Source organism: Desulfococcus sp. (assembly GCF_050178255.1).
GTDB classification, from domain to species: Bacteria; Desulfobacterota; Desulfobacteria; order Desulfobacterales; family Desulfococcaceae; genus Desulfococcus; species Desulfococcus multivorans.
This window is the reverse complement of sequence record NZ_JBFXGG010000006.1, coordinates 1-57,671: the sequence shown is the minus strand read 5'-3', so window position 1 is coordinate 57,671 and position 57,671 is coordinate 1. Positions and strand designations below refer to the sequence as shown.

At 53.3% G+C, this 57,671-nt stretch carries 56 protein-coding genes and 1 pseudogene (1 of these 57 running past the window's edge); 23 read left to right on the top strand and 34 right to left on the bottom strand.

Translation table 11 applies throughout. The features are described from left to right. Positions 1-590 carry the 5' portion of a bifunctional glutamate N-acetyltransferase/amino-acid acetyltransferase ArgJ gene (gene argJ, locus AB7S84_RS02705; protein WP_020877105.1) on the bottom strand. Its footprint begins 595 nt before the window's first position, so 590 of the gene's 1,185 nt are visible here — the first part of the coding sequence; its start codon is at positions 588-590; the stop codon falls past the left edge of the window. 264 nt (positions 591-854) lie between these two features. On the opposite strand from argJ, the pseudogene AB7S84_RS02700 reads away from it, so the two are divergent. The 6 genes and pseudogenes from AB7S84_RS02700 to AB7S84_RS02675 all read left to right on the top strand — a co-directional run. After that, positions 855-962: pseudogene (locus AB7S84_RS02700) on the top strand (dual CXXC motif small (seleno)protein); the annotation flags it as partial. Between the two features lie 18 nt (positions 963-980). Continuing rightward, on the top strand, positions 981-1,895 hold the full coding sequence (locus AB7S84_RS02695; RefSeq protein WP_020877104.1) for an AEC family transporter: 915 nt from the start codon (positions 981-983) through the stop codon (positions 1,893-1,895). A gap of 23 nt (positions 1,896-1,918) precedes the next feature. Next, positions 1,919-2,692, top strand: a complete 774-nt coding sequence (truA, locus tag AB7S84_RS02690) for a tRNA pseudouridine(38-40) synthase TruA (RefSeq protein WP_428152830.1) — start codon at positions 1,919-1,921, stop codon at positions 2,690-2,692. Continuing rightward, a complete protein-coding gene (locus AB7S84_RS02685) occupies positions 2,662-2,910 on the top strand; it encodes a hypothetical protein (RefSeq protein WP_020877102.1) in 249 nt (82 codons plus the stop codon). The genes truA and AB7S84_RS02685 overlap by 31 nt, the downstream gene beginning before the upstream one ends. A 189-nt stretch (positions 2,911-3,099) precedes the next feature. Next, entirely contained in the window at positions 3,100-4,374 is a 1,275-nt protein-coding gene (locus AB7S84_RS02680) for a class II fructose-bisphosphate aldolase (protein ID WP_020877101.1), read from the top strand. After that, entirely contained in the window at positions 4,361-4,906 is a 546-nt protein-coding gene (locus AB7S84_RS02675; RefSeq protein WP_330216962.1) for an NUDIX hydrolase, read from the top strand. Before AB7S84_RS02680 ends, AB7S84_RS02675 begins: the two co-directional genes overlap by 14 nt. Positions 4,907-4,923: 17 nt before the next feature. Here AB7S84_RS02675 and AB7S84_RS02670 read toward each other — a convergent pair whose 3' ends face one another. After that, a complete protein-coding gene (locus AB7S84_RS02670) occupies positions 4,924-5,814 on the bottom strand; it encodes a hydroxymethylglutaryl-CoA lyase (protein ID WP_020877099.1) in 891 nt (296 codons plus the stop codon). Between the two features lie 294 nt (positions 5,815-6,108). On the opposite strand from AB7S84_RS02670, the gene AB7S84_RS02665 reads away from it, so the two are divergent. Both AB7S84_RS02665 and AB7S84_RS02660 read left to right on the top strand, forming a co-directional pair. Beyond that, positions 6,109-7,359 (top strand): glycosyltransferase family 4 protein, encoded by a 1,251-nt coding sequence (locus AB7S84_RS02665; RefSeq protein WP_020877098.1) that lies wholly within the window; start codon positions 6,109-6,111, stop codon positions 7,357-7,359. Next, positions 7,346-8,119 (top strand): class I SAM-dependent methyltransferase, encoded by a 774-nt coding sequence (locus tag AB7S84_RS02660; RefSeq protein ID WP_020877097.1) that lies wholly within the window; start codon positions 7,346-7,348, stop codon positions 8,117-8,119. Before AB7S84_RS02665 ends, AB7S84_RS02660 begins: the two co-directional genes overlap by 14 nt. Here AB7S84_RS02660 and AB7S84_RS02655 read toward each other — a convergent pair. Together AB7S84_RS02655 and AB7S84_RS02650 are read right to left on the bottom strand one after the other, a co-directional pair. Then, positions 8,108-8,353, bottom strand: coding sequence for a hypothetical protein (locus AB7S84_RS02655; RefSeq protein ID WP_020877096.1), 246 nt, complete (start codon positions 8,351-8,353; stop codon positions 8,108-8,110). The two genes, AB7S84_RS02660 and AB7S84_RS02655, sit on opposite strands and share 12 nt — an antisense overlap. Positions 8,354-8,918: 565 nt before the next feature. Then, complete coding sequence (locus AB7S84_RS02650; protein WP_020877095.1) at positions 8,919-10,310, bottom strand: sigma-54 interaction domain-containing protein; 1,392 nt, start codon at positions 10,308-10,310, stop codon at positions 8,919-8,921. 464 nt (positions 10,311-10,774) lie between these two features. Between AB7S84_RS02650 and AB7S84_RS02645 the strand changes: the two genes are divergently transcribed. Both AB7S84_RS02645 and thiE read left to right on the top strand, forming a co-directional pair. Beyond that, complete coding sequence (locus tag AB7S84_RS02645; RefSeq protein WP_040415708.1) at positions 10,775-11,059, top strand: hypothetical protein; 285 nt, start codon at positions 10,775-10,777, stop codon at positions 11,057-11,059. A 254-nt stretch (positions 11,060-11,313) separates the two neighbouring features. Further along, positions 11,314-11,949, top strand: coding sequence for a thiamine phosphate synthase (thiE, locus tag AB7S84_RS02640; protein ID WP_159449711.1), 636 nt, complete (start codon positions 11,314-11,316; stop codon positions 11,947-11,949). A 42-nt stretch (positions 11,950-11,991) separates the two neighbouring features. Here thiE and htpX read toward each other — a convergent pair whose 3' ends face one another. The 13 genes from htpX to AB7S84_RS02575 all read right to left on the bottom strand — a co-directional run bounded on the left by htpX (position 11,992) and on the right by AB7S84_RS02575 (position 26,339). Further along, on the bottom strand, positions 11,992-12,903 hold the full coding sequence (gene htpX / locus AB7S84_RS02635) for a zinc metalloprotease HtpX (RefSeq protein WP_020877092.1): 912 nt from the start codon (positions 12,901-12,903) through the stop codon (positions 11,992-11,994). A 68-nt stretch (positions 12,904-12,971) separates the two neighbouring features. Then, positions 12,972-13,175: a hypothetical protein gene (locus AB7S84_RS02630; RefSeq protein ID WP_020877091.1), complete on the bottom strand. Its 204-nt coding sequence runs from the start codon at positions 13,173-13,175 to the stop codon at positions 12,972-12,974. 117 nt (positions 13,176-13,292) lie between these two features. Further along, positions 13,293-14,681 (bottom strand): acyl-CoA dehydrogenase family protein, encoded by a 1,389-nt coding sequence (locus AB7S84_RS02625; protein ID WP_020877090.1) that lies wholly within the window; start codon positions 14,679-14,681, stop codon positions 13,293-13,295. Between the two features lie 100 nt (positions 14,682-14,781). Next, entirely contained in the window at positions 14,782-14,982 is a 201-nt protein-coding gene (locus AB7S84_RS02620; protein ID WP_020877089.1) for a cold-shock protein, read from the bottom strand. Between the two features lie 109 nt (positions 14,983-15,091). After that, positions 15,092-15,247 carry a hypothetical protein gene (locus AB7S84_RS02615; RefSeq protein WP_153302749.1) on the bottom strand — a complete coding sequence of 52 codons (156 nt, stop codon included), beginning with the start codon at positions 15,245-15,247 and terminating at the stop codon, positions 15,092-15,094. Positions 15,248-15,748: 501 nt separating this feature from the next. Beyond that, entirely contained in the window at positions 15,749-15,928 is a 180-nt protein-coding gene (locus AB7S84_RS02610) for a hypothetical protein (RefSeq protein ID WP_020877087.1), read from the bottom strand. An 85-nt stretch (positions 15,929-16,013) separates the two neighbouring features. After that, a complete protein-coding gene (locus tag AB7S84_RS02605; protein ID WP_020877086.1) occupies positions 16,014-17,171 on the bottom strand; it encodes an acyl-CoA dehydrogenase in 1,158 nt (385 codons plus the stop codon). A gap of 77 nt (positions 17,172-17,248) precedes the next feature. Then, positions 17,249-17,788 (bottom strand): helix-turn-helix domain-containing protein, encoded by a 540-nt coding sequence (locus AB7S84_RS02600; protein ID WP_020877085.1) that lies wholly within the window; start codon positions 17,786-17,788, stop codon positions 17,249-17,251. Between the two features lie 183 nt (positions 17,789-17,971). After that, a complete protein-coding gene (locus tag AB7S84_RS02595) occupies positions 17,972-18,823 on the bottom strand; it encodes a 3-hydroxybutyryl-CoA dehydrogenase (RefSeq protein WP_020877084.1) in 852 nt (283 codons plus the stop codon). A 57-nt stretch (positions 18,824-18,880) separates the two neighbouring features. After that, a complete protein-coding gene (locus AB7S84_RS02590) occupies positions 18,881-20,056 on the bottom strand; it encodes an acetyl-CoA C-acetyltransferase (protein ID WP_020877083.1) in 1,176 nt (391 codons plus the stop codon). Positions 20,057-20,148: 92 nt separating this feature from the next. Next, positions 20,149-23,433 carry a fused isobutyryl-CoA mutase/GTPase IcmF gene (gene icmF, locus AB7S84_RS02585; RefSeq protein WP_428152829.1) on the bottom strand — a complete coding sequence of 1,095 codons (3,285 nt, stop codon included), beginning with the start codon at positions 23,431-23,433 and terminating at the stop codon, positions 20,149-20,151. Positions 23,434-23,585: 152 nt separating this feature from the next. Then, complete coding sequence (locus AB7S84_RS02580) at positions 23,586-24,227, bottom strand: TetR/AcrR family transcriptional regulator (RefSeq protein WP_020877081.1); 642 nt, start codon at positions 24,225-24,227, stop codon at positions 23,586-23,588. A 291-nt stretch (positions 24,228-24,518) separates the two neighbouring features. Further along, on the bottom strand, positions 24,519-26,339 hold the full coding sequence (locus AB7S84_RS02575; RefSeq protein ID WP_020877080.1) for a penicillin-binding protein activator: 1,821 nt from the start codon (positions 26,337-26,339) through the stop codon (positions 24,519-24,521). A gap of 253 nt (positions 26,340-26,592) precedes the next feature. On the opposite strand from AB7S84_RS02575, the gene AB7S84_RS02570 reads away from it, so the two are divergent. Continuing rightward, positions 26,593-27,138: a DUF4124 domain-containing protein gene (locus AB7S84_RS02570; protein ID WP_020877079.1), complete on the top strand. Its 546-nt coding sequence runs from the start codon at positions 26,593-26,595 to the stop codon at positions 27,136-27,138. A gap of 49 nt (positions 27,139-27,187) precedes the next feature. On the opposite strand, the gene AB7S84_RS02565 is transcribed toward AB7S84_RS02570, so the two are convergent. From AB7S84_RS02565 to AB7S84_RS02540, 6 genes are all read right to left on the bottom strand, one after another. After that, positions 27,188-27,424: a hypothetical protein gene (locus tag AB7S84_RS02565; RefSeq protein WP_020877078.1), complete on the bottom strand. Its 237-nt coding sequence runs from the start codon at positions 27,422-27,424 to the stop codon at positions 27,188-27,190. Beyond that, positions 27,421-28,581 (bottom strand): hypothetical protein, encoded by a 1,161-nt coding sequence (locus AB7S84_RS02560; protein ID WP_020877077.1) that lies wholly within the window; start codon positions 28,579-28,581, stop codon positions 27,421-27,423. The genes AB7S84_RS02565 and AB7S84_RS02560 overlap by 4 nt, the downstream gene beginning before the upstream one ends. 57 nt (positions 28,582-28,638) lie before the next feature. After that, entirely contained in the window at positions 28,639-28,815 is a 177-nt protein-coding gene (locus AB7S84_RS02555; protein WP_020877076.1) for a rubredoxin, read from the bottom strand. A 78-nt stretch (positions 28,816-28,893) separates the two neighbouring features. Then, complete coding sequence (locus AB7S84_RS02550; protein WP_020877075.1) at positions 28,894-29,112, bottom strand: hypothetical protein; 219 nt, start codon at positions 29,110-29,112, stop codon at positions 28,894-28,896. Positions 29,113-29,207: 95 nt separating this feature from the next. After that, entirely contained in the window at positions 29,208-30,206 is a 999-nt protein-coding gene (gene cydB / locus AB7S84_RS02545; protein ID WP_020877074.1) for a cytochrome d ubiquinol oxidase subunit II, read from the bottom strand. A 5-nt stretch (positions 30,207-30,211) separates the two neighbouring features. Next, the gene (locus AB7S84_RS02540; RefSeq protein ID WP_020877073.1) at positions 30,212-31,591 is read right to left on the bottom strand and encodes a cytochrome ubiquinol oxidase subunit I; all 1,380 of its coding nucleotides are present in this window, start codon (positions 31,589-31,591) and stop codon (positions 30,212-30,214) included. Positions 31,592-32,012: 421 nt separating this feature from the next. Between AB7S84_RS02540 and AB7S84_RS02535 the strand changes: the two genes are divergently transcribed. Next, positions 32,013-32,582, top strand: a complete 570-nt coding sequence (locus AB7S84_RS02535) for a rhodanese-like domain-containing protein (RefSeq protein ID WP_020877072.1) — start codon at positions 32,013-32,015, stop codon at positions 32,580-32,582. An 83-nt stretch (positions 32,583-32,665) separates the two neighbouring features. On the opposite strand, the gene AB7S84_RS02530 is transcribed toward AB7S84_RS02535, so the two are convergent. From AB7S84_RS02530 to nifU, 4 genes are all read right to left on the bottom strand, one after another. Next, the gene (locus tag AB7S84_RS02530; RefSeq protein WP_020877071.1) at positions 32,666-32,899 is read right to left on the bottom strand and encodes a hypothetical protein; all 234 of its coding nucleotides are present in this window, start codon (positions 32,897-32,899) and stop codon (positions 32,666-32,668) included. A gap of 90 nt (positions 32,900-32,989) precedes the next feature. Beyond that, entirely contained in the window at positions 32,990-35,662 is a 2,673-nt protein-coding gene (locus AB7S84_RS02525; protein WP_020877070.1) for a CBS domain-containing protein, read from the bottom strand. A 214-nt stretch (positions 35,663-35,876) separates the two neighbouring features. Next, a complete protein-coding gene (nifS, locus tag AB7S84_RS02520; RefSeq protein WP_020877069.1) occupies positions 35,877-37,049 on the bottom strand; it encodes a cysteine desulfurase NifS in 1,173 nt (390 codons plus the stop codon). Then, positions 37,049-37,873: a Fe-S cluster assembly protein NifU gene (gene nifU, locus AB7S84_RS02515; RefSeq protein ID WP_428152828.1), complete on the bottom strand. Its 825-nt coding sequence runs from the start codon at positions 37,871-37,873 to the stop codon at positions 37,049-37,051. Before nifU ends, nifS begins: the two co-directional genes overlap by 1 nt. A 421-nt stretch (positions 37,874-38,294) precedes the next feature. Here nifU and AB7S84_RS02510 point away from each other — a divergent pair, with 421 nt between their 5' ends. After that, on the top strand, positions 38,295-39,803 hold the full coding sequence (locus AB7S84_RS02510) for a CDP-alcohol phosphatidyltransferase family protein (RefSeq protein ID WP_040415832.1): 1,509 nt from the start codon (positions 38,295-38,297) through the stop codon (positions 39,801-39,803). 277 nt (positions 39,804-40,080) lie between these two features. Here AB7S84_RS02510 and AB7S84_RS02505 read toward each other — a convergent pair whose 3' ends face one another. The 7 genes from AB7S84_RS02505 to AB7S84_RS02475 form a co-directional block, all read right to left on the bottom strand. After that, a complete protein-coding gene (locus AB7S84_RS02505; protein WP_144016459.1) occupies positions 40,081-40,428 on the bottom strand; it encodes a hypothetical protein in 348 nt (115 codons plus the stop codon). 162 nt (positions 40,429-40,590) lie between these two features. After that, complete coding sequence (locus AB7S84_RS02500) at positions 40,591-42,270, bottom strand: AMP-binding protein (protein ID WP_020877065.1); 1,680 nt, start codon at positions 42,268-42,270, stop codon at positions 40,591-40,593. A gap of 182 nt (positions 42,271-42,452) precedes the next feature. Continuing rightward, complete coding sequence (locus AB7S84_RS02495) at positions 42,453-44,063, bottom strand: acyl--CoA ligase family protein (RefSeq protein WP_020877064.1); 1,611 nt, start codon at positions 44,061-44,063, stop codon at positions 42,453-42,455. Positions 44,064-44,080: 17 nt separating this feature from the next. Continuing rightward, the gene (locus AB7S84_RS02490; protein ID WP_020877063.1) at positions 44,081-44,272 is read right to left on the bottom strand and encodes a hypothetical protein; all 192 of its coding nucleotides are present in this window, start codon (positions 44,270-44,272) and stop codon (positions 44,081-44,083) included. Between the two features lie 92 nt (positions 44,273-44,364). Next, on the bottom strand, positions 44,365-45,687 hold the full coding sequence (locus tag AB7S84_RS02485) for a hypothetical protein (RefSeq protein WP_020877062.1): 1,323 nt from the start codon (positions 45,685-45,687) through the stop codon (positions 44,365-44,367). 89 nt (positions 45,688-45,776) lie between these two features. After that, positions 45,777-47,408 (bottom strand): AMP-binding protein, encoded by a 1,632-nt coding sequence (locus AB7S84_RS02480; RefSeq protein WP_020877061.1) that lies wholly within the window; start codon positions 47,406-47,408, stop codon positions 45,777-45,779. A gap of 324 nt (positions 47,409-47,732) precedes the next feature. Continuing rightward, positions 47,733-49,646 carry a DUF294 nucleotidyltransferase-like domain-containing protein gene (locus AB7S84_RS02475; protein ID WP_020877060.1) on the bottom strand — a complete coding sequence of 638 codons (1,914 nt, stop codon included), beginning with the start codon at positions 49,644-49,646 and terminating at the stop codon, positions 47,733-47,735. A 659-nt stretch (positions 49,647-50,305) separates the two neighbouring features. Here AB7S84_RS02475 and AB7S84_RS02470 point away from each other — a divergent pair. From AB7S84_RS02470 to AB7S84_RS02425, 10 genes are all read left to right on the top strand, one after another. Further along, on the top strand, positions 50,306-50,680 hold the full coding sequence (locus AB7S84_RS02470) for a desulfoferrodoxin (protein ID WP_020877059.1): 375 nt from the start codon (positions 50,306-50,308) through the stop codon (positions 50,678-50,680). 282 nt (positions 50,681-50,962) lie between these two features. After that, entirely contained in the window at positions 50,963-51,169 is a 207-nt protein-coding gene (locus tag AB7S84_RS02465) for a hypothetical protein (RefSeq protein WP_020877057.1), read from the top strand. A 146-nt stretch (positions 51,170-51,315) separates the two neighbouring features. Beyond that, complete coding sequence (locus tag AB7S84_RS02460) at positions 51,316-52,632, top strand: cytochrome ubiquinol oxidase subunit I (RefSeq protein ID WP_020877056.1); 1,317 nt, start codon at positions 51,316-51,318, stop codon at positions 52,630-52,632. A 2-nt stretch (positions 52,633-52,634) separates the two neighbouring features. Next, on the top strand, positions 52,635-53,663 hold the full coding sequence (gene cydB / locus AB7S84_RS02455) for a cytochrome d ubiquinol oxidase subunit II (RefSeq protein WP_020877055.1): 1,029 nt from the start codon (positions 52,635-52,637) through the stop codon (positions 53,661-53,663). A 23-nt stretch (positions 53,664-53,686) separates the two neighbouring features. Further along, positions 53,687-54,658 (top strand): NAD(P)H-dependent oxidoreductase, encoded by a 972-nt coding sequence (locus AB7S84_RS02450; RefSeq protein ID WP_020877054.1) that lies wholly within the window; start codon positions 53,687-53,689, stop codon positions 54,656-54,658. A 41-nt stretch (positions 54,659-54,699) separates the two neighbouring features. Then, on the top strand, positions 54,700-54,861 hold the full coding sequence (gene rd, locus AB7S84_RS02445) for a rubredoxin (protein WP_020877053.1): 162 nt from the start codon (positions 54,700-54,702) through the stop codon (positions 54,859-54,861). Between the two features lie 141 nt (positions 54,862-55,002). Beyond that, entirely contained in the window at positions 55,003-56,202 is a 1,200-nt protein-coding gene (locus AB7S84_RS02440) for an FprA family A-type flavoprotein (protein WP_020877052.1), read from the top strand. After that, the gene (locus AB7S84_RS02435; RefSeq protein WP_020877051.1) at positions 56,199-56,387 is read left to right on the top strand and encodes a ferredoxin; all 189 of its coding nucleotides are present in this window, start codon (positions 56,199-56,201) and stop codon (positions 56,385-56,387) included. Before AB7S84_RS02440 ends, AB7S84_RS02435 begins: the two co-directional genes overlap by 4 nt. 48 nt (positions 56,388-56,435) lie before the next feature. Continuing rightward, a complete protein-coding gene (locus tag AB7S84_RS02430) occupies positions 56,436-56,783 on the top strand; it encodes a DsrE family protein (RefSeq protein WP_020877050.1) in 348 nt (115 codons plus the stop codon). Between the two features lie 73 nt (positions 56,784-56,856). Continuing rightward, positions 56,857-57,546, top strand: a complete 690-nt coding sequence (locus AB7S84_RS02425; protein ID WP_020877049.1) for a DVU0298 family protein — start codon at positions 56,857-56,859, stop codon at positions 57,544-57,546. The last annotated feature ends 125 nt before the right edge of the window (positions 57,547-57,671 follow it).

Here is a 57,671-nt window from a genome sequence, read left to right as displayed (position 1 = left end):
ATCTTCGGCGGAACCGACAGATCCGTGACCACGAAACAGAGCATGGTGGCCATGTCCGGCCGGATCATGCCCGACCCTTTGGCGACCCCTGTCACGGTGTAAGGGGTTTCATCAATCTCTCCTTGAACCGTGACGACCTTGGGGACAAGATCGGTGGTCATGATCGCCTCGGCAAAATCGTCGAGACCTTCAGATGAAAGGGCTCCCGCCAGTTCGGGAACAGCGGCGAGGACGGTTTCGATGGGCATGGGCTGTCCAATGACGCCGGTCGACGCGACGCAGACGAGTTCCTCTGAAATACCCAGAGCCTCCGCCGCACGACGACACATGGCTTCGGCATCCCGAAGGCCTGCATCACCCGTGCAACAGTTGGCGTTTCCGCTATTGACAATCACGGCCTGACATCGCCCGGTTCGTATGCGATGCCGGTCCAACAATACCGGAGCAGCCTGGATCCGGTTCCGCGTGAACACTCCGGCAACGGATGCCGGGACTTCCGAAACGATCAGCCCCAGATCCTTGCCCCCTTTTTTCTTGATGCCCGCGGCAATCCCTGAAAATCTAAACCCCGCACATCTCGGTTTTTCCATATCCACCATCTCTATATTTTGACTTTCACGACGAATTGATTTAGTATTGTGAGTTTAATAAAAAGTTAATTCATCCAAAGCTTCTCATTTGACAGAATCGTATGCGCTTGTCAATCGCTTTGGCGCTTTGGATTTTGATGCACCATTGAGGCCCCAACACAGGAGGATCACTCCATGTACCGTGGTATTACACGTCGAAACAGCATGCGCTGCCCCGAATGCGGGGGGGCGCTGGACATCGGAAGAACATGACGGCAAACCTTTTTTTGCTGCAGGTTCTGCAGCCGCCGCTTCACTCTCGATCAACTCGCCGATACCATGGATGACGACCTGGAGGAACAATTGGCTGACATCCCCTGCAACCGGCTGTAACATCAGGTCCTTATACTGATGATCGTATTAAACGGCCTTTTTCCGGTCTTTGCACTTCTGGTTCTCGGAGGCGGGCTTAAGAAATTTCGTCTGACCAATGACACGTTTCTGAATACCTCGGACAGGCTGGTCTATTATATTTTTTTCCCGGTCATGCTCTTTTGGAAGATCGCCGGAGCCCGATCTGACGGCGGTATCGACTGGAACTTATGTCTGGCGGTTCTGACGACCGTATGTGTCATCTACATCCTGAGCGCCGTCTACATCCGTTTCACCGTGCCCCAATTCGAAGCCGGCTCTTTTTCCCAGAGTTGCTATCGCTTCAACACTTATATCGGCATGGCCATCATCCTCAACGCAATAGGCGAGGAAGGTGCCCGGCACTTCAGTATCATGGTGGGTTTTGCCATTCCTTTCATCAATGTCCTGGCGGTCTCCACCCTGATCTGGTATTCCGGAAAAAATTTTTCCCCGGGGAAGCGTGTTCGAATGACCGCCCGGGCATTGATTCATAACCCGCTGATTCTCGCCTGCGTCGCCGGCATTCTTTATGCCAGACTTGTCGGATACTTTCCCGTGTTCATCAACAACACCTTTAAACTGGCTGCTTCGGTCACCCTGCCTCTGGCACTCATTTCCATCGGCGGTGCACTGAACCTTGAAACCCTCAAAGGACACCTGAAATTGTCTCTGGTTGCAGCGTTCGCCAAACTCCTTATCTTTCCGATAGTCGGCTATATTTGCCTGAAGTATTACGGCGTTTCAGACATTCCTTTCAAAGTGGGGATGATCTTCTTCGCACTGCCGACCTCCACGGCCATTTACGTGTTGTCCTCACAGCTCAACAGCAGCACGGATCTGGCATCGGCAACCATCGCGATGTCGACGGTTCTGTCGTTCATGTCCCTGTCCATTGTGCTGCTGTTGCCGTGAGGGGTAAGGTGAAGAATTTCAGAATGACCATTGAATACGACGGCGGCGGTTTCGCCGGCTGGCAATACCAACCTCGCCGGAGGACCGTCCAGGGCGAAATCGAGTCGGCCTTGGAGACCATGGTCGGAGTACCGGTTCGCCTTGCCGCCTCCGGAAGAACCGACGCCGGCGTCCATGCCTTGGGACAGGTTGCCGGTTTTCGCTGTGAAACCCGACTTTCACCGGAAATTATCCAGAAAGGACTGAACAGCATGCTGGACGGTGACATCGTGATTCGGGACTGCCGTGAAGCCCCCGACGGTTTTCACGCTCGTTTCGATGCAAAGGGCAAGACCTACCATTACCACATCCTGAACCATGCACTACCCTCTGCCATCCACAGACGACATGTCTGGTTCATCCGTCGACCGCTGGACACGACCGCCATGCAGGAGGCCGCCGACCACCTCCTGGGAGAACATGATTTCAGCGCGTTCGAGGGTGCCGGAAGTCCTCGATCCCATTCGATCCGGTGCATCACTGAGGCGAATCTCATGAAAAGTGTCGAGGGGATCATCGTTTTCCAGATTTCCGCCAACGGCTTCCTGCGCTTCATGGTAAGAAATATCGTCGGAAGCCTGGTGGATGTCGGGCACCGCAAGACGACCCCGGCCCGGTTCAAAAGAATACTGGATTCCCGGGATCGACGATGTGCCGGCGCCACGGCCCCGCCCCAAGGGCTTTTCCTTATGCAGGTCTGGTATGCCGGCGAGGAGGTTCAGCCGTCATGGCGACAAAAAAATCATCTGCCGACATGAGTTTCATTCGTACCGCCGTCATCGAAAATGCTATCGAAGCCCAGGTCGTTAGCAACGTCCTCCGACAGGAGGACATCCCCCATGAATTGCGAAGCTATCACGACACCGCCTACGACGGCCTTTTCCAGATGCAACTGGGGTGGGGAGAGCTCCGCACGCCGGAAGTTTTCAGAGAACAAGTCCTTGACATTCTGAGGGAAATCCGGGGGGAGAATTAGAACGTCATTTTTTTTCGTGAGATGTCATAAGCACTACCCATCCACAGACGTCGTACGTTTTTTTCCGCTGATCTCATTGAATTTGCCTGAAGATGCGCTACTATATTTGATATGTTTCATAATAGATGCCTTTGCAATGACCGCGAAACCGTCACAATTATCTTTTAACGCCATAAAGGAGGTTCACCAATGACAGATTTTGAACGCGCCCTGGACATCGGTCGCCCCCCCAACGTCAAAAAAATTTTTCCCCACTCCAAAGCGCTGCTCGTCAGCGGCAAATTCATCGATCTGGCGATGATCCAAAAGGGCCACGCCATCTGTATGGCGGCCAACGGCCGGAATCATTTTATCATCCGCGGCGTCCTGGCTGCGGCTCAGCGGGCCAACAGCGCGGTGATCATCGAAATCGCCCGCTCCGAAGGCGGTGCCTCCGCCTATTGCGGAGTCAACTTCTGGAACATCGCCCGACAGGTTGATGCTGTCTGCAACGAACTCGGCATCACTATCCCCGTGGCGGTTCATGCAGATCATTACGGCATTAAAAAAACCGCCGATATCACTCCGGCCAGGATCGAAATTCCCTCCATTTTCGACGCCGGGATCACTTCCATCGCCATTGACGCCTCCCACATGCCCGATGACGAAAACCTTCTGGCCAGCATCGACATCATCAAAAGCGTCGTGCCGGCCTGGGCCGGTCTGGAAACCGAGGTGGGTGAGATCAAGGGCAAGGAAGGGCTTTCCACCGTAGACGAGGCCCGCTTTCTTATCCAGGGGCTCAACGCCCATGATATTTTCCCCAACTGGATCGCTCTTAACAACGGCACAACCCACGGTATCCAGGCAAGCGATCAGGGCATCCAAGTGGAACTGACCGCAGAGATCCATGCCGCACTGGAAAAATATCGGGTTTCCGGAGCCCAGCACGGCACCTCCGGCAATGATTCCGAGAGACTTCGTGAGATCGCCCAGAAGACCCGGACTACCAAGGCAAATGTCGCCACGGCCCTGCAGATGATCTCCTGGGGCGTGTCGGTAAACGATTACGGCAACGCCATCATGGACGCCGATGGTAATTTTATTAAGGTGAAGGACGAAGGGGTTTCCGAGGAGATGTGGGCCGATATGATCGCCTATGCCGCCGCTCAAGGCTGGAAGGGCGGCAATTTCAAAAAGCTGAATTTGCCTTTTGAAAACAAGCTGCTGGGACAACCTCGTGAAATTCGTGAACGCATGTCCCGTCGCGTGGAGGACTTCGCCTACACCATGATGACCCGCGTCTTCAACGCCGGGGATACGGCGGATATCGCCATCGAAACCATACTGAAGACCGGCAGCCATGATCCAGGTCCCAAGGCTGAACGGATCGAGGACCCCGCCGCGTGGACCCCCGAGAGCATCCATGAACGCGGTGCCCTGCTGACCGGCAGCAAGGGACCTAAAGGAGATTTCGACGATTAACGGCATCCTTGAAAAAATATACTGTCCCTTCTGTCGTCATCCACTGATCCGGAAGGATTGGGAGGGACGTCGGCGCCTCTTCTGCATTCGATGCGACGCGCCCCTCTATGAGAATCCCATCCCCGCCGCCTGCGTCATCACCGTCGACGGCGAGGGCCGTCTTCTTTTGGTTCGGCGCGGGGTTGAACCCAAACGGGGCCTTTGGTGCCTTCCCGGGGGATATATGGAACTGGGAGAGACACCAGAGGAGACGGCTTTGAGGGAACTCAGGGAGGAAACGGGCCTTGTCGGCCGCATCGACCGCATCCTGGACGCCGACGCCAATCCCAGCAGAATCTATCACACAGTGGCCCTGGTATGTTACCTGGTGAAGGAATTCCACGGCAGGCCGGTCCCGGGCGACGATGCAGACGATGTCGGTTTCTTTCTTCCCGCAGCGTTGCCGGAACTGGCCTTCAGCAGCCACCGGAAATTCATTCGTCGATACCATGCACGGGAGGGACAATCGCCGCTTTACCCCCCTGGCGGATGACACTTTTGGCGACAGCATCAAGCCATCCGGTAGAGTTTGCCCGGCAAGTCACGACCCAAAAAGGCGGACAGGCGCCGCGTGCAGGACGCCACCGCCTTCCAGTCTACACCCGTTTCGACGCCCATTGCCGACATCAGGTAAGCGGTGTCCTCCGTCGCAATGTTTCCGGCAGCCCCGGGGACAAAAGGGCAGCCACCCATTCCCCCCAGGGCGGTGTCAAAGAAAGAGACACCGCACCGAAGCCCGACGGCCGCATTGACCAGGCCCAGACCCCGGGTGTCATGGAGATGGAGGCCGACGGGAAGATCGAGGTTCGCCGTGTCGAATTCACGAAGCATTCGTTCCACCGCAGGCGGCGTTCCCATTCCCGTTGTGTCGGCCAGCGTCAGCCGCGCCACACCGGCAGCCGTGAACATTCGGGCGGCGTCCAGGACACGCGACATCGAAATCTCACCTTCGAAAACGCACCCAAAGGCGCACTGAACGCTGGCCGTTACCGTCATGCCGGCGGCGGCCGCAATGGAAGCCATATTTTCTCCCTCCCGTAAGGCCGATGCGTAGGACAGACCCGCATTCCTTCGACTGTGGGCATCACTTGCGGAAATCGACACCTCGATACACTTCAGACCGGACAGCCAAGCGCGTTCCACCCCAACCGCATTCAACGCCAAACCGAAAAATGTCACCGAAGGCATCTGTGGGAGTCGCCGGACAAGATCATCGGCATCAGCCATCTGGGGCACCCGCCGGGGATTGACGAAAGACGCCACTTGAATGTATTTGAGTCCGGATGCCGCCAGGCGGGTGATCATCTCAAGCTTGAGGTCCGTAGGAATAATTTTGGGTTCCAGCTGGAAGCCGTCGCGAGGGCCCACTTCCACCAGGGTGACCTTTTCGGGGATCGCCATAAGCCTCTTCCATTGAGTCGCTTTTACAATAGATATAAGATGCAAACCATTCCAGATCAACATCACGGAAAACGAAAAAAATCCAGGCGCGCAGTTCATGCGCTCGGGAAGCCGCTCTATGAATCACGCCTGTTTTAGGAAACGACGGCATGACCGGTCAAGAAAAAACAGCGCCGCTATCCCCCATTATCCATGAAAAAGCACTTGACGAAAACGAAAGGAGCGCTGTAAGACCCTCGCCAATCGCCATTCCCTCTGGGAAGGTTCAATACCTTTGAAAGGAAAAAGGATGTCATGCCGGAACGTCACCGGAGGCCGCTGAGAGTCTGCCTGCTCAGTTATCGGAGCAACCCTCATTGCGGCGGGCAAGGGGTTTATATCCGACATCTGAGCAAGGCGCTCACGAATCTCGGGCATCAAGTGGATGTCATTTCCGGACCGCCGCTGCCGATCCTGGATAAAAGAGTCCGTATTATCTACCTGCCCGGTCTGGATCTCTACAACCCTGAAAATCTGTTCAGAACGCCTTCCCTCCGAGAACTCCGGGATCCGATCAACCTGCTGGAATGGACCGGCGTCTCCACCATGGGGTTTCCCGAACCCATGACCTTTGGCATTCGCGCCTTTCAGTTTCTACGAAACCGGCTGGACCGATATGACATTATCCATGACAACCAGAGCCTTTCTTACGGGGTGTGGGCACTCAAAAACCGAATACCCGCCATTGTCACGATCCATCATCCCATCACCGTTGACCGGGATGTGGCGGTCCGATCGGTTCGATCATGGTGGAAAAAATTGAAGCACCGACGATGGTATTCATTCATCGGGATGCAAATCCGGGTAGCCCGGAAATTCTCCCGCATCATCACCGTATCCGAGCGAACCAGAGCAGACATCAGCCGGGAGTTTTCCATCCCCGACCACCGCTTCAGGGTTATTCCCAACGGTATTGACACCGACGTGTTCCACCCCGTTCCTGAAATCCGTCGGGATCCCCGTCGGATCATCGTGACCAACAGCGCCGACATGCCCTTGAAAGGACTCTATTATCTCCTTCAAGCCATCGCAGATATCGCTGGGAAAACCCCGGATCTGAAACTCATCGTCGTCGGAACGCCCAAAAGGAACGGCGGTGTCGTCAAGCTTATCCGCAGACTCGGCATCGGAGATCACATCCGCTTCACCGGAAGAATCACCGACGCGGCGTTTGTTATTGAGTATGCAAAAGCCGGAATGGCCGTCGTACCCTCCGTATATGAAGGATTTGGTCTTCCGGCGGGAGAGGCGATGGCCTGTGGTGTCCCTGTCATTTCGACCACCGGCGGTGCTCTGCCGGAAGTGGTTGGGGATGCCGGCATACTGGTACCTCCGGCCGATCCCGATGCCCTCGGCCTGGCGATTCAGCGGCTGATGGACAATCCTGACCACGCGTGGGAACTGGGGATGAAAGGACGCAAACGGGTTCAGGAAAATTTTACGTGGCAGGAAGCCGCCGTCAAAACGGCGATCGCTTATCAGGAGGTGATTGATGATTACCGTTGATTTCAGACGGATTCCCATCAAACCCGGTCATCGGATTCTGGATGTCGGTTGTGGCACGGGCCGCCACATGGCGGAAACCGTCCGCCGTCCGGATACGATGACCGTGGGAACCGACATCAACGGAAAGGATCTTCTGGACGCCAGAAACCGTTTGGCCGAGCTGGACAAAATCGGAGAGATTCGAGGTTTGTGGCGGCTGGGAATAGCCGATATCACTGCCCTGCCCTTCGCCGACGCCGCCTTCGATCTCGTGATCTGCTCCGAAGTATTGGAACACATCCCTGCTCACCGGGCCGCCGTCACCGAACTCGTTCGCGTCCTGAAACCCGGCGGCGATCTCGTTATCAGCGTACCCTGCTATCTTCCTGAAAAAATATGCTGGACACTCTCAAAAACCTATCGATCAACCCCCGGAGGCCATATCCGGATTTACAGCCGCGAAGCGATACAGCACCTCATCACCGCATCGAAGGTCCAGCTGCAAGGATGTCATCGCGCCCATAGCCTCCATGTTCCCTACTGGTGGTTGAAATGCCTTCTGGGTCTTCATCGGACCGACCGGCTTCTTGTCAATACGTATCATCGCTTCCTGGTGTGGGACATGATGCGGCATCCCAAGGTCACCCGCTTTCTGGAACAGTTGTTGAATGTCGTGATGGGGAAAAGCCTCGTGGTTTACGGCAGGAAAAGCACCCTTCATCCGCCGTCGCGCCAACCGTCCATTCCTCGACACAGGTTGCCGTCACATCTAATAGGATGAGGTGTTCTGACACTCCGAAATGCCGAATTCCTCCCGCTCTTCCTCCATCTCCACCGAATGATGGCTGACCCGGTGATGGCAGGAGGGGCAGTAAAAATAATTCGGAGAGGGATCCTTTCCGCAAATCTTGCATTTGCGCGCCGATTTTTTCCTGGGCTTCAGTCCGCGGACAGGTTCATCGGCATATGCCAAAGGACCCGATTTTTTCTTTTGTTCTTTTCGTATCACTCTCATATCTCCCTTCCTCTCAAATCAAATCCTGTCGCCGGACGGCATAAACAAGCATCCAATCAAAAAATATACCCACAGCATCACGTCAAGAAATCGATTGACGTCTTGGAAGCGCTGACATCATAACAGCTTAATTGTCAGGACATCGATGGTGGATACATCGTTCCATCCTGTAGCGTCAAACTACAGCAACGAACGTGCCAACGGTTTAATAGATTGGTGATTGCCGGACATTTGACTTATGAAAGGCGCGTCACACCGATGAAACCATCTATCACGAGAACAAATCCAGGAGGATCGCTTAAAAAAAATCCTGTGCTGTTGGGATGAAATTTGCCTTTGACTTCGAAGATATCATCGCAGGAGTGCCCCTTGGACCGTCGTTCCTGTTGTCGAGGAGCTTTCGCTTGTTTATGCGCTGGGAGTTGTCGGCGGGAATGTCATCGGGATAATTGTCGAACGAAAGCCGGCATTCGGGAAGATCGTGCCTGGAATTACTTCGACCAAGCGGAGAAATGTCTTAGCCAATAAATTGATATTCCGACTGAAAGTTGCCATGGAACGATAGCTATTTGAAAACCTCTTTTCTAAGAGCGTATTTCAACATCAGTTTGCTTAACTGCCGTGTGCTGACGCCGGCATCCGCAGCGGCACTTTTAACCCTTCCCCTGTGCCGTGCCAAAAGCTCCGTCAGGTACTGCTTTTCAAAAACCTCGACAGCCCGACGCCGCCCCTCAGCCAGGGAGGCACCCGAATGGATTGTCTTTGTCGCCGCTTCAGCCTCAATCAATTCCACCGAAAAACTTTCAGGTGTCAGCAACCTGGAGGTTTCCACGATATAGGCTCGCTCGATCAGATTTTCGAGTTCCCGGATGTTTCCAGGCCAGCTGTAATGCATCAATGCATCAATGACCGACGGATGCGCTCCCTTGATCTCCTTGCAATAGAGCCGATTCAATTTTTTAAGGAACATTTCCACGAAAAAAGGAATGTCCTCGAGCCGCTTTCGTAACGGGGGAATCTCGATGGGGAAAACATTGAGGCGATAGTACAGATCTTTCCGAAACTGTCCCTCCTGGCTCATCTGTTTCAGATCGGCGTTCGTAGCGGCGATCACCCTGGCCTGGGTCTTCAGTTCCTCCTCTCCACCCAGTCTGCTGAAGGTTCCGTCCTGGAGAACCTGAAGCAGTTTGATTTGAATGAGAGGCGTGACGGTACCGATCTCATCCAGAAAAATCGTACCTTCACTTGCGATTTCGAACTTTCCGAGTTTCCTGTGACCAGCGCCGGTGAATGCGCCTTTCTCATGGCCAAACAGTTCATTTTCCACCAGGGTTTCCGGAATTGCACCGCAATGGACACTGATAAACTGCGCATTCTTACGATGACTCTGGCGATGGATCAATCTCGCCAGAACCCCTTTCCCGACACCGGTCTCTCCCACCAACAGTATGGGGGTCCGTGTCGGAGCAACCATCCGGATGCTGTTAAACACCTTGATCATGGCCGTATTTTGAGAATCGATGAGCTCATAGGCCGCCTCCTGGAAATGACGCTCTCTTAGATAAGCCAATTCGGAGGCAAGCATCATCGACTCCCGAAGGTTTTTCAGCACCAGGGCGACCTCCTCCGGTTCAACGGGATAGGTAAGATAGTCGGCGGCCCCGAATTTCAATGCCTTGACCATCTGTCGGATTTGGCTTTTGGAAGACATAACGATAAATTCAGAGGCCTCATGCCCCTTGCGAAAGACGGTCAGCGCTTCATCGATCGGTAAATCCGGATAGGACGCCTGAAGGATATCGATATCGATGAACACGAATTCATAGGAATTTTTCTTTAAGAAGGTCATCGCACGGGATGGGTTTGCAGCCCTATCGACCCGGCTATCCTTCGGAAAAGCGGATATGATGGCCTGAAGGGCTTCCTTGTTCCGGCAAATCACAAGAACGGACTCCATTGATACTCCCAAATCCTATCGATCCACCTGTAAACCGGGTCTTTTTGAACACTCCGGAATTTAAAGTTCCTCTTTTATGTTGCTTTCACGCCAAATTCAACTGCAATCCGGCGGCATCTCAATTTTTTATCAGACCATACCCCTGATTCGTCGGCAGCAAGCGCCGCCCGACCCCGACGTCATCTGATTCGATGATCTCACAGGCCTTGGAGACCGGAACTTCCAGTTCACATGCCATGGCAATTCGGAATTCCGGGTTCCTGTAACACCATCAAATTCAGGCGCCTTCAGACGGGGCTTCAAAACGGGGATGAATCGGATCATGGGCAGAATCTTTTTATAAGATTTGTTTCACTTAAATCTCTTTTTGACTTTTGATTTAATTTGTCGGCATATTATTTGCTGTGCCCTTTTTAAGGATTCGATTCGGCTTGAAACCAACGCTGCAATGATAAAAAGGGTGGATGATGAAGAACAAAAATAGAAGAGAAACACATACGGTAGAAGGCATATTGATCCCCTGTGCGTGGGACGATGAGGGCATTGTCCTTGAGATGGAGATCCAGACCACAAACGAAGAGACTTACAGCATTGAAAACAGCGAATTTTTTCTGAACATGGTGGGGAAATGCATCCAGGCGTCAGGGCCGATTATCACCAGCAAAAAGGGGGACAAACGTATTTTCATAAAAAAAATCGCCGTTACGGAAAATGACGGCAGAGAAGCGGCGCCGACGGCCCCTCTGTGAATTTCATTCTTTTTTGGAATTGGGCCGCTCAGGAGATGCTATCACTTTTGCCGGTTTGTTCCGGCAATTGCATAACGGCTTGTTTTTTTAGCCACAACAAGATATATTCTTTATGTATATTCCAGACACTCGCTTGCTTCGGCACTGGCATAGAGAGCAGAATGGTCTCGGATACAGCTGGAGCGGCACTGTCTGAAATTTCTCGGAAATTTTTACGGAACGGTAGATAAATGAAGTGTCGCCCACTTAGGAAAATGTTGCGTTTCTACTTCATTACGGACGACAACGCACCGAGCTGTCCCCCCATACAACAGACCCGGATCGCTCTTGGTGCAGGGGCAACGATGATCCAATACCGCAACAAGTCATTTTCCGACGCTTTTTTGCCCGAAATCCTTCAAATCCGATGGCTCTGCAGCGAGTGGGGCATCCCATTAGTCATCAACGACGACATAGGCTTGGCCGAACGCGTGGGGGCCGACGGTATTCACGTCGGCCAGGAGGATATATCCCCCACTGTCGCGCGCCAACGGTTGGGCGGGGAGGCCATTATCGGTGTCTCCGTCTCAAATCTCGATGAGCTGCGTAACACCGACCTGTCGTCATGCGATTACATCGGCACCGGCCCGATCTTTCCCACCGGCACCAAAACCGATGCCAAGGCGGTCAAAGGGCTTTCAGGGCTCAAGGCCATCGTCGATGCCGCTCCTCTCCCTGTAGTAGCCATTGGGGGCATCACCGCTCACAACACCCGCGCCTGTCTCGATACCGGTGCAGCCGGGATCGCGGTCATCAGCTTCATTTCGAGGGCCCCGGACCCGAAAGCCAACGCCGTTGTTTTGGGTCAAGCCTGCGGTATTTTCGAATCTCATCAGTCTCAAAATCCGTGACGTCCTTTCCACCATGCCGGCCGATTCCGTCACAAAGCCGAATCAACCCGAAAGGCGCTCCCATATGTTTTCAGGCTCCTTCACGGTGCCGCGTTTTCCGTTGCCCCCAACCGATCGCTTTCGAAGCCTTGCAATTCGATCCGCCAGAGGTGGATGGGTGGAAAACAAGTGCATCAAGCCACGTCCCGAAAGCGGATTGACAATGAACATGTGTGCGGTTTCGGGCCGTGCAGGCATGGGCAGTTGCCCGGCATAAGCGCCCAGTTTCTCCAGTGCCCGGCTCAGGCCGTCAGGGCTGCCGACCAGTTGCGCTGCGGTTTCATCCGCCAGATATTCCCGGGACCGGCTGATCCCCATCTGAATGAGGAGGGCCGCAACGGGTGCCAGAATCGACATCACGATCAAGCCGACGCCGCCAAGACCGCCGCCCTTTTCGTTGTCTCTGAACCCGCCGAAAACGGCAGACCATCGGGCCATGTCGGCCAGCAGCATCACAGCACCGGCCATGGTCGCCGCAATGGATCCGATGAGGATGTCCCTGTTCCGAACATGACCCAGTTCATGGGCGAGGACCCCCATGATCTCTTCTCGATCCATGAGGTGAATGAGCCCCTCGGTCACCGCTACCACTGCGTTATCGGGATTCCGGCCTGTTGCGAAGGCGTTTGGCGCCTCCGCCGGGATAACGTAGATACGGGGCATAGGCAATCCCGCCCGTTCGGCCAGGATCCGCACGATATCGTAAAGCTCCGGAGCTTCCCCCGGGGTGATCTCCCTGGCCCGGTACATGCCCAGAACGATCCGGTCGGAAAACCAGTAACTGAAAAAATTCATGCCGGCTGCCAGAATCAGGGCCGTTATCATGCCGCCTCGACCGCCGATCAGCCCCCCGATTCCCACCAAAAAGGCCGTCATGACCCCCAAAAGTATGGTCGTCCGTATCTGGTTCCCCATCGTTTTTCGCTCCTCCAATAACGCTGAAGGCCGCACTGTATGGGTGCGGCCTTTGTCAAAGTTGTTGATCAGGATATTATCGACTGTCCGGCAGTGGATCCCCCGGTAAAGATACAATCGGCATGCATGGTGCTGTTTTCGGAATCCCGGCTGTAAGCACAGGATTGCACGCACCAATTCTCCGAGCGCTTCCGGTTCAGGTACTGCGTGAATTCCGTCTCGAACTCATCGCTTCCGCTGCTGAATTTTTCGTAATGATAACGGCAGTCCATACAGACCTCCTTTGTTTTGAGGTTTAGCCTTAATTTTAAGACGATTACCTCAAAAATCAAGGCGGCTCGACGGAAATTGGCGAGGCGGACCGAATTCGGAAGGTTCCGCGTGCGGTGTCACTGAGGCAACGATCCGGCGTCTTCGGATTCGGAATCCTTCCGACGGTTCAGCCCTTTGGGGGAATAGGGCTTGAATGCCGTTTCCGGAAAAAAACAGTAGGGACACTCCTGAGGCGGCTTATCCCCATAATGAACATAACCGCACATCCGGCAACGCCAGATCCCCTGGCCTTCGACCTCGGCCTGGAAAGGCGTTTTCGCCCGCATAACGGGCAGATCCTCAAGTAGGGGCATGACCGGTGAATAAACCTTCATGGCATGGCCGGCCACGATCGTTCGCTGTACTTCGCTCGTGCCCTCGTAAATCCGGTACAATCGGATATCCCGAAGAAACTTTTCGATGGGAAACATTTGCGTATAACCGTATCCGCCAAAGACCTGGAGCGCCTCGTTAGCCACATCGAGGGCTGACTCTGTGGCGTAAAATTTGGCGATGGAGGCGGATAGGGTCGGATCCATCCCGTTGTCAGCCTCCCAGGCCGATTTCCAGACCAGAAGCCGCGACGTTTCGATCTTCTGGTACATCTCCGCTATTTTGAACTGAAGCGACTGAAAATCGCCAATCGGTACGCCGAACGCCTTTCTCCCCTTGACGTAGTCAATGGCAAATTCCATACATGATCGAGCGGCTCCGACTGCGAAAGCACCAATGATGGGGCGGGTTCTTGAAAATGTCTTCATCGCCAGAGTAAATCCTTCACCCGGCTCGGCAATGACGTTTTCCTTCGGCACCCGAACCGCCTTCAGATTCAGCGCGGTGGTGTTCGAACACCGCTGGCCCATCTTGGGGATCGGGCGTCCGACGGAAACCCCCGCCCATTCTTTCTCGACGACAAAGGCACAGATACCGTCGTGCTTGCGTTTGGGGTCCACGGTAGCGAAGATGGTCATATAGTCGGCGACACCGCCGTTGGTAATCCAATACTTCGTTCCATTCAAGATGTAGTCTTCCCCGTCTTTTTGGGCGCGACACCGGATTCCCGACACGTCACTCCCCATGGTCGGCTCAGATGTGGCGAAGCATATCAGTTTGAACTCATTTGCAATCCTGGGAAGATACTTTGCCTTCACCTTTTCATTTTTCGATAGGAATAAGGGTTCCATGCCCAAGGAATTGTCAAAAAGAGAGGTTGCCACCCCCGGGCAGGCTGCCGCGATCTCCTCGGTAATCAGGGCTGCTTCAATGAGACCCAGTCCCTTTCCGCCATATTCCCGCGGGATGTCGGTATTCATGATTCCCCGTTCAAAGGCCTTTTTAAGGACATCGATGGGGATGCCGTCCTTTTCGTCGTAATGCCATGCAACCGGCAGCACTTCCTCCAGAGAAAAACGCCTCGCCGATTGTCTCAGCCTTTCCTGTTCCTCGCTTAAGCGAAAATTCAACACGGGTGATCTCCTTGATAACGGCACAGTTGTGAGAAAAAACAAAAAAGGCATCCAAGCGAGGAAGCCGGGATGCCTGATAAACGGATATGGTTATGGATGGCTATATCTTGACGACATTTGCTGCCGCAGGCCCTTTATCGCCGTTTTCAATCTCAAAGGAAACCCGATCTCCTTCATTCAAGGATTTGTAGCCGCCCATGTTGATCGCAGAGTAGTGAACGAAGACGTCGCCCCCCTCGTCCTTCTCGATAAAGCCGTAGCCTTTTTTATCATTGAACCATTTCACGACGCCGTTTGCCATAAGTCTACCTCCATGATTATGAATCCCCTGATAGCTGAACCGTTCCCGGAAAACGGATGATTCTGGAGCGGTCCATATGGACATAAGAGGCTTTCGCTCGAAGAACCTCCTAATTCAAAGCGTAGATCCGTTTATCCTTTTCTCCCTTTCTTCGACGAATGACGTTGCACGGCACCTTGGGTGCCGAAATTTTCCGGGCATCGTCTTTCTTTAACTCGTCTTCAATCAGCTTCCGCAGTTTTTCTTCAATTTCAGTTCGTTTCACAATATCCATTCGTTCCTCAATTCTTTCTTTTGAATACGCTGCAACACCATACAAATCAGACCACGATAAATCGATTTATCGATACAATCATCAGGGAGAATGCAACATTACAATAAAGGGGCAGGTGGTACATATAGGCATATATCCGGCAGGACGGTCCAGCCCGTAGACGGCGGTTTCATTTATGCGGGAATCACTCCAGGAATCTTCATTGAAAAATTTGGCTTTGGATGTTCTATCACTTACCATTTGATAAAACGAAGGAAAACTGAGGCAAACGCTTCCTCTTGAACGGGGATGGTCATGCGTTGCGCATATTTACATCACCTTCAACACGTGTAAATGGTCGGAATGTTGATACAGACCATCAGCACCAGCGGCAACGATGATCTCGACGATTTCTGCCTTGATAGTCCAAAGGCGATCGTTTGTCAAATATTTATTTGACACGCAGTGGAAATTTTCGTGGAGATACACATCGTGCAAACCGCTAAAGAGGCCTCACCCTTTTTTTTTATTTTCAAGAATCGCCCGAAGGCGATTTCGCTCGGCTCTCGCTTTACGAAGTCGATCCTCTATCTCCGCCCGCTTCTCCAAGGGTGCATTCCGGAGAGCCCGTTCCAGTTCTTCCACGTTCTTGATGAGGCGATAAAGCTCTTCCGCAATCATCCGGATGGTCATGAACGCCTCCAACATTATCGGGAGAGAGGGGTGGGCGATATCGACCCCATCCCCTCTTCACGGGTGGATGAGATGCGCGAAAGAATCAATGTTTTCTCTTGTCTTTCAGTATATTGTTCGATATTACAACCCGCTGGATCTCCGAAGTTCCCTCATAGATCGTGAATACGCGGGCATCCCTGTATAGGCGCTCAATGACGTAATCCTTGGTAAAGCCGTAACCACCATGAATCTGGAGACATTTTCCCGTAATGCGATTGACCATCTCCGAAGCGAACAGCTTGGCCATGGAGGCCTGCTGGGTATATTTTTCACCGCGATCCTTCATCGCAGCAGCAGAAAACATCAACTGGCGGGCGGCTTCGATTTCCGTAGCCATGTCGGCGATATACCACCGAATGCCTTGGAATTTTGAAATCTTCTGGCCGAACTGATCCCTTCCCTTGGCATATTTGACAGCGTTGTCCAGGGCGGCCTGAGCCACGCCGACGGACTGGGCTGCGATGCCGATCCGCCCGCCGTCCAACCCTTTCATGGCGATTTTGAATCCATCGCCTTCCCGTCCCAGGAGGTTCTCCGCCGGAACGCGACAATCCTCGAAGATGAGGTCCGTGGTATCAGAGGCTCGCAGTCCCATCTTGTCCTCAACATTTCCAACGATCAGTCCGGGAGTTCCCTTTTCAACGATAAACGCACTGATGCCTCTGTGTTTTTCCGCCTCATCCGTTTTGGCCGTGACGATCACCAACCCACAGTTCTTCCCCGTTGTAATGAAGCGTTTAGTGCCGTTGATGACATAATGATCCCCGTCCTTGACGGCTGTAGTCAACTGAGAGACTGGATCGGAACCGGCATGAGGTTCGGTCAGTGCAAAAGCGCCGATAATTTCGGCATCCGTCATGCGCGGCAAAAATCGCTTTTTCTGTGCTTCCGAGCCAAAATTAAGAATGCTCTCACACACAATGGAGTTGTGAACGGACATGACGACCGCCGTGGAGGCGCAAGAATAGGCGATTTCGGAAAGAGCAAGAACGTAGCTGATGGTGTCTGCCCCTTCGCCGCCGTATTCCACGGGGACCATCATTCCCATGAGACCAAGCTCGCCCATCTGCTTCAGGTTCTCCGCGGGAAATTCCTTGGATTTATCACGTTCGGCCGCCGTCGCTGCGACAACTTTCCGCGAAAACTCCCGAACCATGCTTTGAATCATCAATTGCTCGTCTGTCAGTTTAAAAAAAGCCATACATCACTCTCCGGTTTCCCATTTTCTTTAAGTCAGTGCCTTTTGCGCCATATGTCTCTGTGATTGCCGACAGCCGTTCATGGGGTATAAATGATCACCAATAATTCCGCCGTCTCCTGGCCGATATTCTTCAACTGGTGTTTGATGGCGGAATTGAAGTGAAGATAGTCTCCCTGGTTCAAGGTGTTGATATGGTCGCCCACCATGACCTGAACCTTTCCCTTCAGCACATAATTAAATTCCTCACCTTCATGCTGGTATCCCACGCCGGTATGCTCCTCCATAGGATCAATGGTCACCCGGAATGCCTTCAAATGTTTGTTTTCGGCCCCAGGCGTCAATGTCTCGTAGGCATAGTCGTCAGTGCGCTTTGTGTATTCCCTGACCCGATCCTTCATGCTGGCTTCCTGCTCTCTCAGAAAAAATCCCGAGTCGATCTGCAGCGCCCGGGCAAGCTGGAGCAGTGCACCCACGGGCGGCATCTCCTCTCCCGCTTCGATGCGTTTCAGGTAATCGATGGAATAACCTGTCTCGTTGGCAATGCGGTCGAGCGTAAACCCCTTATCGAGCCTTGCCTGCCTGATTTTTTTTCCGATCGGCATCAATTGTGACGTCATTATTATCTCCACTATCTCCTTGTTTTTGAATGACGCAGGGGCAGGTCGATACCCTGCCCCTGCAAGGTGAGCCGGCAAACCGTTCACCGTTCTCCTTGTCGGATCCGATAGCCCCATGCCCCCAACCGGAATTGTCTTGTGTTGAGACATCCGCTTCAAGACAAAAAGCATCAGACCGCACGTCTATTCATAGACGTAAAATCCTCGACCGGTCTTCCGACCCAACCACCCCGCCTCGACATATTTTCGAAGCAGCGGACAGGGACGGTATTTCGAATCCTTGAAACCGTTGTAAAGGGTCTCCATGATGGCCAGGCAGGTATCCAGTCCGATCAAGTCGGCCAGAGCCAAAGGTCCCATCGGATGATTCATCCCGAGTTTCATGACCGTATCGATGGCTTCGGGCGTGCCGACATGGTGATAGAGGCAATAAACCGCCTCGTTGATCATCGGCAGGAGGATCCGATTGGCGATAAAGCCGGGAAAGTCATTGGCCTCCGCAGGCGTTTTGCCGAATTTAACCGAAAGATCCCAGGTGGTCTTGAAGGTTTCCTCCGATGTGGCGAGCCCTCGGATCACCTCCACCAAACGCATCACGGGAACGGGATTCATGAAGTGCATACCGATGACCTTGTCCGGCCGACGGGTCTGGGCGGCGATTCGCCCAATAGGAATGGATGAGGTGTTGCTCGAAAGAATCACATGCGGTTTGCAGACGTCATCCAACTCTTTAAAAATATTGAACTTAAGAGTTTCGTTTTCAGTGGCTGCCTCCACGACAAAGTCTGCGTCGGCCATGTCCTTCAGGGATACGCTGGTGCGGATGCGGGCAATCACGGCGTCCTTTTCCGCTGCATCCATTTTCCCTTTTTCGACGCTTTTCCCGAGCAATTTTGTAATGTTGGCCAGTCCTCTCTGAACGAATTCCTCCTTGATATCATTCATGATGACGTTGAGGCCGCTCATGGCCGCCACTTGGGCAATACCGTTTCCCATCTGTCCGGCGCCGACGACGCCAAATGTTTTGATCTCCATTATGTTATGTCCCTTCTTCCAATGGAATTGATTTAAAATCGTCCCACATTACCACGACTATCGCTTTACAATCATGGCTACGGCTTCTCCGCCGCCCAGACAGAGGGATGCCAGCCCGATTTTCTTGTCCTGCCGGGCCATTTCGTAAAGCAGGGTCACGAGCACCCGGCAACCGCTGGCGCCAATGGGATGTCCCAGGGCCACCGCGCCACCGTTTACGTTGACCTTGGCGGCATCTATCTTGAGTTCTTTCAGGATGGCCACACTGGATCCGCTGAAGGCCTCGTTAATCTCGAAAAGATCAACCTCATCCATGGAGATGCCTTCTTTCGCGAGGCACTTGGGGATGGCCCATATGGGAGCCACGAGGACATACTTCATATCGATGCCGTAGGATGCCTGAGCACCGATGGTCGCCAGAACACGACACCCCAGGGTCTCGGCCTTTTCCCTCGCCATGACGACCACGGCCGCCGCACCGTCGCTGATGATAGAGGCGTTTCCGGCAGTGCCGAGCCCGCCTTTTTTGAAGGCGCCGCTCATTCGGGAAAGGGCCTCGTAGGACGTCTCTCGGGCACATTCATCCTGATCGAAAATCTTCGGTGCGCCTTTCCGTTGGGGAATCTCCACCGGAAGAATCTCATCCTTAAAGCGTCCGGAGGAGATGGCGGCTACGGCACGACGGTAGGACTCCGCGGCATACCGATCCTGATCTTCTCGAGTCACACCGTATTTTTCGGAGCAGAGTTCATTGGACATCCCCATGTGAAAATCATTGACGATGTCCCACAGGCCGTCATGAATCATGGAATCCTGAAGTTTTCCAGGTCCCATCCGGTAGCCGAAGCGGGCCTTTTCAAGATAATAGGGTGCCAGGCTCATATTTTCCATGCCGCCGGCCACGACGATATCCGCATCCCCAACCTGGACAGCCTGAGCAGCCAACATGACGGTTTTGAGAGCCGAACCGCACACCTTGTTTACAGTGATGCATTCGGCCTCCCACGGCAGACCGGCCTTGACCGCCGCCTGTTTGGCGGGATTCTGTCCATATCCGCAAGGCAAAACCTGTCCCATCAACACCTCGTCCACCGCCTCCTTGGCGATTCCAGCTCGCTTGACGGCCTCGGCGATGACCATCCCGCCCAGATCCGTGGCGCCGATGTTGCCGAGGGCGCCATTGAAGGCGCCTAAGGGGGTTCTCACCGCACTCACAATTACCGCTTCTCTCATATCTACTCCCTGGTTTGGTATTCCTGTCCTGTGGGCCGGCTATCGTAGACCCCGTCCCGATAGCCGGCGAAAAAATCCTTGCCGGCCCGGTGTTACATATTCCGTCTGTATTTCCCACCGACATCGTAAAGGGCTTGTGTGATCTGCCCCAGGGAACAGCACCGGACCGCGTTCATCATCTCGGCAAAAACGTTTTGGCCGGACAACGCCGCCTCTTGAAGTCGCTTCAAAGCACCAGGCGCTTCCGTCTCGTGGGCTTTTTGAAATTCCGAAAGGCGTTGCAGTTGAGATTCTTTCTCCTCGGGTGTTGCCCGTGCCAGTTCGAGACAACCGCCCCCTTCGACCAGGTCCTGGTTGTCGGCGTGCGGATCCCTGAACGTGTTGACGCCGATGATAGGCATCTCTCCCGTGTGCTTGAGGGTCTCATAGTAGATGGATTCCTCCTGGATCTTGCTTCGCTGATATCCGGTTTCCATGGCCCCCAGTACGCCGCCCCGTGCTGTTATCCGGTCGAACTCCGCCAGTACGGCCTCTTCCACCAAATCCGTCAGTGCCTCGACAATAAAGCTTCCCTGAAGCGGATTCTCGTTTTTGGCAAGCCCCCATTCCCGGTTGATAATCAGCTGAATCGCCAGGGCGCGACGGACCGACTCGGTGCTGGGCGTGGTAATGGCCTCATCGAAAGCATTGGTATGGAGGCTGTTGCAATTGTCGTAGATAGCACAGAGAGCCTGAAGCGTCGTTCGGATGTCATTGAACTGAATGTCCTGACTATGAAGCGAACGGCCTGAGGTTTGGATATGATATTTCAGCTTCTGGGATCTCTCCGAGGCACCGTATTTTTCCCTCATGGCAACCGCCCATATCCTTCGGGCTACCCGGCCGATCACCGTGTATTCGGGCTCCATCCCGTTTGAAAAGAAAAACGAGAGGTTGGGGCCAAAACTATCCAGATCCATGCCTCGGGACAGGTAGTACTCCACATACGTAAATCCGTTGGCAAGGGTGAATGTCAGCTGTGAAATGGGGTTGGCTCCCGCCTCGGCGATGTGGTAACCGGAAATTGAAACGGAATAGAAATTCCGGACATTGTTTTGCATGAAGAACTCCTGGATATCCCCCATCATCTTCAGGGCGAATTCGATGGAGAAAATGCAGGTGTTCTGGCCCTGGTCCTCCTTAAGGATATCCGCCTGAACCGTCCCTCGAACATTGGACAGAACCATGGAACGAATCTCCTCGTACTCCTCGGAAAACGGCTCTCGACCGTGTTTTGCCTTGAAGGCGTCAACCTGCTGGTCAATCGCCGTATTGAGGAACATGGCAAGCATGATCGGCGCCGGGCCGTTGATGGTCATCGATACGGAGGTGTTCGGCGCACAGAGCTCGAATCCGTCGTAAAGGACCTTAACGTCATCCAGGGTGCAGATGCTGACGCCCGAGTTCCCGACCTTGCCATAGATATCCGGACGTCGATCCGGATCGTAACCATAAAGCGTTACGGAATCGAAGGCCGTGGAAAGGCGCTTGGCCTCATATTCGCCGGATAGCAGTTTGAAGCGGCGGTTGGTTCGGGCCGGATCCCCCTCACCGGCGAACATCCGGGTCGGATCTTCCCCCACGCGCTTAAGGGGGAACACCCCTGCAGTATACGGAAAATAGCCGGGCAGGTTTTCACGTCGCATCCATCGATAGATCTCCCCGGGGTCGGTATAGCCCGGCAGAGCCACCTTCGGAATTTTCTTATGGCATAGGGACTCGGTATAAAGAGGAACCCGGATTTCCCTGTCCCGAACCGTATACACCAACTCGTCCTGAGTGTAACTCTCCTTGAAACGCTTCCATTGGGCGAGAAGGTCCCGGGTCTCGTTTTCCAGGGCGGCTTCGGCCGCCGCCAACTCCTTGCGAAAGCGGTTCAGAAGGGTCGGCGCATCCCCTTCGAGCCCACCGCCCAGGGCGGCCATGGCCTCCTTGAGGTGCCATGACTTCCGAACCGCCTGAGCTTGCCGTTCGGTTTTTTTGTGATAGTCTCGGATGGCTTCGGCGATTTCTGACAGGTAGCGGGTCCGCTCCGGTGGGATGATGATGGTTTTGGAGCTCGATGTCTTGGCCTCCGGCCGGGGCAGACAGGTTTCAAAACCGACACCGGTTTTCTCTTCAACGGCATCAATCAGTGCATGGTAAAATGCTGTAACGCCGTCGTCGTTGAATTTGGAGGCGATGGTGCCGAAAACGGGCAAATCCTCCGGTTTCACGCTCCAGGCTTGCCGGTTTCGCTGGACTTGCTTTCGCACGTCCCGAACAGCATCTTCTCCGCCGCGCTTTTCAAATTTATTGACCACCACCAGGTCGGCATAATCGAGCATGTCGATCTTTTCCAATTGAGAGGCGGCACCGAATTCACTGGTCATAACATAAACCGAAACGTCGACGAGATCGCTTATTTTGGAATCCCCCTGGCCGATACCGGCGGTTTCCACAATGACGAGATCGAACCCTGCGGCCTTGATCACGTTAACGGCATCGCCTAAAAACTCGGGTATCTCGGAATTGGATTGGCGAGTCGCCACTGAACGCATATACACCCGAGGGCTGTTGATGGCGTTCATACGGATGCGGTCTCCCAACAAAGCGCCGCCGGTCTTGCGCCGGGAGGGATCCGAACTGATGATCGCCACATGGATCTCGCCGATATCGTGGAGAATCCGTACTATCAACTCGTCGGTCAGGGATGATTTGCCGGCGCCGCCGGTGCCGGTGATACCGATCACGGGTACTTTTCGGTCCCCAATCATTTTTTCGATGTCGGACCTGAGCTTGGCAAGGTTTCCATTGTTTCGGACGGCGGTCTCCTCGACAATGGAAATCATTCGGGCCACCTTGAGCTTGTTTTCGGTATTCAGATCCGACAGGTCCACGGGCATTTCGTCGTACACGGGGTAATCCATGGATTCTATCATATGGTTAATAATGCCCTGCAGTCCCATGCGTGCACCGTCCTCGGGCGAGTAGATCTTGGTAACGCCGTAGCTTTCGAGTTCCCGAATCTCATCGGGTACGATGACGCCGCCGCCGCCGCCGAACACTTTGATATGCCCGGCACCCCGATCATTCAACAGGTCAATCATGTACTTGAAGAATTCCACATGCCCGCCTTGATAACTCGATACGGCGATACCTTGAACATCTTCCTCCACCGCAGCATCTACGATCTCCTGCACGGAACGGTTGTGGCCGAGGTGGATGACTTCCGCGCCAGTGCTCTGCAGTATTCTGCGAAAAATATTGATGGATGCATCATGACCGTCAAAAAGGGAGGTCGCCGTAACGACCCGGACGTGATGCCTGGGTTTGTAAGGTTGAACTTCCATGTTCATTTGCCTCTCCTTGATTATGGTAGGTGTTCGGTTTCGGGTAACCGGTCTCCGGCGCCGGCTCAACGACAGGGTTACTGCCGACCGAACGCCTGAAACACGAAACCTCCGGCATTGATCGACAACCCTTTTGTCGGCCATCGATCGCCTCTCGTTTACTGACCTGTAGATATTCCCAGGATAAAGTCTGTCTGGAACTCGATATAATCTTCGATACTGTAGTGTCGTGCCAAAAACCACCGTCGAAAGGTCCACATATGTCCCAAGACTGAAATGTTGTGGGCGACCAGCTCAATTGAGCGGTCGTTGAGCTGTCTGAAATGGCCGGCTTCGATCAGGCGGGCCAAGACCTTGACGAATATCCCGGTGATTCGAATTTCGTTTTCCAGTACCTTTTTCCGCCATTGGGGTGGAAGGGACTGGGTCTCCTGATAGATGAGAAGAATGTGATCGGACATGCGGTGGCAAACCAGAAAATACTCCCGGATCACCTCGGCAAGGGCTTCCCGCCCCCGAGTCGTTCGTTCCAGTGCCTGGGAGACGCCGCGCTCCACCTCAGCGTGGATGGCATCGCAGACCAGATAAAGAACATCCTCCTTGGAGGCCACATACTCATACAAAGAACCTATGGAAAACCCCGCGGCCTTGGCAATCTGGCGCGTAGTCGTCTTATGAAAGCCCTTTTCAATAAAAAGCTGCACTGCGGCATCCACGATTTGACGCCGCCTGCGTTTCACCAGTTCGGGATTCTTTATTTGAGTGGGGATTTCTTTCATCTTGCCGCCTTGTCCCGTCATATCCGCAATCCTGTTCTCCAATCCTCGCGATAGGTAAGTCACAATATCTGAACGAGCGCTCAGTCATGCGTTATCATATCCTATCGCCCCATGTCAAGTATTTAAGAAAAAAAATCAGCCGCGAGGATAGGCGTGTCTTTCACCACTGCTCACCACAATCTATTCCGGCTGACGACGGGCACTATGGGTAAGGCCTTTGGAGATGTAATCAGGAAAGAATCCAGCACAAAAAAAGCGATTCGGCCGATTTATGTCTCCGCTTCGCTTCAGCGCCTGACCGGGTGACAAGGATTACCAGACACCGGCCGCCTCGAAACGGCTGCCTTCGATTTTCAAGATCTGAAGTTTTTTCACGGCATCGCCTGTATCATCGAACCGGGTTTCGCCGGTTGCACCCGTGAAGTGCCGAATTTGGGAGATCGACCTTCGAACAGCCGGGCCCCCGCCACCTTTCGCGGCATGAAGCGCCTCGATAATCATCAGGGTGGTATCGTAGGCCAGTGCCTCAATAAAACCAGGCGATTCTCCAAAACGGGTCCTGAAGTTTCGAACGAAGACCTGGACCTCGGGTGATGGGCTTGCCGAATAAAAAATATCCGTAAAAATAGCGCCCTGAGCGAATCGTCCTGCAGTTCGAATGAGTTTTTCGGAATGCCATAGGTTCGTTCCGAGAAGTTGGACGTTCGAAAACCCATGATATGTCAGCTGTGGAATGATAAGTCCGGCCTTGTCGGCGCCATCAGGTATGAATAATGCTTCAATATCGCCGTGACGGCGCAGCCGACCGATGACGGCGCTGAAATCCGAATCCTTCACGCCATAGGATTGCACCGTCACCAGTTTACCGGCATACGCCTGTAACTCCCGTTGAAACGCCTCCAGAAACACCTGCCCATATTTTTCCCTGGGGTGCAAAATCGCAAATTTCTGGATGCCCATCATCTGCATCGCATAGGTGACCAGTGCTTGAACCTGCATTTGCGGCGTCATAAAATTTCGGAAAACATAGTCTCCGATTTTCGTGATATCCGGCTTCTGCGTCAGCACGACAATGGGGATTTGGGCGTCCTGAGCTTTCAGCGCCGCCGCCTTCGCAGTGTTGATGGGTCCGATGATGGCTGTCACGTTTTCACGGGCCATTTCAAGGACGGCGTCGGCAGCCCGATTTGAATCCGAAGCCGTATCCTCGATCCGAATGTCAATCGCTTCCCCGAGGCCGGCATGGTTCAGGGCAAGTTCGATCCCCTGCAGCGCCTTGTTTCCGTAGTGGGCATAGGCTCCGGTAAGGGGTAACAGGCACCCAAGGGTATGTCGGCCGCTCATGACGCCGGTAACGCCTTCAAGATCCTGAAGCATCCGCCTAGCTTCGGCCGCATATTCATGTTCCGGCGCGACAGCAATGAATTGAGACAAGGTTCGCACTGCGTCGTCATATCGTTTTTCGTCGACCGCTTTCATTCCAAGGGCATAGATGAGATATCCCTGGGCGGCAGAATCCGTTACGCGCTCCGAAAGCGCCAGAATCTCCGCAGTGGAAAGCTTATTGACGGCCGCTTTCATGCGTCGGGATAGGCTATCTTGATTTCCGGGGACGGCGGACTGTTCATGGGCTTTGGCATAAAAATAGACGGCGTTGGCCGGGGAATCCAGTGCCGCATATGCGTCCCCCAGTATCGTGAATACCGGTGCAGATCTCTCCAATCCTTCAGAATTCCGCAAAAAGACATCCGCCTTCTGGATTATCTCCCGATACCGTCGCTCGTCATAAAGGGTCTGGAGTATCCCGAGCATGGCCGAGGAGACGAAACGGCTTCGCGCATATTCGTCGACCACACGTTCATAATACTGTCGTGAGGTTGCGTAATCCCGCCAACGGTGGTGAATTTCGCCTTTCCGGAAAATCGCGATCGAAGCTTGAGGTCCGGTTGGAAATTGTGAAAGATAGTCGTCGTATTGGATCATGGCTTTTCGATAGGATCCGGATCGAAAACTTCTTTCGGCGCGAGCAAACAGTTCCGCCCCGGGTTCCGTTCGATCAAGGCCGGGATCGGTCGATACACATGCCGTCAAAAGCAGTACGGCAGCCACAATGGAAATTTTTCTAAGATTCATAACGATATCTCGGTCTGATGGGTTTTATCCGTTCGGCACGATGTTGAAGGATGCACCCAGAACATTACTTATAAAATTTTTTATGAGGGCCAATTTCCGTGTTGAGATCAAGACAAAACCTCGGTATATTGATCACTCCTCTGTCGACTTCCATAGGCCGATGCCGGTCATCATTATGAAAGTCGAAAGTTGAATTGATCAAAAACGCAACGGCGCATTGTAACCGACCTCAGGAAATGCAAGGAGAACGCGGATGAAAACGCTCAGATGCCTGATTCCCGTATCGTTGTGCTGGATGCTGTGGATATCCGTTCTGCCCGTGGCGGCCGAGATTTATCGATACGCGGACGAAAACGGGAAGATCCGATACACGGACGATCTCACCAGGGTGCCTGAACGCCGGCGGGAAAAAGCGGATGAATACATTGAGTTCCAGGCGTCGAAACCGGCATCGGGAGCCGTATCCGATACCAAACCCGACGCGTCGTTCCGGGATCTGAAGACCGAGGCCGATCTCAATGCTGCCGGCCTGCGGCTCGAAGAAATCCGGGAGACGCTCGAAAAAGAGCGGACCCGCCTGATTGAGGAACAGCAGAGGCTCGACAAGGTCCGCCGGGTTTCAAACAGCAAAATCGGATCCCGGTCCTACAGGAAGCAATTGGGTCAATTTCAGAAAGACACCGAGGCTTACCGGGCAAAACGACAAGCCTTCGAGGCGGATTTGACGCGGTATAATGCCCAGGTCGAGACCTTCAATCGAGACCAGACCGAAAAAGATGTCGAACCCGAAAGCGATTAGATCTCTTTCTTTTTATAAAGTATCCATCGACAGTGCCCTGTTGACGGTATCATCGGGGCCGAACGCCTTTCTTGAGCAATTCTTTCAACCCCGTGAGGGTTCCTTTCCAGACGGCATCCTCGCCTGCCATCAGCGCGACGATCACATCCTTCTCCACACTGACTTCAAGTACAATCTCTTCCTCTCCCACCCTGAATACGGCTTCTCCCCATCGTTCGGCCGGGAGATCGGTTACCTCGCATTCATAGTCGGTCCTGAGTTCCCCTTTCATACGGATGTCATTCATATAACACCTTCCTCTCCCGCGTCGGCGGTATCATGCGCCATATCTTCCAGGCGGTCACGAAGAACCCGAACGGCATCTTGTGCCGCTTCCTTCACCTCCATCGAATAAGATCCGGCCAAAACCGACCCCAGGCGAGCCGGAAGTCTCTCGTCGCCCACCATGCCCAACACATAAAGAATATCGCCTTTCACCGTGTCGTCGACATCATTAAATCGCGCCCATAAGGGCTCGATCAGGGCTCGGCATAGCATGTCGCCGCCGTCGGCAAGGGATTCGACAACCACCATGGCTCCCAGACGCACAGGCCATTTCTCATGGGTCAGAAGGTCGACAAATCCCGGAAATATCATTTGCTTTTCCAGCATCATTCGGGCAAGCAGCGGCGCGTTTCCCTCCTGAAGCATCTGTTCCATGGATTTGCCCCCCATCCGGTAAGGATCACCGGTCGCAATGGAAGCCAGCACCTCGGAAAGATTCGGGACTCCCGTCCATCGAAGCATATCCGTCCCCGCGGAATCGCGGCAAACCAATGTGGGCACCGACTGAATACCGTCGGTATCCGCATCTTCAGGGAACATGCCCGCATCGATGACGGTCAGCACAACGGGCACCTCTTTTCCGGCCAACGGCAAAATCTGCCGAACCGCGCTCGGACAAAATGGACAGCCATCGGCAATATAAAGCTTGATGGAAACGGGCGACCGGATCTTGTCCAAAAGAACCGCTTCTATTGTGGCCGGCCACTGCGATGCCCCGGAAAGCGCTTCCAGGAAAGGGCTCAGTTCGGATCCGGTGGGAATAGCGCGGTATATCAGGTTTGGTCTAACCTTGATGGCCGGCGCCCGTTCAGGAACGTCGGCCACCCGGATGACATCAACCCTGGGAGCCCATTTTGAAAATTCGGCACAAAACATCATGAAGGCGTCGTCACCGGCATCCTGGGTGCATAATAGCGTTATCACCGCCCTTACCTTTAGGGCGGCGTTCCAGTCTGCAATGACGCGGCAATCTTCTGAAGACAGGTTCGGCCGTCGATTTTCAGGAGAAGCGACATCCACCAAAGGGACCTCCCGGATTCCCAACACGTCGTATCGTCTTGTTTCGACGGGCTCTTTCGTAAAATCGGCATGAAAGATTGCCGGGACGACCCATCCCATGAAATCGGGGCCTCCGGTCTGGAAAGATCCGGACCGATCTGGAGGTGATGGCGGAATTCAATCCCGAAGCTCCTCGAAGAACTCTTTTTCGGCGCCGCATTTAGGGCATGTCCAATCATCCGGGAGATCATCGAACGAGGTACCCACAAGGATGTTGTTCTCTGCGTCACCTTCAGCCGGATCGTAAATATATCCGCAGGGACATTCCCACCGGTTCATATTCTTTTCTGCCATGTTCTCTCCTCATTTAATAAAGGGTTGATGGAGACGACGTCACCGGCCAATCCGTATTCGTCGGTCATCCCGTTTTGATCACATGAAATTCTCACGCTGCTGAACATACGACTCAAAATCCTTCTCGAATAGAAATCGAGAGATCATCTCTCCCACCTTGTCCGCCGTATCCACATGATATCGCCCCTTTTCATCGCATCCGGCGATCTGTTTCGCGTTTTCCACGATGGCTTCCAGCGCCCGGGCGGTAATCTCCACGGTAGCATTGATCATCAAAGTGGGTCGGGGATCTTCCATGGGCCGTCCTTTCTGTTTCTTCTCTGTTTTTCGATCCGACCGAATCATCGCCGGCACATCAAGACATAGTCCTCAAAAGCCCCGGCATGTCGTTTCTAATGATATCCCTCGCCATCCGCAACCTTGCCGCGGAAAACCCGGTAACTGTACAGGGTATAGCTCAACACCACCGGCAGTACCACCGCAACCCCCCAGAGCGTGAATATCTGGGTCTCCCGCTGGGCCGCGGCCTCATAGATAGTAAGAGCCGGTGGAATCGCCATGGGATAGACTGCCGCCTCCAACCCCAGGTATGCCGATATGAACAACAAAATGCTGCTGAAGAAGGGAAGGATTTCCTTTCGACGCTTCAGGCTCCATAACAGCATAACAAAGGCGATGATACCCAGCAATGGGAAATTCCACACAAAATAGACCCGCGGCGCTGTGAACCAGCGTGCCGTTAAATCGGGAGCATGGTGAGGTGTCCAGACACTCACCAGAAACATGAAACCGGCCGTGATCACCGCCGCCTGGAACGCTTGTCGGTAGGCCCGATCCTGAACGGCCCCATCGGTTTTGATGATCAGGAAAGTTGCTCCCAGAAGCATATAGCCGACCACCAGAGCCAGCCCCACGGCAAGGGTAAAAGGATTCAGCCAGTCAAGGGGGCCCCCGGCAAAAGCGCCGTCAACGACCTGAACGCCCGAAATATATCCGCCCAGGGTAAATCCCTGGCCAAGTGCGGCCACCAGACTACCAAAGAAGAAAGCACGGTTCCATGCCGTCTTGCGCCGGCTATTGGCCCGGAATTCGAACGCAACGCCCCGAAAGATCAAACCAAACAGAAACGTCAAAATCGGGATATAGAGCGCACTGAACAGCACCGTGTAAATTTTCGGAAACGCTGCAAACAGCGCTCCCCCGCCAAAGACGATCCATGTCTGATTGGCATCCCATATGGGTGCGATGGTGTTCATGAGCGTATCGCGCTCCGCCTCATTTTTGGCGGTAGGAAACAACATCCCGATCCCGAGTCCGAAACCGTCCAGAATCACGTAGAGAATGACCACCAGTCCGACCAGGGCCATCCATAGCTGAACCAGGTCCACCATATCCTTTATGCCTCCTTTAGGGCCTCCTCTACAGGCCGCATACCCGACGGAATCTGAACAGGCGGGATGGGGCTGGTGAGGTCCGGCCCATTCCGCAGGATCCTGAAGATATAATGAAAATAGCTCGATCCGATGATGACGAAAAATGCGATGAACATCCCCAGCGACCAGAGCACGTTTCCGGCATGAATGGGCGACACGCCATCTGTCGTGCGCATCAGACCATATACCGCCCAGGGTTGTCTGCCGACCTCGGTGGTTATCCAACCCATAACAACAGCCAAAAATCCCATCGGCTGGATGAAGATCAGCGTTTTCAAAAACCGGGTGGATTCATACACACGCTTTCGAAACGCGAGGATCGCCGCCCAGATCATCACCCCGATGAACAGGAAACCGATGCCAACCATAATCCGAAATGACCAGTAGGTGATCAGGGCGTTGGGTCTGTCTTCCCTGGGAAAGTCCTTGAGTCCCTGGACCTGTCCGTCCCTGGAGTGGGTGATGAGCAGACTCAGACCGTTGGGGATTGAAAGTTCCAGACGATTACGCTCCGCAGCCATGTCGGGGACGGCAAAAAGATTGAAAGCGGCCCCTCCTTCGGTATTGGTCTCCCAATGCCCCTCCATAGCAGCCAATTTTGCCGGCTGATGACGTGCAGTGACCAAGCCCTTCATGTCTCCGATGAATACCTGGGCCGGCGCAACCACAACCGCCATCATCAGGGCGATCTTAAGGGACCGCCGATAGAAGGCGACATGCTCATTTTTCAGTAGAAACCATGCGGAAATCCCGGCAACGGCGAACGCGGTGGTCTCGTAAGCCGCCAGAACCATGTGGCCGAGATGGGTGGGGAAGGCCGGGTTGAAGATGACTTCCCTGAAACTTCTCACCATCAGCTCACCATCGACAATATCAAATCCCGACGGGGTCTGCATCCAGGCGTTGGCAGCCATAATCCAGAAAGATGAAAGCGTCGCTCCCAGGGCCACGAGACAGGTTGAAAGGAAATGAATCCCCGGCGACACTCGGTTCCACCCGAAGAGCATGATTCCCAGAAAACCGGCCTCCAGAAAAAAGGCGGTCATGCCTTCGAAAGCCAAAAGGGGCGCCATGACATTCGCCACATACTGTGAAAACAGGGCGAAGTTGGTGCCGAATTCAAATTCCAGGGTAATGCCGCTTACCACTCCTACGGCAAAATGGAGTGCAAATATTTTTACCCAGAAACGGTACATGCGGTAGAACATTTCGTCCTTGCTTCTGAGCCATAGAATTTCCAGGATCACCAGAAAAAACGCAAGTCCGATGGTGAATGTCGGGAATAAAATATGGAACGCCGTTGTAAAAGCAAACTGCAGACGGGAAAGGGATACAAGGTCCATCACGATCTCCGTGGCGGCAGATATGTCAAACCTGCCCCAAAATGTTCGAATCTTTCATGATACCCATGATCTCACGTCAGCATCTATAGGCCATTTATCCGGGAATGTAAAACAAAATTCCGTGATTCGATTCCGGATCTTCCCGCATTGAGCCGTGGATGTTCGGTTGACAGCTCACCAGGAGATTATCATACTAATATTTAACTCAACTTCCGAATTTCATGATGATGACCGGAAAGCGGTGCCGGGAGGAAATGACCCGCGCCGTTGCATCAGGAAAACGGGTGAAGGGATATTTCTGCAAACAAGACGCTATTCCCCTTCAGTCTCAAACGCCAGCGCTTTCCGGTAAAGACGAAAGCCGCGTTGAGTTTGTATTCATGATTTCGGATTACATATCGGCTCTGAAGCGATCTTGGACATGACATTAACCAGAATCATCAAGACAAGCCTTATCATCATAATCGGGGCGGTAATCATCTGCACACCGCAGGCGGCGTCCGAGGATCCCGCTCTCTCGGACGCGGACAAGAAAAAGATCGTCTATGAGATGTACGAACGCTACAAAAAAGGATTCCCGACCGTCCAGGACATCTCCGCACCCCGGATTATGGCGCTGATGAACACCGGCAAGGTCGTTTTCGTAGATACGCGCACCCCTGAGGAGATGGCTGTATCGATGCTGCCCGGCGCCTTGCCGAAAACAGTCTTCTTGAAGCAGCCAAAGGCCTATCGGAACGATCTTGTCGTCGGATACTGTACCATCAGTTACCGCAGCGGAAAATTTGCGGAGAAAATGGCCGAAGAGGGTGTAAGAATGTACAATCTAACCGGCGGACTGCTGGCATGGGTTCTAGAGGGAGGAAAGATTTATGATGCCGGCGGCGAAACCCGACGGATCCATGTTTATGGCGAAGAGTGGAATTATCCACCGGCGGGCTATACCAGCGTTATGTTCAATCGTTTTGATCGGATTTTTATGAAGCGGTAATGGAAGCATAAAAAAGGCGGCACTCCCGATCCATCGAAAAATGCCGCCTCGCTCCCTGGGATTTCACAGGGTCGGTCTGGATTCTAGTCGTTGATCTTCCGCGCGGCATAACACTTGCGCTCGATGTAGCTTTGCGTGGCTTTGTCGTAGACGGCTTCCCTTTCATGGATATATCGAGGGCCGCCTTCCCATCCGCCGCAGGCCAGAACTACCGTATCGCCCAGGCAGAATTTTCCGGCATACCCTTTTGAGTTGAGTTCATTGAGCTTTTGAAGATCCAATATGATTTTTTGGGGGGGTGTAGCCAATGCTTGCATCTTAACCTCCCTTTCCTGACGTTTGAGTTGGATATCTCTGTCAAATAACCTAACATCCCTTCGACGAATGTCAATCGCACCCGGGAAGGATCACGCCACATAGTTGCGGACAAAGTTGAGTTCGTCGCTTCGCGTCTTGATCCGTCCGTTCAGCTTGGCATTCAATGCGGCATCGAGAATTTCGCGATAGACCGGCCCCGGTTTGACGCCGATCCGCTGAAGGTCCTTCCCCCGGATCGAGATAGCGACCTGCCGAAGTTGAGTGAAATAGTTGGAGATGGCCTTCCGTACCGCTTCGTTTCGGGTTACCGCCATCATATATAACAGCACCTCCACCCGAAATTCCGAAAGTTCCCGGTATATTTTGCTGTTTTCGATGGGCAGGTTCCGCCGCAGCCAGAAAAGGCATTGGTCTCCCCGGTATCGCTCCTCGCAGAATATAACCTGGTACCGAGACGCCATTTCGAACCTTTCACAGATCGCCCGCGTGGTATCCGGCTTGAACTGTCGAAGCATCACCATGAGATAGACCGCCCATTGAAGGTATTCTTCGTCCAGAAAGAGCAGATCATGCCAGTCCAGAACCTTTTTGACAGCCTGAAAATTGGACAGAAGCTTTGCGGAAGGTTTCAGCTCTGGGTGAATGTACTTGAGCAGGTCAAAGTCATGCATCCGCTGAACAGCCGGTGTCGGATCCGCCTCTTCAAGAATCTGGCGGAGTTCATTGAAGATCCTCCGGCCGCTGAGCTTGTTGAAAAGATCCATTTTTACCGCATTCTTGATGAGCCCCGCGGTCAGCTTGCCGATACTGAAGCCGAAGCGCTGCTCAAACCGGATCGCTCTGAAAATTCGCGTCGGGTCCTCCACAAAACTGAGGTTGTGAAGAATGCGGATGACCTTTTCCTTGAGATCCTTCTGTGCAGCAAAAAAATCGATCAGAATACCGAATTTGACAGCATTCAGCTGGACGGCCAGGGTATTGATGGTAAAGTCTCTTCTGAACAGGTCCAGCTTTATGGAGCTCATCTCCACATTGGGCAAATCCGCAGGAAATCGGTAATACTCCATCCGCGCCGTAGCGATGTCGATCTTGAAACCGTCGGGAAAAATCACGACGGCGGTACCGAATTTCTCATAGGTATGGATGCGGGCCTTTTTGAGCCGCGCGTAGGTTTTGGCAAACTCGATCCCGTTGCCTTCGATAACGATGTCAATGTCCTCGTTGACCCGGTAAAGAAATAGATCGCGGACAAACCCGCCAACGGCGTAGGCCCCGAATCCCAGCTGATCCGCCACCTGGCCGGCGCTGACAAGAATCTCCATGATGTAGTCCGACAGCCGTTCCTTCATCAGTCGAAGAATGCTTCGGGTCCGGGCGTTCACCATTTCCATGAAGGGGTCCGGCTGTTTCTTCTCGGCATAATCGGTCTGTTGGATCAGGATGTTGAGCAGATCGGTCCGGGTGATGACCCCCAGGATTTTACCGTTCTCCATAACCGGGAGAATTCGCTGTTTGTTTTCGATGATCTGTTCCTGGATGTCCGGAAGCTCGGCGTCCGGCCCCACAGTCCCCAACTCCGTCGACATATACTCCCGCACCACGGCCTTGTCCAACTTGAGATAGAGCGCCTTGGCGATGATCTGCCTGGAGATGTATCCCAGAAGAGCCTCCTGATCCCTTTGGGATTCGGTCACCAGAAGCGCGTTGACATTATAGCGGGTCATGAGGTTGCGCGCCTCCTCCAGTGGTATGTCGGCATCGACTCGAATCGCCGGGGAGGACATCAGATCCCGGGCCTGCTTGCTCGAGTTGATCTCCCGATATAGAATGTCAAGCAGTTCCTGTTCCACCTGGACGAGCGTCTTGTCCTTAATGGATGCCGATGCAGCGAATGCGTGCCCTCCGCCGCCCATTTTGCCGATAATGACGCCGACATCCACATCCGAAATCCGACTCCTGGCCACGACGTAGATTTTGCTGTCCATGCGGCCGATGGCGAAAATGACGGGAATGTTTTCCATTTTGACCATCTTGTGAACCAGAAAAGCGAAGTCCGGCACGTAATGTTCGGTGCTGACGATGGTCATGGCGATCTCGACGCCCTTGATATGACGACGGACGAGGGCCTGGACCATATCGTTCAGCAACCCCACCTGCTCGAAACTCATCTCTCGAGCGGTGAGATTGGAAATGATGTCGAGCTTGGCGCCTTGGCCCAGCAGAAACGCCGCCGCGAGAAAATCGGCCTCCGTCGTCGAGGAAAAGGTGAATGAGCCGGTGTCTTCATATATACCCAAACACATGATCGTAGCCTCGTCGGGGGACAAGGGAATTTCCCGCTCTCGGATGATGCGTGTGAGAATGCTGATGGCCGCACCGGTAGGCTCAACGACCTCCACATGGCCTTTAATGTCATTTTTGAAAGCGGAATGGTGATCGTAGATGTGAATCTCGAGGTCTTCCTTCCCCAGGATCTCCGCGAACCGGCCGATTCGCGCGGGCTGCCGAGTGTCGACCAGCACCAGCCGTCGGATTTTCTGAAAATCGATGTCCCGGATATCGGCCATGTTGAACAGGTAAACCATTGATTGGACAAAAAAATTTCGAAGCGTCTTTTCATGGGATCCGGGAAAAACGACAATGCTGTCGGGATAGAGTTTCTGCGCCGCAAGCATGCACGCCATGGCGTCAAAATCGGCATTCATATGGGTCGTGATCACCGTCAGGTCCTCTGCCGTCTCAATATCGGTCGCCTCCCCCATAACCCTCCATTCCCAGGTCGATTCCGTGTATAGGATGCGAACCCTCTGCAACCAATCGTGCAGAAGCTTACAACGGTCGCTCAATCAAGTTTCAATAAATGCCGGGGCAAGTTTCCCGCGGTAAAAACAGTATCGATTCAAAAGTGATTCCGATGTCTCAGCTTTCGACTGTCATAGGCCGGTGCCGGGAGAATACAATACGCGATATTCACTGTCAGCCGGCCTGGACCGATTTCCAGAACGGCGACATCTGCCTGAGCCGCTCTATAATCGGCGGGAGCTTCTCGATGACGTAATCGATTTCCTGCCGGGTGTTGTACACGCTGAGGCTGAACCTCACGGACCCATGGGCGGCGGTATAAGGCACGCCCATGGCCCGAAGCACATGGGACGGTTCCAAAGAACCCGAGGTGCATGCGGACCCCGACGAGGCACAGATACCGATCTCATCCATCATCAGCAGAATCGATTCACCCTCGATGAACTCAAAAGAGATATTGGTCGTATTAGGGAGCCGCCGATCCGTATCGCCGTTAACGTCGGCATGGGGGACGGCCGCCAGAATACCGGTCTCCAGGCGATCCCTGAGCGCTTTCACCCGGGTATTTTCCTCCGCCATGAGATTGCCGGCGAGTTCCGCAGCCTTTCCCAACGCCACGATGGATGCCACATTTTCCGTCCCGCCTCTCCGATTCTGCTCCTGGTGGCCGCCGACAAGGAAGGGGGTGAACTTGGTGCCTTTCCGCACATAGAGCGCCCCCACGCCTTTGGGGGCGTGCAGCTTGTGCCCGGACAGCGAAAGCATATCGATGCCGGTTCGACCGATATCCATGGGGACCTTCCCAACAGCCTGGACCGCATCCGTATGAAACACCACCCCTTTATTCTTGACCTCCCGGGCAATCTCTTCCACTGGAAACATGACGCCGGTTTCGTTGTTGGCCCACATCAGGCTGACCACGGCGGTATCTTCGCTGAGATGATCGTAAAGGTAATCGAGATCAAGCCGGCCTTTGCCGTCCACCGGCACAAAGGTTACCTGATACCCGTTGTGACTGAGATACTCGCAAAGATTCTTCACAGCGGAATGTTCCACGCGGCTGGTGATGATATGCCGCTTGAGGGGATTCGACCGGATAGCGGCCCAGATGGCGGCATTATCGCTCTCCGTGCCGCAACTCGTAAAAACAATCTCCTCCGGAGACGCACCAAGGATCCGGGCCGTCTGCGTGCGTGCCTGGTTGAGGGCCGTCGACACTCGTCTGGCCATGCCGTACATGCTTGAAGGGTTTCCATAATGATCTTTGAGGTATGGGAGCATCGCCTCCAGCACTTCCGGCGCTACGGCGGTCGTGGCGTTGTTGTCGAGATAGACCGTTTTCATCATTACACCTCCTCTACAACGAGTTCCGGCAGAACGAATTCCCGAAGCTTTTTTTCCACGAAGTCCTTGAGGGTTATCTGGGCGGCGCTGCAACTGGAGCAGGAGCCATGGAGCTTCACCTGAACCCGCGTGCCTTCAACATCAACCAGCTCGATATCGCCCCCATCCTGTTTGAGGGCGGGTTTGATCTCTCGTTCCAAGGTCTCTTCGATCAGTCGAATCTTCTGGATATTGGTCATCTTGGGGGGTAGGGTCCGGACCGATGGTGCTTGCCCCGTCACCTCGTTGATGAGTTCCTGGATTCGATCGTGGCAGTTCCCGCACCCACCGCCGGCCTTGATGTAGTGGGTTACGTCCTCAACGGCCGAAAGACGATGCTCCGTCAAGGCGCGTCGAATTTCGACATCGGTCACACCGAAGCACTCACAGACGATCTCCCCTTCCTTTTCCGAGAGAGGTTTACCCCGGTAACATGCAATGGCTTTTTCCAGGGCCTCCTGTCCCATGACCGAACAATGCATTTTCTCCTTGGGGAGGCCTCCCAAATAATTGGCGATATCGTCGTTGGTGACCTTTTCGGCCTCCTCAATCGTTTTTCCTTTCAGCATCTCTGTCAAGGCGGATGACGACGCGATGGCGCTGGCGCACCCAAAGGTCTGGAACTTGACATCGACGATCCGTTCATTCTCATCCACCTTGAAGGTCAACTTCAATGCATCTCCACAGGATATGGAGCCGACCTCCCCCACTCCGTCGGCGTCCTCGATAACCCCAACGTTTCGGGGATTCAGAAAATGCTCTTTTACTTTATCAGAATATTCCCACATTATGCCCTCCCGGCTTAAACGCGATTCACAGTGTTGTCCTATACATCGTTTTCCCATTTAACATTTTGATTTTAATCTAACAACTAATAATAATCATCGAGAAGAAAAATAAAACCCACATCCATGGAATTTCACAACGGCAACTTTCCAGTTTCTTGACATGTCAAGCGCTTTTTTTTTGCAATTTTTTATTTTTGACTTTCATAGGCCGGTATAGGGAGGATACGGCCCGCGCCCCGCTATCCGATCACCATCATGAAAGTCGAAAGTTGAGTATAGTTATCATTTATGTTATCTAGGAATTCTATGCGAACCTCTTCCAGGAATTTTCTCTTATTTTTCAGGAGATGGGAAGTACTGAACATCGGGGAACCGTGTGAGGATCAACTTCAATCGGATTGAAGACCGAAGAAAGAATCTTATGTCGCGCAAGTTATTGATATCCAAAAAAGCCACGACCATTTTGATCTACAGTCGTCCCCTTCTCGTTTTCGGAGGCATGCTCTGTGCCGTCGGCGTCATATGGAACCGCAGCCCCGCCCTATACACGCTGGGTGTCACCCTGCTTTTCATTTCCATGACCTTTGATCTGGTGGACGGCTGGTTCGCCGCTCGCTTTCAACCCCACCCGACATTGGCGCAACTTGCCGACCGCATCATGGACAAAATCGTCTACTCAATCATATTCCCGTTGATCGCAGTGGGCATGATGTGGCGACTGGTCAACTTTTCATCGGATTTCAATCGCATCGAACTTCTCCACGCCATCTTCGTATTGTTCATGTGCATTGCCGTTTTAATACGAGATAATTTTGCCAGTTTCATGCGGAATTTTGCCATCCGTCAGGGGCAGGAACCGGAACCCAGCGAGTTCACGCGCCTCAGGACCATTGTAGCGGCACCCGTCAGTGCGCTGCTTTACGCCCATGCCTTTTATGTCCCCGAGGTTCCTTTGGGCTCGGCCGCGTCCCGCTTGTATGCCTGGATCTCATGGTTGGGGAGTCTGCCGGTTCGCGGACTCTTTTTCATCGAAATTCTGTTTCTTATCATTACCTTTGGGTCCATTGCGGCCTACTGTCGGAAATACGGCAGTTATTGTCTGGACGACCTCTGTCTGGATGACGACGTCCTGCGCCGGCAGATTCTATCGCTTTTGCCCAACGCACTTACGGTGATGAATGCAATGATGGGACTCCTGGGGGTATTTTTCGCGAATCAGGGGCGGTTTCGAGAGGCTTACCTGCTATTGATCGGCGCTGCCATCTTTGATAAACTCGACGGCGCGATGGCACGGCGACTTGGACTTACGACGCCGCTGCCGAAAGCCGAAAACAAATCCAAGCCCAAAATCAACCTGGGAAGCATCATGGACGACCTGGCGGACGGGGTCAGTTTCTGCATCGTCCCCGCATGGATGTTTTACATCGCGTTCTCCGGCATCGAAGATCCTTTCGTTCAAAAGCTTGCCGCTGGTCCTATCGCCATTTTTTACGCGCTCATGGGGATCATCCGGCTCATCTACTTCACCCTTGATAAATCCCCGATTCCAGGATTTTTCAAGGGAATGCCCACGCCGGCGGCCGCTCTCTTTGTGACGGCGCCTCTCATCATGCTTAGCCAGGCAGCAGCGCAGGGATCGACGGACTGGGTCCGATTCTGGGCCGTATTCTGCGCCGTCCTCATGGTCCTGAACGGCGTTATCATGAATATCTATCCGATCCGCTATCTTCACCTGGGCCGTTTCATGAGCCGACGGCCCTGGTTTGCCCGTGGGAGCATGCTGCTGTTGTTGACGTTTGTTTTCACCCCGTACCTGGGACACATGGCCGTTTGCTATCTTTTCCTGTATCTATTGTCACCGCTTGTCACCTGGCGCATCGATCCCGAGGTTGCCGCCAAAGAAAATCATTCGGACATACAGACCCGATGATTGCGTCCGCCGCCGTTCACGGCCGATGCTTTTTATTTTCAATCGCGAATACATGGAAGGCAAGCCTCGGCACAACGATATCATTCAACTTTCGACTTTCATGATGGCGACTGGATAGAGGCTGAACGTCGAAGGCTGAAGGCTGAAGGGGGATAGGCAATCCCGTTTGTTACGGGTCCATTTCTCTAACCTTCAGCCTTAACTTTCGGCTTTCATGATGGTGACCGGATAGCTGTGCCGGGAGGATACGGCCTATGAAAGTCGAAAGTTGCGGATATCAGAAAAGACTCTTGTTGCGAATGAGGGTATATCTCAATTCCATTCGACCGTTCCTATCGGCGGGTTTGGCGTCCACGATGAGTTTCCAGGCTGAATGGGATTCCATCAGGTCCGCCGCCTGCATAATCTTCAGCATGACCAACGGCGATTCATCGGGCTTGACGATGATGGATTCATGTTCATTGATAGAGATCTCGTCGTTTTCGTTTTTTCCATGACCGACGCCGACCAACGCACTGCCGTCTCCGTAATAGAGCAAGGCCTTGTTGACGGCCGCCGACAGTTTCGGTGTGTAAGTCGAAATTTCCTTGTTAATAGTGTTGACCAACTCAAACGGTGTCATCATCTCTCCTTTATAGAGGTCATGGCGGCCGCCCGACCCTGGCGGCGTGCGGCGGAATACAGGCACTACTTACCAGATCCGATATAAAAAAAAAAGCACCCGCGCAACAAAAAGCAGGTGCTTTCAGGACGGCGTCAGGCCGCGCCGTCGGTCATGTCGAAAAAGTTAAGCCGTTTCGATCTTGGCAGCCTCCTCACGTCCCAGAGCCTTGGTCGCCTCTTCTCTCAGCTTGTATTTCTGAATCTTGCCGCTGGCGGTGGTGGGATACTCCGTCACAAAAAGGAAGAATGCCGGAATCTTGTGAAAGGCGATCTTGTCTTTACAAAAGGCCCGCATCTCATTTTCATCTGCCGTATACCCCTCTTTGAGTTTGATGAAAGCGGCCACCTCTTCCCCGTATTTGGTGCTCGGAACGCCCACAACCTGAACATCCAGGACCTTGGGATGGGTGTAGAGGAACTCCTCGATCTCCCTGGGATAGATGTTTTCACCGCCGCGTATGATCATATCCTTGATGCGTCCCGTGATCTTGCAATATCCGTTGGCATCCATGATCGCCAGGTCTCCCGTGTGCAGCCACCCATCGGCATCGACGGCCTCGGCTGTGGCCTCGGGGTTCTTGTAGTACCCCTTCATGACATGATATCCTCGCGAGCACAGCTCGCCCGGAACACCCGGCGCCACCGTCTCTCCCGTGGCCGGATCGACGATTTTGACCTCGACATTGGGCAGGGCCCGCCCGACGGTGCTCACCCGGAGTTCCAGCGAATCCTCGCGACGCGTCTGCGTGATCCCGGGGGAAGCCTCGGTTTGCCCGTAAACAATGGTCATTTCCTTGGCCCCCATGACGTCCACAACCTTTTTCATCACCTCGATGGGGCATGGCGACCCCGCCATGACACCGGTCCTCAATGAAGAGGTATCGTAGGATCGCTTTTCCATCTCCTCGAGTTCTGCGATAAACATGGTCGGAACACCGTGAAGCGCCGTACATTTGTTGCGCTCGACAACCTCCAACACCGCCTTGGCTGAAAATGACGGCACCGGCGACATGCAGGTGGCCGAAACAACGGAACACAATGTACCGATAACGCAGCCGAAACAATGGAAAAAAGGAACCGTTATACAAAGGTTGTCTTTCGATGACAACGCCATGCACTCAGCCATGCTCTTTGCGTTGCCGATCAAGTTGGTGTGGGTCAACATAACGCCTTTGGGATATCCGGTGGTCCCCGAGGTATACTGCATATTGATCACGTCATGAGGATCCATCGAATCCTGCCGCGCTTTGAGCTCGGCATCGGAAATGGAACGCCCCATTTCAATAACGTCGTCCCAGATAAACATTCCCGGCTGGCGCTCCTTGGACAGGAGGACCACATTTTTCAACTTCGGGAGTCTGGCGCTTTCGAGCTTCCCGGGCTCGCAATCCTTCAGCTCGGGACAGACATCGTAGACAACCTTGAGGTACTCGTCAGGCTCCCGAAGCCCGCTGATCAGCACAAGCGTCGTAGCATCGGACTGTTTCATCAGATACTCCAGCTCAAAACTGCGATAGCTGGTGTTGACGGTGACCAGGACAGCGCCCATTTTTCCGGTACCGAACTGGGACAGCACCCATTCCGGAACGTTGTTGGCCCATATGGCGATGTGCTCTCCCTTTTCTACCCCGAGGGCCATGAACCCTTTTGCAACATCGTTACAGACCTTTTGAAAATCCCGATAGGTATAGTCGATCCCGTAGTCGTGATACATCAATGCCTTGCTGTCGCCAAACTGGTCCGCAACCAGATCGACCAATTGACCGATGGTGGTTTTACCGACTTCAAACTGTGGTAGCTGCATAACACTTCTCCCTCAATTTCGTGGGTCCGAGCAGGATATTGTCGTTGCTTTTTTCGATGCGAAGGACAACGATCCGTTTTCGTTCCGTTAAATATAAAATCGGACGCGAATTCCCGGAGATACGGCAAACTTCACGTCCATTTCATCCCTCGTATTATTCAAACGTGACCACGAAAGCAAAATCAGTTCACCTTCCGCTTTCGTCCTGCCCACTCCTTGTCCCTCAGCTTGAATTTCTGAATTTTGCCGGTGGCGGTTTTGGGAAGTTCTCCAAATTCCACGGATTTCGGGGCTTTGAACCGCGCAAGGTTCTCTTTGCAGAAACTGATGATGTCTTCAGCGGAAGGATTGCTGCCGGGCTTCGGAACGACGAATGCCTTGGGAACCTCGCCCCATTTTTCATCGGGGATGGGAATGACGGCCACCTCCATGACATCGGGATGCTTGTAAATGATGTTTTCCACCTCCACCGTCGAGATATTCTCGCCGCCGCTGATGATAATGTCCTTTTTCCGGTCCATGATCTGGGCGTAATTGTTCGGATGCATGACAGCCAGGTCGCCGCTGTGGAACCACCCGCCCTTGAAGGCTTCCGCAGTCGCCTCCGGGTCCTTGTAATATCCGAGCATCACGTTGTTGCCCCGCATGACGATCTCGCCGATGGTCTGTCCGTCCCTGGGGACCGGCTGCATGGTAATGGGATCCACGACATCCATGTACATGGCGACAATATAGGGAACGCCCTGCCGAGCCTTGATCTGCGCTCTCTCTTCAAGGGGGAGGTCATCCCATTTTGCCTGCCACTGGCATACGCTGTGGGGGCCGAAAACTTCGGTCAGTCCATACGTCTGGGTAATATTGGCGCCGATGTCCTCCATGTTCTGGATAACCGTCGGTGCCGGGGGCGCTCCGGCCGTCATGATCTCAAGGCGATGATCCAATTTTATATTGTGCTGAGTGGCATAGGTGGACATGCCGATCAGAATCGTCGGCGCAGCGCAGAGGTGCGTCACCCCTTTTTCCCGGATCAGTCGATAGATCTCTTCCGGTACCACCTTACGAAGGCACAGGTGGGTAGCGCCCATGGCGGTAATCCCCCAGGTGAAGCACCAGCCGTTGCAATGAAACATGGGAAGGGTCCAGAGATAGATCGATCGGCTGTTGGTCCCGAACTCCAGTTGTTCGCCCAGAGCGTTGAGATAAGCCCCCCGATGGTGGTACATCACCCCTTTAGGCCGACCCGTGGTGCCGGAGGTATAATTGATGGTGCTCACCTGATATTCGTCATCGATATCCGGCACGATGGGGTCGGGGGATCCGGTGTTCAGAAATTCCTCGTATTCCATGCCGTCCAGGGGTCGATCCCGGCTGATATCGCAGATATTGACATAGGTCTTGACCTTGGGCAGTTCACCGGTAACAGGCGCAACGAGTTCGGCGAATTCATTGTCCGCAAACACGGCCTTGGCGTCCGAGTGATCGATGATATAAGCGATCTCTCCTGCAGACAGGCGGATGTTGATACTGACCAGGGCCGCGCCGATCATGGGAACGGCATAATGGGCTTCCAGCATGGGTGGGGTGTTGGGGCAGATGAACGCCACCTTGTCCCCTTTGCCGATGCCGATCTTCTTAAGCGCGCTGGCCAAACGGTTCACGCGTTGATAGAACTCCGTGTAGGAATAACTTTTGTCCCCATAAATGACGGCGATTTTATCATCATACACAGCGGCAGACCGGCTGATGAAATGAACAGGTGTCAGGATATCATAATAGACGCTTTTGTCGGACATGCGGATTTTCCTCTCCCCTAGATGCCATTCATGTGCTGCTGGCGATATTTTTTGACCGTATCCTCGTCCACCAGACTGCGAATTTTGAGCACACACGCTTCATCTTTACAGGCCTCGCCCCAAATCTCGGGAACGACCTCAAGAATCAACCGCTTCTGGTCTGCCGGACTCAACTTCAGCACCGCTTGCTTGATCTCTTCCAGTGTCATCTCATTCCTCCTTCGTTCATTGCCGTTGGATCAAACTTCTCAGAAAAACCGCCGGCGGTAACGTCCCCGCCGGCGCTGAATTATGCCTTCAATCAATGACCTTCATGGGTATAAAACGGCCACTTATGGAAGAACCATTCGTTCCAGAGCAGGGGAATGATCCACCAGAAGTTCCAGATGAGGGACTCGCCGTGAACGAATTTGTGATCCCAGTGCGGATTCCCGAGAGCCCAATCTCCCCAGCCGATATAATAGAAAATGATGTAGCCGATGGCGCAGAATACCAGAACGCCCACGGTCCTGAACCAGAAGGCCGCCCAGGAATCCTTGTCCGCCATGGGAACCATGTCGTCAAAATAATGATGCCACGCCAGAAACGGGATCAGGGTAAATCCGGCGATTTCCGCGGCGTGATACCAAAGGAACCGAAGCAGTTCGGCATTCTCGGGTTTCGCCTCTTGCAGGTGATGGATAACGTCATGGGGCAGCCACAACGGGGCGATCTTGACACAGAACAGGGCGATGAGGTACGCTAAACAAACATTGATTACAAATGAAATCAAACCTTTCCATGGTTGCGGCAGGCTGATGAGGCTCCAGGGCTTCATACGCCAGACATTGGGCGTCATGAACAGGATGATGATCATCCATTCCCACCAGCCGAAGACCCAATGGACATGGGTGATCCCGGATATACCACCCCACCAGGGCGTATTCAGGCCGTAAGAACTTCCAAACGCTACACCGAAGACCTGACCCCAGAAAGGCACGATCAAGACCGCATAAAAGAACATAGTCCACATGGAGCACCATGCGATTTCCGCCAGACCGGCCTGGGGCTGGGGAAGGTCGCTGGGCCGAATGGGCCATTTGCCGAACAGGATGGTGACAAAGGGGTAACTGTAGAAACCGATCAACACGAAACAAACAACGGCGCTCTCTGCAAAGTGGTTGGCCTGCATGGCGGCCAGATCCAAAGCGCCGGTCTGTCCCGCAGCCGCGAGTGTCTCGAGGTTGCTCTGACTTAGAAAATTGAACCCGAGCCCCAGGACCCGGTAGAAAACGACATGAATCATGAACCATACGATGATGAGGTTCAGGATCGTCTGGACGATTCCCCGGGTGGGTTGAGGCAGCTTCTCAAAGGGCCAGTCGCCGAGAAACATATGCTGGTAGAGGCCTACCAGGATCATCATGGCCAGATACATGACAAACGGATACGGGAATAAACCCACCGGTCCCCGGGGATCGCTGAAGATGTACCAGAGAACCCAGGCGATAGCCGTAAACGAAGCCAGGGAAATGATGCCGGTGAGGGGCTGCCCCCAGCGGGCGGTCAGTTCCCCGTGGGCGGCCGCTTGTTTTGCTTCGGTTTTGATTGAACTTCCAGGTTGAACAACATCTGCTTGTGCCATACGTTCCTCCCTTGGATGTAGGTGGGGATACGCCGGTCTCCCCAACCGGACCCATACCCCTCAAATTGATGAAAAACTCCTCTACTGAATTACGCCTTTCCCCACTCCATGCTTCTCAGTTCGACCCTTCGGATCTTGCCGCTGATCGTCTTGGGAAGCGATTCGACAAACGTTATTTTCCGGGGGTATTTATAGGGTGCGGTGACCTTCTTGACATGGTCCTGCAACTCCTTTACCAGTACGTCATTTCCGGTGTATCCGGGTGCCAGAATGACGAAAGCTTTCACCACCGCACCGCGGGTTTCGTCGGGACTGGATACAACCGCCGACTCCGCGACGGCGGGGTGCTCAATCAGGGCGCTTTCCACCTCAAACGGACCAATGCGATATCCGGAGGTCAAAATGACATCATCAGACCTGCCTACGAACCAGAAATATCCGTCATCATCCTTGTAGGCCCGGTCTCCCGTCAAATACCAGTCACCCTCGAAGGCCGATGCGGTTCTTTCCGACTCTTTCCAGTACTCTCTGAACAATCCCAGCGGCCGATGGGGCGCTACGCGAATGGCGATATCTCCTTCGGTATTGGGTGGTACGACATGTCCTTCACCATCTATGACATCGAGATCGATGCCGGGCGAAGGTTTACCCATGGACCCGAATCTCGGTTCGATGCAGGGAAACATGCCGCACAACAGAACGGTTTCCGTCTGGCCGTACCCGTCTCGTATGGTACAGCCGGTGGCCGTCTTCCATGCCTCGATGATCTCGGGATTCAAAGGTTCGCCGGCGGCGACACAATGGCGAAGGTTCGGAAACGTGAAACGACTCAGATCCTGCAACACGAACATTCGGTATACGGTCGGCGCGCCGCAGAGCGTCGTCACCGGATACCGAGACAGAAATTCCAGGGTTTTCAAGGGATCAAACCGATTGGTATGATGAATGAACAAAGCAGAACCGCAAATCCATGGGCCAAAATAGCTGCTCCAGGCAGCCTTTGCCCATCCGGTGTCGCTGATGTTCCAGTGGAGGTCGTCCTCGCGAAGATCCAGCCAATATTTCCCCGTGGTGAAATGGCCGATGGGATAGGATGCGTGGGTGTGAAGCGCCATTTTGGGAAGCCCCGTGGTTCCCGAGGTAAAATAGAGGATACAGCCGTCCCGACTCGACGTTTCGGCGGTGAGAAACACATCGGATCCCCGGGCTACGATATCGTCGTAAAACGACCATCCCTCCACGGTATTGGATATAACGATCCTGGATACGACGGAAGGGCACTCATCCGCAATCGAGTCGAATCTCTCGGCAACCTCCGGATTTGTGATGATACAGACAGCCTCGGCTTTCTGAGCGCGGAACTTGAGATCTTTGGCGGTCAGCTGCGTGGTCCCGGGCGCCACCACGGCCCCCATTCGAATGCACGCCGTAACCGCTTCCCACCACTCGATGTTTCTTTGAAGAATCAGCATGACTACGTCGCCCGGTTTGACGCCCTGGTCCGTTAAGGCGTTTGCCAGTCTTTTAGAAATGATGCTCAATTCCCGGAAGGTTTTTTTGACTTCGAGACCATTGTCGTCCACCCACCACATGGCCAGCCTATTCGGATGTTCGGCCCATTTGTCGATAACGTCACCGGCAAAATTGTAATGCTCGGGAACCCTGTACCTGAAGGATCGGTAGACCTCGTCATAATCCGCCATGTTGTGCGTCTGGCCCATTCATATCTCCCTGTCGCTTGAACATCTCCAAATACTCCATCCGTCAACCCCGAAAACCAAGGCTCATCGTTTGATAATCTCTTCACCCCCTTTAAGCCAAAATATGAGCGAGCGCTCGGTCTTTTAATCGAGACATAAAAAACACGCTCACTTCTTTTTGAACGAGCGCTCGATCTTATTCTGAAAGCCATTTTACCCGCTCACAGCGTAGGTTGTCAATATGTTTTTTGCCGTTTCTTTACAAACTGAATGGCATTCTATTAAAGAGCAGCCTTCACGGGCGAAAGTCCCACCACAAAGGATCATATCGCCCCCTTGCCGGCATTATTCCTCCCGAAGCATATCCAGGAGAGTCGATACCCCGGCAAGGGCGTCCTTGAGCGCGACCCGCTCCCTTTTTCTCAAGCTGTAAGGATCGATATAATCGTCCGGACGCTTTCCTTGTTTGAGTTCTTTCAGATTTTCCCGGATATTAAGCATCATCAGGTCCTCGAAACTCCTTTGAAAAAATCTGGCGTCCTTTTCCGAAAGCACGTCGGCGTCGGCCAATTGGGCAAGTCGTCCCAACGTTGACGATTCGATAATTCGGTTGGCAAGGGCCTTTCGCCGTATGCCGTTGACCATCGGCAGGATGGCCGACGCCCTGAGGTTCATCTCGTTTTTGTGCGGTCCACCCCTCTCGGTAATGAACGTGCCGAGATAACTGATGGGGAGGTGATACTCGGCGGAATTCCCCTCCCCCAACCGATTTTTGCCGATCCCCGATTCGATCGCCTGGAAAAGCTTTTCCCTGAGGGCTTCCCCCAATGCCATATTTCCCCATACCGGTCGGAAGTCAAAAAGATGTCCGATAATTTTATCCAGTTCTCGGTCGGGCTGCGTCATCCATTGATCGATCAGCATCATCCATTGACCGAGGGAACGTCGCCATTTCGGATTATCTGCCATGACCTCAAGGCCGTATCTTCCAACGCCGCATTGTGCCAACGCCTCAACGATGAACTCGGCAAACGTTTTGAAATAGGCGTCAACGTTGCCTGCATCGGCATCTTCCGGATCGGCATACACGATGGCATTGTCCTGGTCGGTGGGAAGTGCCTGCTCATACCTTGCGGCGCTCCCCATGTTGATAAAGCAATACTCCACCGGCGGCGGCCCCCAGCCATTCAATTTCATGCGTTCCTCGGAAAGTTGGATGACCCTCCGGGTCATGCGCTCATAGAGTTCCGACATCACGTTGAAGATTTCCGCGGCGGAGGCGTTTTCCTCGATCATGACATTCAGAATATTGTCGATTTCCCGGCTGACCATCGCAAGCCCTCTCACATCCGGCTGAGATTCGATGTCCTTCGTCAGAAGGAGCGTTCCGGTGCTCTGTGTTTTAATAAGATCCACCAGCGTGACCACGCCCACGAGGTTTCCCCGTTCCATTACAATGAGGTTTTTGGTTTTGCTGCGCATCATGGCGACCAGAGCCTGACCGATGAAGGCATGAGGGCTGATTTCCACCAGATTGCTGTACATGATGTTGTCAACCCGGCAGGTTTCTACCGGATAAGTCTGCTTGGCAATGAGATACTTGACAAGATTTTTTTCCGTCAGAATCCCGCGCGGTCTGTTTTCGCGATCCAAAGCGACAATGGCACTGATGTCCCTGTCCGCCATAATATTGGAAACCGCCGTGACCCGATCGTCGACGCGACAGGTGATGGGGGGATGTGCCATCACCTCGCTGACCCGCTTCTTGAAAAACTCGGGCTCCATCTGACTGATTCCCGAATACCCTCCTTTGGAGTGCTCCTCCACCAGCACCTCGTAAAGCAACCGCATTCTCTCCGCCAACAAGACGTTGAAAAAACCACAGAACTCAGGATGATCGTAAATCAATTTTTCGAGGTCTTTACGATGGACAAGGCAGCAAACCAGTTTCTCTTTGGCCCGAACGGCCCCTGGATAGCACTGTTGAGAAAGAACGACGGTTTCGCCGAAAAAATCATAGGGGCGCCGGAGACCGATCACCATTTCTGATCCCTTGTCATTGACAACAACCGTTTCGGCAAGCCCCGAATGGATGATGAAAAGCACATCCAGGCTTGGCGTTCCTGTCTTGAAGACATAAGTGTTGGCTGCATAAGTCTTGACCTCCACTTTTTCGGCAAGTGCGGCCAAAACCTCCGGTGCCAGTATTTCGAAAGGATCTGTCTTGACCAATGTCTTGTAGATTTCATCCGTGTTCATTAACCGCACACCCTGTCTCTTCCCACACGGGGCTAAAACTGTTCATCAAAAACGACCGTTTTCAGATCGAAGCCTCCCGTACCCGACAGCCTGTCGTCAAATCGATTACAGATACCTCAAAAAGGGTCTTATGAGGCCGACCGTCAAAACAGTACAGAATAAAATCCTTGAAACAAAGCTGGATATTTGTTAATTAGGAATTGTTCCTATTTAGAGTTCGGCAATAACAGGCGATGCTGCGGAGCGTATCCCTGATCCGCCCTCGCGATAGACAACCGAACCTTAGCATGGTTTCTCCCGACGCGTTGAAAAATTACGCGGAGATGATATAAATGAAGCTTCTCTATTCAACTTTCGACTTTCATGATGGTGACCGGAAAGCGGTGCCGGGAGGATACGGCCTGTGACAGTCGAAAGTCGAGTTCTTTAATATGAAACAAAGCGCTTTACAACGTCAACCAATAAAATGTAAGAAGAGTTGGATATACAGGCGCATCAACAACAATAGCGGGTATGCGCTGTGCGGGCGGAACATTCTGCCGATGTGATCGAGATCGGCGCGCAATGCCGCCTCCGGATATGCGCTTGAGGAGGAGAGTTGTGCATCCCTTGATGGGGATGCCTATCTATTGCCGTAATCAACAGAAAGGAGAACCACTATGGCAAAAAGGCTGGAAGTCTACAAATGTGAGGCATGTGGAAATATTGTAGAGGTCCTGGAAGGCGGTGATGGCGAATTGGTCTGTTGCGGCAAGCCCATGAAATTGATGACTGAAAATACCGTGGATGCCGCCAAGGAAAAACATGTGCCGGTCATCGAAAAGGTTGATAACGGCTTCAAAGTGACCGTGGGAAGCGTCGCACACCCCATGGAGGAGAAGCATTATATCCAATGGATCGAACTCATCGCCGACGGTAAGGCATATCGTGAATTTCTCAAACCCGGAGACGCCCCCGAAGCCGTTTTCCACATTGCCGCGAATCAGGTTTCGGCACGCGAGTACTGCAACCTTCACGGCCTATGGAAAGCCTGATCATTGAGTAATTGAGGCTCAATAAAGGAGGTTGCCATGACCATCGGACGTGTCGGAATTGCGGATGCGTGCTCGGAACCGGACAGCCTCCCGGAAAATGTTCCAGTTGTCATCAACCTTGCGCGTTTATAGATAATACCTGTTACACACCGGATTGTTCCAAGACGGATGTGGACAAAAGGATCCAGTGATTCGAGTCGCCGGCGGCATCGCCTTTGGTTGTAGATGGCGTTTGGTCGCCGGCGGTTTAAATGCATCACCTGAACAACCAAGGAGAACATCATGACCAGCACCCCTCAACACTGCCCGGGATTCGAGCAATTCAAGAACCTTCAGTCCTTCAGCTGCAAATGTCCTGAATGCGGAGAGACCAAGGAAATTTTCTCCGATGAATTCGATCGTCCCCACACCTGTGACAAGTGCGGTAAAACGATCGATTTCACCCAATGCACGCTGGACGGCTCGGCAAAATCGGACACTCCCCGATAACCGGCCGGACTTCATACATAGTTCCATCACTCTGTACCATTCCCCAATCTGCTCCGACAGGGGCGGTTTGGGGAATGGTCGGGGAAGAACCCGATAAGCGGATACCTTTGTAAAACCAACCTCTCGATCTTTCCTAAGGAGAAGCTATGGATGTCGTGCTGCTATCGCGCCTGCAGTTCGCTGCCGCAACCATCTTTCACTTTCTGTTTGTCCCGCTGACAATAGGCCTTTCCACTCTCGTGGCTTATATGGAGACCCAGTACGTCAGAACCGGAGACGAAACCTATCTCGCCATGACCAAGTTCTGGGGAAAGCTTTTTCTGATCAACTTCGCCGTTGGTGTTGTCACAGGAATTACCCTGGAATTTCAATTCGGTACCAACTGGTCCGGATATTCCGCCTATGTTGGTGATGTGTTCGGCTCTCTTCTGGCCATCGAAGCCACCGCAGCCTTTTTTCTGGAGTCCACCATGATCGGCGTCTGGGTCTTCGGATGGCGGAAGCTCTCGAAAAAAGCCCATGCAACCGTCATGTGGCTGATTGCGGGCGCGTCTACTCTTTCCGCGGTATGGATACTGATCGCCAACGGCTGGATGCAGCATCCCGTGGGATTTGACATTCAAAACGGTCGCGCCGAGTTGGTGAGTTTCCTTCAGGTTGTGCTCAACAAGTTTGGGTGGATGATTTTCCTCCACGTCATCGCCGGCGCTTTTGTTCTTACCGCTTTCTTCGTGATGGGCATCAGCGCGTTCCATCTACTGAAAAAACAACAGGTGGAATTCTTCACCCGCTCCTTTAAAATCGCCCTGTTCACCGGCTTCGTCGCTGCCGTCCTCGTGGTCGTTCATGGGGATTTCCATGCCGCTCATGTCGCCGAAGTCCAGCCCGCAAAACTCGCCGCCATGGAAACCCTCTGGGAAACGCAACCCAAGGCCCCCGTCTATCTCTTTTCCATTCCGGACGAAGAGAAAGAAGCCAACCTCATTGAAATTGGAAAGATTCCAGGCCTCCTCAGTTTTCTAGCGTTCAAAAATGTCGACGCGGAAGTGCGGGGTCTCAAGGAATTCCCCAAGGAAGACCGGCCGCCCGTATTCATTTCCTCCCTGGCATTCAAGGGAATGGTGGGACTCGGCACCTACTTTATCTTCATCACGCTGGTGGGGCTGTTCGTGCGCAACCGCCTGACCGAATTCCCTCTTTTCCTCAAAATCATCATGTTTTCCATACCGTTGCCATACGTTGCCAACGAGCTTGGCTGGATTCTGGCCGAAGTGGGTCGCCAGCCGTGGATCGTCTATGGCATGATGAAAACGGCTGATGCCGCTTCTCCCGTGGATCCGGTCCAGGTGGCCATATCTCTTGCGGGTTTTATACTCGTATACGGCCTTCTGGGTGCCGCAGGTTTCTATCTGATGGCGCAAAATGCTAAAAAAGGACCGGTACCGGTCGAAGAGGAGGTGTAAACATGGAATTGCAGATTACATGGTTTTTTCTATGGGGGCTGCTGTGGGCTATTTTTTTCGTCACCGACGGTTTTGATTTCGGCATCGGCACGCTAATGCCGTTTCTCGCTAAAAACGACACCGAAAAAAGAGTCATGCTCAATGCTATGGGACCTCTGTGGGACGGCAACGAGGTCTGGCTGATCGCAGCGGGCGGGGTCACCTTCGCCGCTTTTCCCATTCTTTACGCCACCATGTTTTCCGCGCTCTACTCGGCGCTGATGTTGATTCTCTTTGCACTGATCCTCAGGGGTGTTGCAATGGAGTTCCGTGGGAAAGTGGAAAACGTGATATGGCGCCAGGTATGGGATTTCTGTGTATTTTTCGGGAGTGTTGTCCCTGCGGTTTTATTCGGGGTGGCCTTCGCCAATTTCTTCAAAGGGATCCCCATCGATGCGGAAGGCATTTACCACGGCAACCTTTTCAGCCTCCTGAACGGTTACGGCCTTCTGGGCGGTCTGTTGTTTCTCTTTCTTTTTCTGGAGCACGGCGCTTTGTGGCTATCCATCAAATCCGACGGCGACCTGCATGATCGGGCCGTTCGCACCGCCCACGGCCTCTGGTGGATACTTATAGCGGTTGCACTCCTTTTTTTGACCGCCACCAGGTTCGAAACCCGACTTTACGACAACTATTATGCCAACCCGGTGTTGTTTCTGCTCGTGCTGATCAACCTTGCGGCTTTCCTTCAGGTCAAGTGGTTTTTGATTAAAAAAGCCTATTTCACCGCGTGGTTTTCATCGGCTCTGGCCATCATCTGCTGCACCTTTTTCGGCCTCATCGGGCTGTTTCCGAACATGCTGCCTTCCAGCGTGGACAGGGCGGCCGACATCACAGCCCTGAACGCCTCGTCAAGTCCCCTTACGCTCAAGATCATGCTGACCGTGGTCATCATTTTCATTCCCATCATTTTGGCCTATCAGATCTGGGCCTACAATCTTTTCAAAGGGAAGGTGACAAAGGCGGACCTTGCCGCAGAAGATGCTTACTGAACCAGGATAAAGGAAACCTCAAGATGTTCGTACTTGGACTACAGGGAAGCCCTCGTAAAAAGAGCAACACCGAATTTTTGTTGTCACTGTTCATGACAGAGGCTCAAAAATATGGCGCTCAAACCCACATCGTCGATGTCTGCCGGAAACACATCGAACCTTGCAAGGAGTTCACGACCTGCGAGAGGAAGGGTTTCTGCCCCATCAAGGACGACATGGGTCCCGAGATTTATCCTTTGCTTCGGAAGGCGGATGTGGTGGTACCGGCATCTCCTGTATTTTTTTATAATGTCACCGCTCAGCTCAAGGCCCTGATCGACCGCTCGCAGACCTTGTGGGCGCGGAATTACCGGTTGAAGCTGACCGACCCCAACCGGCGAATGCGTCGCGGGTTCATGCTTTGTCAGGGCGCCACCAAAGGCAAGAACCTGTTCCTGGGCGTCGACCTGACGGCCAAATATTTTTTCGACGCTGTTGGTGCTCAATATTCGGGGAGCCTCTACTACTGGCAGATCGAGCATCGGGGGGACATGGCGCGCCATCCGGGTGTCCGCGATGATGTGGCCGCAGCGGTTGGCGAGCTGCTCAAGCCCTATACGGGCCGCAAGAAAATTCTCTTTGCAAGTCGCCGGAATGCCGCGAGAGGTCAAATCGCCGCCGCGTTCGCCCAATTGATGGGTGGAGACAAAATCGAAGTGATGTGTGGCGGGAAAGACCCTGCCGATAAGGTCGACCCCTTGGTGGAAGACGTCATGGCCGAGAAGGGCATCGACATGGGGTTTCGGATTCCCGCATCCATCGAAGCGGCTGTCGAGGCCGGCTGCCCTGACATGATCGTTACCATGGGATGTGACGATATCGAGACGACACCGGATGCGGCGAGAATCGCGTGGGACCTTCCAGACCCGGAAGGAGAGGATATCGATTCCATAAGAATTCTCCGGGATGAAACCGAAAAGCGTGTCTCGGAGCTGATCGACCAGTTGGACACCTAACCGTAACATTTAACCGTTCAAACAACAAACAGGAGGCATCAGTGAAAAAATACGTATGCACCATTTGCGGCTATGTCTACGATCCCGCGGAAGGCGATCCGGACAACGGCGTCGCCCCCGGAACGGCATTTGAGGACGTGCCGGATGACTGGGAATGTCCGATTTGCGGCGCAGGCAAAAGCGATTTTGAGGTTGAAGAATAGCCTGTAGTCCTTCGGTTTATCACGTTTAAGTGTTATAGATCGATTCAGATGCCCTTTTCGCCAAATCCAACGGTGTCAAGGGCATTGCCTTTTTCCGTTGCACTGTTTCATCAAACCGCATAACACACACAAGGGAAAAGCATGAAACCGGTTCAAATTGCCAAAGGGGTCTATGATGTCGGCGTCATCGACTGGACCATCCGGGATTTTCACGGATACTCGACACACATGGGCACCAGCTACAACGCGTTTCTGGTTCTCGGGGAAAAAACCGTCCTGATCGATACGGTCAAAAAAAACTTCGCCGATCAGTTTCTCAGAAACATCGCCGGCATCGTTGATCCGTCTGAAATCGACGTTGTCATCAGCAACCACACGGAGATGGATCACAGTGGATCCTTGCCTCATGTCATGAATTTGATCGGTCGGGACAAGCCCATATATTGTTCCAACATGGGGAAGAAAAATCTGTCCCGTCACTTCGTGGACGCTTTCAATCTCCAGGAAATCCGGGAGGGAGAAGATCTCGTGCTCGGGGACAAGACATACAGCTTCATCGAGACGAGAATGCTGCACTGGCCGGACAGCATGTTCACCTATCTCAAAGAGGACAAAATTCTATTTTCCAGTGACGCATTTGGCCAACACTATGCCGGCCATGAACAGTTCGACGATAGGGTCGGCGAGAAGATCATGTTTCATGCCAAAAAATATTTCGCCAACATTCTTCTTCTTTACGCGCCGTTGATTCTGAAACTGATTGACAAAGTGATCAAGATGGGTCTGGATATCCGCATGATCTGCCCTGATCACGGCGTGATGTGGCGAAAACCGTCAAGTATCATCGATGCCTACACCCGATGGAGCCGCCAGGAGGAGCTGGATGACAAAGCCGTTGTGGTCTACGACACCATGTGGCACAGCACTGAGCAAATGGGCCTCTCGATCGCCGACGGTCTCCATGCCGAAGGCATCGATGTTCGTCCAATGAAACTGCGGGAGCACGACCGCAGCGACATCATGACGGAGGTCTGTGACGCCAGGGCGATAGTGGTGGGCTCCCCCACCCTGAACAACGGTATTTTTCCGACAGTGGCTGATTTTCTGACCTATATGAAAGGACTCAAACCGCAAAACAGGATTGGAGCAGCCTTCGGCTCCTTCGGATGGAGCGGTGAATCCGTCAAAATTCTGGAAAAGGAATTGGCCGGAATGAAATTCAATATGGTCGCCCCGGGGCTTAAGCATCAATACGTCCCGGATAACGACGCAATAGAAAGATGTGTTGCCTTCGGCCGACAGATTGCGGCGGCCGTCAAGGCTTCCGGAAATCACTCATGAGAAGACCTGAAATAGATTTAAGTGCCTGCAATGGATGTGGGGCATGCATCGCGGTAAGCCCGACCGTTTTCAGTTTTAACGATCTCGGTTTTATTCAGGTGGCGGACCTTGAATTCTATCCCGAAGCCGAGGTGGATGAGGCCATCGCCCTTTGTCCTGAAGACTGCATTTCCTGGACAGAATAATCCGACATTGGGACAGCCTCGTCACTATCGATCAGGAGGTTTTGGCCTATGAAAAAGATTGCTGTTTTCGTATTCAACGGAGACCCCATGTGCTTCACCCACGTCCTTTTGAACGCTCTCGATATGAAATCGGGAGGCGACGACGTCCTGATCATTGTGGAGGGCGCCGCGACGGGCTTGACGCCTGTCCTGGCAGCTGCGGATCATCCTTTGAACGGTCTCTGGGAAAAAGCTCGGACCGCAGGTCTGGTGGGGGGCGTCTGCGAAGCCTGTTCCAGAAAAATGGGCACGTTGAACGCCGCCAAGGCGCAAGATCTCCCCTTGCTCAACGACATGAACGGCCATCCCGGCATGGCCCGTTTCCAAAAAGACGGATATGAGATCATCACCTTTTAAAAGGTGATGATCTCATATCCTATTCCCGGCCGCAGATAGACTCGGGCCGACAAGGCTTTTTAAGGCAGGTTCCATGGCAGCGAAAAAAATCGGTAGTCGAATCGGTAGTCGAACACTCAAAAAGGAGATCTCGGAGCTGTTACGCGAAAAGCGTTTCGATAACGCCGTTGAGGGCATCCGACGCTATCCCCATCGACAGGTCATCGGCCCTCTTTTTTCCTTTTTTTTCGGTAACGATATCGTATTCTGGCGGGCCATATCTGCCATGGGTATCGTGGTATCGGAAATGGCGGACAGCGGGGCCGTCGAATCGGCCAGAGTCGTTATCCGCCGAATGATGTGGCAACTCAATGACGAATCAGGCGGCATCGGATGGGGGTGCCCGGAAGCCATGGGCGACATCACCGCACGAAATCGTCGGCTGGCCGAGGAATATCATCGGATTCTGATTTCCTATGTCATGACGGACGGCAATTTTCTGGAACATCCCATTCTTCAGCGCGGTCTTCTCTGGGGCATCGGTCGACTCGCCCATGCCCGTTCCGGTCTCGTTGAGTACGCCGCACCGTACATTACGCCGTTTCTGGCTTCCGCCGATTCCTTTCATCGGGGTCTTGCCGCATGGGCGTTGACCCCAATTGCCGATGCCCCTACAAAAGCCTTGATAAAACCCCTTGCCGATGATAACGCATCTCTAACAATCTACCTTGACGGCAACATCGTCGATTGCACTGTTGCCGATCTTGCCGACAAAGCGTTATAACCGACACATTCAAGGCATCAACGTTCAGGAGTTGCCACATGAACCCATTCGAGCTCATTCCAACCCCCGACCCAATTCCCGCCCCGGGTATGATGTTTCGGGTGCTGCTGGACATTTTTTTTATG

What these genes read in the sequence shown, in the direction of transcription:
- AB7S84_RS02525 (WP_020877070.1), bottom strand. Translation starts at nt 35,662, where the DNA reads ATGGGGGAGGCGACCGATATTGAGACGGCAGAGGACCTGACGGTGATC.
- AB7S84_RS02685 (WP_020877102.1), top strand. Translation starts at nt 2,662, where the DNA reads ATGGCGACAAAAAAATCATCTGCCGACATGAGTTTCATTCGTACCGCC.
- AB7S84_RS02605 (WP_020877086.1), bottom strand. Translation starts at nt 17,171, where the DNA reads ATGGCTTTTTTTAAACTGACAGACGAGCAATTGATGATTCAAAGCATG.
- AB7S84_RS02475 (WP_020877060.1), bottom strand. Translation starts at nt 49,646, where the DNA reads ATGAACACGGATGAAATCTACAAGACATTGGTCAAGACAGATCCTTTC.
- AB7S84_RS02505 (WP_144016459.1), bottom strand. Translation starts at nt 40,428, where the DNA reads ATGATGACACCGTTTGAGTTGGTCAACACTATTAACAAGGAAATTTCG.
- AB7S84_RS02660 (WP_020877097.1), top strand. Translation starts at nt 7,346, where the DNA reads ATGATTACCGTTGATTTCAGACGGATTCCCATCAAACCCGGTCATCGG.
- AB7S84_RS02510 (WP_040415832.1), top strand. Translation starts at nt 38,295, where the DNA reads ATGTCGCGCAAGTTATTGATATCCAAAAAAGCCACGACCATTTTGATC.
- truA (WP_428152830.1), top strand. Translation starts at nt 1,919, where the DNA reads ATGACCATTGAATACGACGGCGGCGGTTTCGCCGGCTGGCAATACCAA.
- AB7S84_RS02485 (WP_020877062.1), bottom strand. Translation starts at nt 45,687, where the DNA reads ATGGCACAAGCAGATGTTGTTCAACCTGGAAGTTCAATCAAAACCGAA.
- AB7S84_RS02460 (WP_020877056.1), top strand. Translation starts at nt 51,316, where the DNA reads ATGGATGTCGTGCTGCTATCGCGCCTGCAGTTCGCTGCCGCAACCATC.
- AB7S84_RS02500 (WP_020877065.1), bottom strand. Translation starts at nt 42,270, where the DNA reads ATGCAGCTACCACAGTTTGAAGTCGGTAAAACCACCATCGGTCAATTG.
- AB7S84_RS02665 (WP_020877098.1), top strand. Translation starts at nt 6,109, where the DNA reads ATGCCGGAACGTCACCGGAGGCCGCTGAGAGTCTGCCTGCTCAGTTAT.
- icmF (WP_428152829.1), bottom strand. Translation starts at nt 23,433, where the DNA reads ATGAACATGGAAGTTCAACCTTACAAACCCAGGCATCACGTCCGGGTC.
- AB7S84_RS02425 (WP_020877049.1), top strand. Translation starts at nt 56,857, where the DNA reads ATGGCAGCGAAAAAAATCGGTAGTCGAATCGGTAGTCGAACACTCAAA.
- AB7S84_RS02630 (WP_020877091.1), bottom strand. Translation starts at nt 13,175, where the DNA reads ATGGACTGCCGTTATCATTACGAAAAATTCAGCAGCGGAAGCGATGAG.
- AB7S84_RS02570 (WP_020877079.1), top strand. Translation starts at nt 26,593, where the DNA reads ATGAAAACGCTCAGATGCCTGATTCCCGTATCGTTGTGCTGGATGCTG.
- AB7S84_RS02680 (WP_020877101.1), top strand. Translation starts at nt 3,100, where the DNA reads ATGACAGATTTTGAACGCGCCCTGGACATCGGTCGCCCCCCCAACGTC.
- AB7S84_RS02490 (WP_020877063.1), bottom strand. Translation starts at nt 44,272, where the DNA reads ATGACACTGGAAGAGATCAAGCAAGCGGTGCTGAAGTTGAGTCCGGCA.
- AB7S84_RS02480 (WP_020877061.1), bottom strand. Translation starts at nt 47,408, where the DNA reads ATGGGCCAGACGCACAACATGGCGGATTATGACGAGGTCTACCGATCC.
- AB7S84_RS02530 (WP_020877071.1), bottom strand. Translation starts at nt 32,899, where the DNA reads ATGCAAGCATTGGCTACACCCCCCCAAAAAATCATATTGGATCTTCAA.
- AB7S84_RS02555 (WP_020877076.1), bottom strand. Translation starts at nt 28,815, where the DNA reads ATGGCAGAAAAGAATATGAACCGGTGGGAATGTCCCTGCGGATATATT.
- AB7S84_RS02465 (WP_020877057.1), top strand. Translation starts at nt 50,963, where the DNA reads ATGACCAGCACCCCTCAACACTGCCCGGGATTCGAGCAATTCAAGAAC.
- AB7S84_RS02540 (WP_020877073.1), bottom strand. Translation starts at nt 31,591, where the DNA reads ATGGACCTTGTATCCCTTTCCCGTCTGCAGTTTGCTTTTACAACGGCG.
- cydB (WP_020877055.1), top strand. Translation starts at nt 52,635, where the DNA reads ATGGAATTGCAGATTACATGGTTTTTTCTATGGGGGCTGCTGTGGGCT.
- AB7S84_RS02440 (WP_020877052.1), top strand. Translation starts at nt 55,003, where the DNA reads ATGAAACCGGTTCAAATTGCCAAAGGGGTCTATGATGTCGGCGTCATC.
- AB7S84_RS02470 (WP_020877059.1), top strand. Translation starts at nt 50,306, where the DNA reads ATGGCAAAAAGGCTGGAAGTCTACAAATGTGAGGCATGTGGAAATATT.
- AB7S84_RS02600 (WP_020877085.1), bottom strand. Translation starts at nt 17,788, where the DNA reads ATGACGTCACAATTGATGCCGATCGGAAAAAAAATCAGGCAGGCAAGG.
- AB7S84_RS02590 (WP_020877083.1), bottom strand. Translation starts at nt 20,056, where the DNA reads ATGAGAGAAGCGGTAATTGTGAGTGCGGTGAGAACCCCCTTAGGCGCC.
- AB7S84_RS02610 (WP_020877087.1), bottom strand. Translation starts at nt 15,928, where the DNA reads ATGACCATCCGGATGATTGCGGAAGAGCTTTATCGCCTCATCAAGAAC.
- AB7S84_RS02580 (WP_020877081.1), bottom strand. Translation starts at nt 24,227, where the DNA reads ATGACGGGACAAGGCGGCAAGATGAAAGAAATCCCCACTCAAATAAAG.
- nifS (WP_020877069.1), bottom strand. Translation starts at nt 37,049, where the DNA reads ATGATGAAAACGGTCTATCTCGACAACAACGCCACGACCGCCGTAGCG.
- AB7S84_RS02550 (WP_020877075.1), bottom strand. Translation starts at nt 29,112, where the DNA reads ATGGAAGATCCCCGACCCACTTTGATGATCAATGCTACCGTGGAGATT.
- AB7S84_RS02655 (WP_020877096.1), bottom strand. Translation starts at nt 8,353, where the DNA reads ATGAGAGTGATACGAAAAGAACAAAAGAAAAAATCGGGTCCTTTGGCA.
- AB7S84_RS02565 (WP_020877078.1), bottom strand. Translation starts at nt 27,424, where the DNA reads ATGAATGACATCCGTATGAAAGGGGAACTCAGGACCGACTATGAATGC.
- htpX (WP_020877092.1), bottom strand. Translation starts at nt 12,903, where the DNA reads ATGGGGAACCAGATACGGACGACCATACTTTTGGGGGTCATGACGGCC.
- AB7S84_RS02535 (WP_020877072.1), top strand. Translation starts at nt 32,013, where the DNA reads ATGACATTAACCAGAATCATCAAGACAAGCCTTATCATCATAATCGGG.
- AB7S84_RS02695 (WP_020877104.1), top strand. Translation starts at nt 981, where the DNA reads ATGATCGTATTAAACGGCCTTTTTCCGGTCTTTGCACTTCTGGTTCTC.
- thiE (WP_159449711.1), top strand. Translation starts at nt 11,314, where the DNA reads ATGTTGCGTTTCTACTTCATTACGGACGACAACGCACCGAGCTGTCCC.
- AB7S84_RS02595 (WP_020877084.1), bottom strand. Translation starts at nt 18,823, where the DNA reads ATGGAGATCAAAACATTTGGCGTCGTCGGCGCCGGACAGATGGGAAAC.
- AB7S84_RS02435 (WP_020877051.1), top strand. Translation starts at nt 56,199, where the DNA reads ATGAGAAGACCTGAAATAGATTTAAGTGCCTGCAATGGATGTGGGGCA.
- nifU (WP_428152828.1), bottom strand. Translation starts at nt 37,873, where the DNA reads ATGTGGGAATATTCTGATAAAGTAAAAGAGCATTTTCTGAATCCCCGA.
- AB7S84_RS02645 (WP_040415708.1), top strand. Translation starts at nt 10,775, where the DNA reads ATGATGAAGAACAAAAATAGAAGAGAAACACATACGGTAGAAGGCATA.
- AB7S84_RS02620 (WP_020877089.1), bottom strand. Translation starts at nt 14,982, where the DNA reads ATGGCAAACGGCGTCGTGAAATGGTTCAATGATAAAAAAGGCTACGGC.
- AB7S84_RS02650 (WP_020877095.1), bottom strand. Translation starts at nt 10,310, where the DNA reads ATGGAGTCCGTTCTTGTGATTTGCCGGAACAAGGAAGCCCTTCAGGCC.
- cydB (WP_020877074.1), bottom strand. Translation starts at nt 30,206, where the DNA reads ATGGTGGACCTGGTTCAGCTATGGATGGCCCTGGTCGGACTGGTGGTC.
- AB7S84_RS02430 (WP_020877050.1), top strand. Translation starts at nt 56,436, where the DNA reads ATGAAAAAGATTGCTGTTTTCGTATTCAACGGAGACCCCATGTGCTTC.
- AB7S84_RS02670 (WP_020877099.1), bottom strand. Translation starts at nt 5,814, where the DNA reads ATGGCGATCCCCGAAAAGGTCACCCTGGTGGAAGTGGGCCCTCGCGAC.
- AB7S84_RS02575 (WP_020877080.1), bottom strand. Translation starts at nt 26,339, where the DNA reads ATGAATCTTAGAAAAATTTCCATTGTGGCTGCCGTACTGCTTTTGACG.
- AB7S84_RS02450 (WP_020877054.1), top strand. Translation starts at nt 53,687, where the DNA reads ATGTTCGTACTTGGACTACAGGGAAGCCCTCGTAAAAAGAGCAACACC.
- AB7S84_RS02560 (WP_020877077.1), bottom strand. Translation starts at nt 28,581, where the DNA reads ATGGGATGGGTCGTCCCGGCAATCTTTCATGCCGATTTTACGAAAGAG.
- AB7S84_RS02495 (WP_020877064.1), bottom strand. Translation starts at nt 44,063, where the DNA reads ATGTCCGACAAAAGCGTCTATTATGATATCCTGACACCTGTTCATTTC.